Consider the following 57,287-nt stretch of genomic DNA (forward strand, 5'->3'; position numbering starts at 1 on the left):
CACGTGCACGCTCTTGACGTGCGCCATGCCCAGCGCCATCTGGGCCAGCGTCATCACCAGCATGCCCACGGCGGGCAGGATGGCGGCCCGCTGCCGGGTCATCACCGCGGCGACCAGGTACAACAGCACGGTGGCCGCGACGGCCAGGGCCGTGGCGCCGTGGGCCGCCCGGCCGTCCGGCGAGCTCAGCAGCAGCCCGGCGGTGACGGCCTGGAGCAGCAGGGCGACGGTCTGCGCGACGAGCGCGATACGCAGGAACATGACGGTTCTCCTAAGAGGTCGAGGGGTGCGCGGCGACCCCGGCACGGGTCGAGGGGCGTGCGGCGACCGCGGCGACGACGATCAGCACGAAGGCGGCCAGCGCGGTCAGGGTGCGCAGCGTGTGGAACAGCTCCCAGCGCTGGAAGATCTCGGCGTGGCCGACCGGCGCCTGACCGGCGGCCCACTCCCGGAACCGCGCGTGCAGCGGGATGTTGCCGAACACCGTGATCAGCAACGAGGCCAGCGCCAGCGCACCGGCGCCCGAGGCCAGCCTGCGCGGCAGGTCGCGCGCGGCGACCGCCAGGCCGAAGGTGGTCAGGATGGCCAGCGCCATCGCGCTCTGCATGACCGGCTCGTTGACCTTCATCATCGTGGTGTGGAAGGTCAGCCGCACGTCCAGCGGCACGGCTCCGAACGTGGGCACCACGTTGGCCGCACCGTATCCGAACGCGCCCGCCAGCAGCCCGGTCGCCACCAACGCGGCGCCGTGGAGGTACCTGACTCGGGTTCTCATGACTGTTAATCGTCGTCCGGCCGGAGCCTCCTGGCGTCCCACCTGCGGACTCATCTGCCGCTACCCCAGCGGGATCAATTGCCGGCCGCGACTACGACGCCGGAAGTAGTGTCGCGCTACCACGCCGAGCACGAGAAAGGCCCGCGACCAGGGCGAACCTGGTCACGGGCCCCGCCGGACGGTGCGGCGTCAGGCGTCGCAGAACCAGCCGTTCTCGACCCAGCCGTTGGCGTTGACGTTGCCGTAGGCGAAGCCGTACACCCATTCCTTGTACGCGCCGTCGAAGCCCTTGACGGTGAAGCTCTGGCCGCGGCGGAGGTTGCCGACGAAGTCGCGGACCATCAGGTCGTCCGCGCACACCGTCAGACGGCGGCCGACGTCGTCGGCGCCCGCGTACGGGTACGGTCCGGCGGCGTGGGCCACCCCGCCGCTCACGGCCAGCACGGCCGCCATCGTGCCCGCGCCGACGATGAGCCGTGCGATGTGCTTGCGCGTTTTCATCGAGTCCGGTCTTCCTCTCTCGTCCCGGGAACCTTCGTGCGGCAAACTACCCACCGAAACCGGAACAAGAGGCGTTTCACGACAATTCGTCGATCAGGGGCACGGCCCCTAGCGGAGGTAGGAGGCGCCGTTGAGGTCGAGGACGGTGCCGCTGGCCCATTCGGCGGCCGGGGAGGCCAGGTAGAGCACCGCGGCGGCGATCTCGTCCGGCTCGCCGACCCGGCCGAACGGGCTCTGGGCGCGGATCGCGTCCCCCGCGGGCGGCTTGAGGTGTTCGGTGGTCATGTCCGTCGCCACGAAGCCGGGGGCCACGGCGGCGACCGCGATGCCGTGCGGGGCCAGCGCCACCGCCAGTGACTGGCTCATCGCGTTCAGGCCCGCCTTGCTGGCGCCGTAGCCGGGGGCGTCGGGCTCGCCGCGGAAGGCGCCGCGCGAGGTGACGTTCACGATGCGGCCGCCGGCGCGCATGTGCCGCAGGGCGCACCAGGCGAGGTTGGCCGCGCCCAGCAGGTTCACCTCGAACGCCTGGCGCCAGGCGGCCTGCCACTCCTCGTACGACGTGGTGGTGATCGGGTGGAGCTGGTAGAGGCCCGCGTTGTTGACCAGGACGTCGATCCCGCCCAGCGCCCCGGCCGCCTCGTCGGCCATGCGCCGCACGCCCTCGGGATCGGCCAGGTCGGCCTGGACGACGACGTGCCCCGAGCCCGCCAGCTCGCCGAGCACGCTCCCGGCCGCCTCCGCCGAGTCGCGATGGTGGACGGCGACCCGGTCACCCTGGTCGGCGAACGCCTTGGCGACCGCCCTCCCGATGCCCCTGGACGCCCCTGTGACGAGTACCGCTCGACCGCTCACCCGCCGCACACTAACAGGCGCCCGCGAGGCGCCCGCGAGGCGGCCATCATCAGCCTCCGTGTTCGGCCCAGTCGTGCAGGGCCTCGACGGTGCCGGAGGCGTCGAGGTTGAGCGCCGCCTCGATCAGCGCCAGATGCGTGAACGCCTGCGGATAGTTCCCCGCCATGTGCCCGTCGCCGGTCATCTCCTCGGCGAACAGGCCGAGCGGCTCGGCCCGCGCGCACAACGTCTCGAACCGGTCGCGGGCCTCGGCCGTGCGCCCGGCCAGCACCAGCGCCGACACCATCTCGAACGAGCACATCAGGAACGCGCCCTCCGGCCCGTCCACCCCGTCGCGGGTGGTCTCGGGGTCGTAGCGGTGCACCAGGGCCCCGCCCTCGCCCAGGCGCGACTGGATGTGGTCGAGGGTGCCGAGCACGCGGGGGTCGTCGCCGTCCAGGAAGCCGAGCAGCGGCAGCCGCAGCAGCGAGCCGTCGGCCTGGTCGGAGCCGTAGGACTGGGTGAAGGCGCCGACGCGGGTGTTGAAGCCGCGTTCGAGCAGCTCGGCCCGGACGGCCTCGCGCTCGGCTCGCCACTCCGCCAGCGGCAGGCCGCGCTCGCCGGACGCCTCCGCCAGCCGGACCGCGCGGTCGAAGCAGACCCAGGCGTACAGCTTGGAGTAGGTCCAGTGGCGTTCGCCGCCGCGTACCTCCCAGATGCCGGCGTCCGGCTCGCGCCAGCGTCCGCGGGCCCGCTCCACCAGCCGCCACAGCACCGGGCCGCCGCTCAGCTCGCCGGTCACGCCGTGGTAGGCCAGGGCCGCGTCGAGGATGTGGCCGTAGCCGTCGAGCTGGTGCTGCCCGGCGGCGTCGTTGCCGATCCGCACCGGACGCGAGCCCGCGTACCCCTCCAGGTGGCCGAGGACCGTCTCGCCGGCGACCGGCCCGCCGTCGACGCCGAACACCGGCGGCAGGTCCCCCTCGTGGATCGCGCACTGCCCGAGCAGGAACGTCAGGTAGCGGCCCGCCTCCTCACGATGGCCGAGCCGCAGCAGCGCGAGCACCATCAGCGCGGCGTCGCGGTGCCACACGTACCGGTAGTCCCAGTTGCGCGGCCCGCCCAGCCACTCCGGCAGCGACGTCGTGGGCGCCGCGAGCAGCCCGCCGCTCTCGTCGAACAGCAGCCCGCGCAGCACGACCGCGCTGTGCCGCACCTGCCGCGCCCCCGCCCCGCCGTACGCCGAGCGCGACGACCACGAACGCCACGACCGCACCGTGGCCTCCAGCAGCCGCTCCGGATCCCGGACGGGCGCGTGGCCCTGCCCCGCGTAGTCGAGCGCGACCGCCCACGACTCGCCCTCGCCGAGCGTGGTCTCGGCCACCGGCTCCGGCGTGCCGGTCAGCAGCATGCCGGACTCCTCGGCCAGCACGCCGTCGCGCGGCGTCCAGCGGCCCTCGCGGGTGGCGTAGTCGGGCCTGGCCAGCACCCGCGAGCGCACGACCGCCCGCCCGCGCTCGCACCTGGCCCACCGCACCAGCAGCCGGACGGGCACCACGCCGTCGCCGCCCGCCTCGGGCCGCGCGGTGGCGAAGAAGTCGTGCACGACGACCTCGCACTCGCGGCCGACCCAGCGGGTGCGCAGCACCAGCGTCTCCTCGACGTAGGCGCACCCGTCGACCCGGGCGCCCGCCACGTCGAACTCCCACGCCCCGCCGAGCCCCCGGTCGAGGACCCGCGCGAACACGCTCGGGCCGTCGAAGCGCGGCGCGCACATCCACTCCACCGCCCCGCCGGGCGCGACGAGCGCCGCCGTGTGGCAGTCCGACAGGAACGCGTACGCCCCGATCGGCGGAAATCTCCCGGCCATCCGTGAACCCCGTACCCCTTCATCGCGCTTCCCCCGTGCCGGGCTGCCCGATGTCGTCGCAGGTTAAACGGGGTGCGCGGGCAGCCGGCGGTCGAGCAGGAGCGCGCCGCGGCCGGGCAGCAGCGAGGCGCACCACTCGCGCAGCGCGGCCGGGGCGGGGCCGCCCGCGTCGGAGGTGTCGAGCAGGTCGGCCCAGTCGAGCAGCGACTCGGCCAGCATGAGCGGCACCCCGCTGCGTTCGTGCACCTCGGCGGCGGCCTCGAAGTGCTCGCTCGCGCGCCGCGGGTCGCCCATCGTCACGCACAGGTGGGCCAGGTAGTGGTGGCCGCAGTGGTGGGCGACCGTGCCGTGGCCGAACGTCTCGCCGTCGGCGGCCAGCGAGGCGTACAACCGCTCGGCCAGCTCCGGACGGCGCAGGTGCGCGGCGGCCACGGCCAGGTTGTCCAGGGCGGGCCGGTGGGCCATGTTGCGCGGCGGCACGCCGCCGCGGTCGGCCAGGATGCGGTCGAGCAACGGCCCGGCCTCCTCGTCGCCCATCTCGCACAGGTAGCGCAGCACGGCGTGCACCGGGTCCACCCGGGGCGCCTGGGCGGCGCGGCGCAGCCGGTCGCCCAGCTCCCACAGCCGCCCCTGGAGGCGGCGGATCTCGGAGATCTGCTCGGAGTAGATGGCCACGGCCTCCAGGCGGCGGCCGATCTCGGTGCCGAGCCGCATGGCCGACAGCGCCTCGGACTCGGCCTGGGCCAGGTCGCCCTGCATGAGCGTCAGGCCCGCCCTGGAGTAGCCGATCAGCCAGTTGAGCTGCGGCTGGGCCAGCCGGCGGGCCAGCTCGTCGGCCTGGTCGAGCAGCGTCGCGGCGCGCACGGTGTCGCCGCTGTCCAGCACGGGCGGGGTGCGCTGCACGTAGGCGTGGAACAGCGCCAGGTCGTCGCCCGTCCGGCGGGCCGCCTCCAGCATCTCGTCGCCGTCGCGGTGGCGCTGGTGCAGCGGGTCGGCGGGGATGATCGTCAGGCTGCGCATGCCGAGCACGCTGGCCAGCGTCCGCGGGTCGCCCGACTTGCGGGCCAGCGCGACCGCCTCGTCGCTCAGCGCGAAGCGCCGCTCGCCGTCGGGCGCCCAGATGAGCTCGGAGGCGAGCTGGGCGGCCAGCAGCGCCCGCGTGCTCAGGTCGGTGGAGTCCACCAGCTTGCGCGCCTCGGTCAGCAGCGCGATGCGGCGCTGGTCGGGGGCGGCGGAGATGCTGGAGAAGCCGCGGTCGCCGCCGAGCGCGGCCACCACGATCAGGTCGTCGCGTCCGCACTCCCTGGCCAGCTCGGCGGCCTGGTGCAGAGTCTGCCTGGCTTCCGGGTGCCCGGCCAGCCACATCGCCCGGCCGCAGTCCATCAGCAGCTCGGCGCGCCGCTCGGGGGAGGCGCCGGGGAAGTCCTCCAGCAGGCCGAGCACCCGCTGGTACCAGGTGACCGCCTCGCGGTGGGCCAGCCCGGCCAGCGCGTGGCGGGCCGCCTGCACGCCCGCCTCGGCGGCCTCGGCCGTACGGCGGGGGTCGCGGCCGTGCTCGGCGGCGGCCAGCAGATGGGTGGCCACGACGTACGGGCGTGACTCCATGGCCTGCGGGTCGGCCCGGCACAGGGCGTCGGCGACCCGGCCGTGCAGCAGCCCGGCGCGCGGGGCCGACAGCGTGGCGTACAGGGCGGTGCGGGTCAGCTCGTGGGAGAACTGGCACTGGCCGCCGTCGGCCATGGTCACCAGGCCGGCGCCCATGGCCTCCTCGACGGCGGCCACGAAACGCGCCTCGTCCAGGCCGAGGCCCAGGCGCAGCGCGGCCGACTCCATGCGTTCGGCCACGGCCAGCAGGCTGACCAGGTCCCGGGCGTCGGGGTGGAGCTGGGCCAGGCGCGCCCGGACCATGCGGGTGACCGAGTCGGGGACGGTCAGCGCGTCGAGGTCGGCGCCCGCCGACAGCTCCCTGGCCACCTCGGTGACCAGGAACGCGTTCCCGCCGGTGATCCGGTAGAGCTGCTCGGGGTCGCCGTCGCTGCGCACCTCCGACAGGGCCCGGCTGACCTCGTCCATGCCGAAGGAGGAGACCTGGACGACGCGGCCGTCGGCGGTCAGCTTGTGCAGCTCGGGCATCGCCGACTCGACCGGCACCGGGCGCGAGGTGGCCAGGATCAGCAGCGGCAGCGAGTCGGCGTCCCACATCAGGGAGTGCAGCATCTGCAACGACTCCAGCGTCGCCCACTGGAGGTCGTCGATCACCAGCAGCACCGGCCGCACGGTGGCCAGGCGCTCGATGAGCGTACGGGCCGCGGCCATCAGGTGGTAGCGCTCGGAGACCGGCTCGGTGGCGGGCGGCACGGCCAGCGACAGCGGGGGAGCCGCCAGCGAGGGCGCGAGCCGGACGAGCTGCCCGCACTGCTGGTCGACCCCGGCCCGCAGCAGCAACGCCGGCGACGTGCGGGCCAGCCGCTCCACCGCCCCCGCGATCGGCTCGTACGCCTGCCGCGCCGGATCGGTGCACCGCCCCGCCAGCACCGTGAACTGCCGCTTGAGCGCCCGCTGCGCCACGACCGAGGCCAGCCGCGTCTTGCCGACCCCCGGATCGCCCTGGAGGATCACCAGCCCGCTGCCGAACTCGGCCGCCCGCAGCTCCTCCTCCAGCGCCCGCAGCTCCTCGTCCCGGCCCACGAACGGCAGCACGTGCCCGCTGTCCAGCCAGGGCGCCAGGCCGCCGGCGTGCTGGTTGTCGGCGTTCTGCCAGTGGAGCTCGTAGGTGTGCATCGGCTCGCGCAGGCCCTTGCCCGGCAGCCGGCCGAGGTCCTTGAACTCGTGGCGGCTGCGGCCCTGGGCCAGCCGGCGCACCAGGTCGGTGCAGAGCACCTGGCCGCCCTCGGCCACCGCGACCAGGCGGGCCGCCTCCACCGTGGGCAGCCCGCTGACGTCGTCGTCCCCCCAGCACACGTCGCCCGAGGCCAGCGCGGCCCTGATCGAGATCTTCTCCAGCGCGCGCTCGTTCTCGGCCGCGACGGCCTGCTCGACGGCGATGATCGCGTCGAGCCCCGCCGTGGCCGAGCCGAACACCGCCATCAGCCCGTCGCCCAGGCTCTTGGTGAACGTCGAGCCGCTGGCCGTGACCACCGAGTGCAGGAGCTGGTAGAGGCGGCGGAAGACGACGTTGGCGCGTTCCTCGCCGAGCCTGATCCGCATGGCGGTGGAACTGACCACGTCGGTGAACAGGATGGTCGCCGTGGTCAGTGTGCCCGGCTCGTGCGGGGTGCTCACGCGGGTTGTCCCTCCCTCCGCACCGGAGCCCTGGCGGCCTGGCCGACGCTTCTGCGCACGCCCTTGCGGACGCTGTGGCGCAGCTCGCGCGTCCGGCGCGCCGCCTTCGACTGCCTGACCCGCCACTGGGAGGCCAGCTCCTGCGGGATCTGGAAGGCGGCGTGGCCGCCCGAGTGGCGGTCGATCATGGCGATGACGATGTGCTTGCCCGCCCGGCGCACCAGCCAGCGCACCACCGCGTCGACCGGGCCCATCAGGCGGCCGTACCGGTTGCCGGCCCTGGCCGCCGCGAACAGCGCGTTGAACCACCACGCCGGCGGCGGCACGTCGAGCAGCGCCGGGACCTGGGCGGCGTTGTAGCGGGCGTCGCGGAAGACCCAGTGCACCAGGCTGCGCGGCAGTTTGCGCCAGCCCAGGTGCATGAACTCCTCCATCTCCGCCAGCAGCACGGCCATCAGCCTGCGGCCCTCTTCGCTCGACTCGTACAGGCGGCCGAGCCGTTCGCTGACCGGCGGCACGTCGTGCAGGGTGAGCGGCCGGTCGCGGCACGCCTCGACGCCCATGAGGTGGCCGAAGACGCTCCACGTGTACAGATGGGCGGCCCTGTCGTCGTCGCTGAGGCGCACCCCCATGCTCTCCAGAGCCTCCCACGTGACGACCGAGAAGTCGAAGATGGTGGCCAGCAGCAGTTCCTGGTTGACCGGCGGGCCGAACCTGGCGGTGTCCCAGTCGTCGCCGAAGTGCTCGGCGGCCAGGGCGCGCACGAAGGAGTGCAGGATGCGCAGCCCGATCGCCGTCGTGTGCCCGGGACGGCCCGGGGTCAGGCTGTCGGTGGCCTTGAGGCCCATGACGTCCACCAGCATCTGGCCGGTCTCGGCGACGCGGCGGGTGAGGCTGTGGGTGGCCAGGTCGGACACGCCGGCCAGCACCTTGGCGCTGGAGACCTCGACGTAGGCCATGGGCAGGCACTTGCAGAACAGCGCGACCGCCTGGTACAGCCCGTAGTCGGAGAAGACGGCCTGGCCGCGGGCCAGCAGCTCGGCGTCCTCGCCCCACTCGGGCAGGTCCTTGTTGAAGTCGATGGCGTCGAAGATGGCCGAGGGGCCGGTCTCGCCCGAGGGCGCCCGCGCCTCCCGCTTGGCGAGGCCCAGCTCCACCACGACCGCGCGCAGCATGGACAGGGCGTTGTCACCGTCGGGTCTGGTCTCCAGGTAACCGGCCACGATCTTGTCGATGTCCGGGTCGGCCTGCTGTCGTAATTGCCGGAAACGTTCCGCGGGCCAGCGCTCGGCGGCGGCCTTCTCGTGCTCGTTCATGTTCCCCGTACTCCAGATCTGGTCAGAGGCCCCCGCGTTTGCGCAGTGCCTCGACGTCCAGCAGCGTGATGGTCCGCCCCTTGACGGCGATGAGGCCGCGGGCGGCGAGCGACTGCAGGGCCCGGTTGACCGCCGGCCGCGACGCGCCGATGAGCGCGGCGAGGTCGGACTGGGTCAGCCCCGGCATGTCCACGACCGGGCCCTGGGCCTGGCCGCGCCTGACCGACAGTTGCAGCAGCAGCTTGGCCAGGCGCCCGCCCAGGTCGAGGAAGGCCAGGTCGGCGGCCTGCCCGGTGAGCCGGCGCACCATCTGCCCGAGCATGCGCAGGAACTCGTCGGCGAGCCCGGGATGCTCCCGCATCAGCTCCAGCAGCCGCGCCCTGGGCAGCGCGAAGATCCAGCAGGGCCGCACGGCGATGATCGACGCCGAGCGCGGCGAGTCGTCCAGCAGCGCCATCTCGCCGAACGTCTCCGCGCGGCCCAGCATGTTGAGCACGATCTCGTCGCCGTGCTCGGTGGTGAAGACGACCTTCACCAGGCCGTCCAGCAGCACGTACAGGGACTCGCCCGGGTCGCCCTGATGCAGGATGATCTGCCCGTTGCGGTATCGGCGCGCCACCCCGGCGCGCACGGTGCCGGTGATCCCGGCCTCTCCGAGCACGCGGAACAGCGGAACCTCCGCCAGCACGGCGGCCACCGCCTGGACGTCGTGCGGAACCGCCCCGCTGCTGGCGCTCATGGAAGAACTTTAGGACGCGAACGCCGATCGGGCAGTAAGTGGTAAGCGATCTCCCGAATGTGACGAGCGCCACACCCGCACTGTGTCGTCCGCGACAGTGCGCGAGGACCGCCGGGAGCACCGTTGGGGGGCCGGCCGAACGAGGTTGACCCCCAAGGACCCCGGCCGGCGGGGAGACGATGATGCAGTTGGATACGTTGGAGCGCCGCGACACCGCCACTCTCGTGTCGGACGCCCAGGAGGGCGACGCCCAGGCGTGGGAGCGGCTGGTCGAGGAGTTCACGCCGATGCTGCGGTCCAGGATCCGGCGCTTCAGGCTCGGCCACGAGGACGCCCAGGACGTGCTCCAGACCACCTGGCTGCTGGCCTGGCAGAACCTCAAGCGCGTCGAGGACCCCCAGCGCATGCCCGGCTGGCTGGCCACGATCGCCTTCCGCGAGTGCCTGAAGCTGACCAGGCGCACCCGGGAGATCTGCACGCCCGATCTCGACACCCTCGGCAGCACGGACGACGTCGACAGGGAACTGGCCAGGATCTGGCTGGCCGGCACGCTGGAGGAGCTGGTCGAGGAGCTGCCCACGGCCCAGCGCGTGCTGTTTCGAGCACTCACGGAAACCTCCGAGCCGCACTACGTGGACGTCGCCCGCAGGCTGGGCCGCCCGGTCGGCAGCATCGGCCCCACCCGGGCCCGCTGCTTCGCCAAGCTGCGCGGCCTCCTGCAGGACCGCGAGATCACCAGGGACTTCCTGGACTGACTCCTACTTTCCTGACCGGTCAAGAGGGATCGCCTCCAGGAAGGGCTCGAAGTCGAAGCGCGCCATCTCGTAGGCGTCGGGATCGGTCTCCTCGGGGAAGGCGTAGACCTTGCGCCGCATCCCGGGGAGCAGCCGGCCGGCCGCGAGCGTCCCGGCGTCGTCGGGCACCGGCTCCGGCAGCGTGCCGCGGGCCGTCTCCGCCTCCAGGGCCGCGGTCAGCTCCGGGCCGAACGGCGGGTCGTACAGCGCGCCCACCCGCTGGTAGATGCGGAAGTAGCCGACGATGAAGCGCATGCGGTCGGGGTAGGACACCCAGTCGGCCACCCCGGCCGTGGCCTGCTCGACGTCGTCGGGGATGAACTCCTCGGTGAGCTTGCGCACCTTCTCGTTGCGGATCGGCCGCCAGGCGAGCGCCATGTCCACGCCCGGGGGCGGGGTGAGCGGCCGGCCGACCTTGATGTCGCTGAGCGGGGTGCGCACGGCGAACAGGTGGCGGGTGTACAGCGAGGACCACTTGGCCTCCAACACCCGCGTCAGCCACGGCTGGTCCTCGTGCCGGGCGCTGAACAGCGGGAAGCGGGGGAAGGGCCGCCGGGTCACCAGCGAGCGCAACGACCGCCACGACACCCGCGTCAGCCACCGCACCGGCCGGTACAGCACCAGCTCCAGAGCCTTCTGCGCGCGCTTCTGCTCGTACGCCGACAACGCCACGCTCGCCCCGAACATCAGCTCGGCCCGCTCGTCCGGGTCGGTGGACGCGTGCGCCTCGGTCAGCAGCAGGGCCGCGTCCCGCAGGTAGCGCTCGTCGGCCTCCTCCAGCAGCCCGGACAGGAACTCCGGCGGCATCGGCGTGTTCTCCGACTCCGGGCTCACCTTGACGTAGCAGTCGGGCGTGCCGTTCCACAGGTTGGCCGCCAGGCTCGCGGTCTCCAGGAAGATCGCCCGGTTGGCCAGCGCCAGCCCGAGCTGGTAGCTGGGGCCCAGCAGGGTCAGCAACGTGGCGCGGAACAGGCGGCGCAGGCGCGCGGGCACGTGCAGCCGGTCGCCGAAACCGGTCAGGAAGGGCGAGCCGGGGGTCAGGTCGAGGCTCTCGGCGATCGCCTTGGACGTCCATTTGGCGTAGCAGTACCAGTTGGTCGCGTCCTGGCCCAGGTGCTGGGCGAGGTCCCCGGCGACGCGGTGGTAGCCATGGGCGATGACCATGGCCTCCAGAGCAGGGTTCCTGTCCTTGCAGGCGGCGATGCGGAGCACGTCGTCAGCCGTCATCGGAGCGCCTGGCGCAAGCGCTTGTTCCACTTCGGACATGGGGTCTCCCGTCAGTGGTCCCCCCTGGGACCGTCGATCCTCACCGGGTCAGAGCGCACCCGGTGACGTGAGATACAGGGCGGCGGTCGCGCATTACCCCGTTCGACCGCCAGCCCGGAGCGTAGGGCGGGCGACTTGCGGTGTGCTTGCAGGGCGCCGGGCCGCCCCGGGAGGCGCCCGGGGCGGCGGCCGTCATTCCTTCACCGATATCTTGCTGATCACGACGAAGCCGCCGAGCGCCCCCGCGGAGCCGGCGGCCGTCGTCGTCGTGAGGTTGACCACCAGGTCATAGGTGCCGGGGCCGAGCTGGCCGCGCATCGGGACGGACGCGGTGTACCGTCCCGATCCAGGGGTGAACGTCATCTCCACAGGAGGCGTGGGGTGGCGGGTCTCACCACCTCCCAGCAGGTCGGCGATGATCTCCAAGTGCCACCGTCCCGCCAGCCAGTCGACCAACTCGCCGCCGACCTCCCAGCTCACGTCCACGGTCCAGCCCTCGCCGCATCTCACGACGTTCGTGGGCTGGGCGCCCGGGTCGACAACCTGGCCGTGCAGGACGCCGTTCAACTGCTCGGCCGGGACCTTCATCACCTGGAACTCACCGGTCGCCATGTCGCTGTCTCCTTTCCGGGGGGAATCAGGTCCCCGTACGGAGAGGCAGAGCGGTGGGACAGGCGGGTAAATACCGGGTGTATTCAAGGACACAAACGGGACCGCCGGGCGTCGTACGGCCGGCCGGAAACCCGGCGTCCCCGCCCCGGCCAGTACGGTGGGGACATGATCGACGACCGCCCGGCCGGGCCCTCCGGCACGTCGGCCAGGCTCGCCGCCGACTGGCTCGCGCTGGCGGGCGGCTCGCCGGCCGCGCGGGCCGCCGGCGCCGAGCTGATCGCCCGCTGGGCCGAACCCCACCGCCGCTACCACACCCTCGCCCACCTGGCCGCCGTGCTGGCCGCCGTCGACGACCTGGCAGGGGAGGCCGCCGACCCCGCCGCGGTGCGCCTGGCCGCCTGGTTCCACGACGCCGTCTACGACGGCAGGCCCGGCTGGGACGAGGAGCGCAGCGCCCAGCTCGCCCAGGCCCGCCTGCCACGCTGCGGGGTGCCGCCCGCCCGGGTCGCCGCGACCGCCCGGCTGGTCCGCCTGACCGCCGCCCACGACACGGTGGCCGCCGGCGACCGCGACGGGGCCGTGTTGTGCGACGCCGACCTGGCCGTGCTGGGCCGCCCCGGCTACGACGCCTACGCCGCCGACATCCGCCGCGAGTACGCGCACGTGCCCGACGACCTGTTCCGGCTGGGCCGCTCGCAGGTGCTGCGCAGGCTGCTGGCCGCGCCGCGGCTCTACCGTACGGACCGGGCCCGCGACCTGTGGGAGGAACGCGCCCGCGCCAACATGGACGCCGAGCTGGCCCGCCTGGACGCGGCGGGTTAGGGCGTGCGGCGCTTGCGGCGGCGCAGCCCGGCGGCGATCAGGCGGCGCAGCAGCTCCTGCGAGCCGACCGGCTCGGCGCCCAGCGACACCGCCCGCGCGTGCACGGTCTCCGGCACGTCGTAGTGGTCCCGGTCGAAGGCCCGGCCGGGCACCCCGAGCCGAGCCGCGAACGCGTGCAGCTCCTCCAGCGAGCTGTCGCTGACCAGGTGTGACCACATCAGGCCGCGCGGCCCCGGCCAGTTGGGGGGATCGATCAGAACCGTCACGCCCTCAAGGGTAGGACCCTGCCGCGCACGCCCAGCTCGCCCAGCTCGGGCACCACGACGTGGGCGCCGTGCCCGGTGAGCGCGGCGGCGTCGCCGGGACCGTCCCGGGTGACCGCGACCACCAGCCCGAAGCCGCCCTTGGCGCCCGCCTCGACGCCCGGCAGCGCCGCGTCCACCACGGCGGCCCTGGCGGCGGGCAGCGCCAGGCGGCGCACGGCCTCCAGGAACAGGGCGGGGTGCGGCTTGCCCGGCAGGTTCATCAGGGCCGCGTCGCCGCCGTCCACGACCAGGTCGAACAGGTGCGCCACGCCCGCGGCGGTCACCAGCCTGCGGCCGTGCAGGCTGGCCGAGACGGCGGCCGTGCGGGCGCCCCTGCGGCGCAGCTCGTGCAGCAGCGCCACGGTGGCGGGGAAGGCGGCCACGCCGTACTTGTCCACCTGCGCGATGAAGATCTGGTCCTTGGCCAGGCCGAGCCCGTGCACGGTGGGCGCGCCGGGCTCGTCGCCGGGATCGCCTTCGGGCACGTCGAGGCCACGGGAGGCGAGGAAGGTGCGGACGCCGTCGAGCCGCGGCCGGCCGTCGACGTGCCGGAGGTAGTCGTCACGGATGTCGAACGGCTGGGAGCGGCCGCGCAGGAAGGCGTCGAAGACGTGTTTCCAGGCGGCCGCGTGCCCGCGAGCGGTGTCGGTGACCACGCCGTCGGTGTCGAACACGACGGCGCCGATCGAGGCCAGGTCGATGACGGGCTCGTTCACACTGTGAACGTAACCGCTCTACCAGGCGACGGGTAGCTCCTTGACGCCGTAGACGATGGCCAGTTCCCGGAACGGCACCTCGCCCGAGACGTGCAGGTCCGGGAAGCGGCGCAGCAGGGCGGGGAAGGCGATGCGCATCTCCATCTGGGCGAGCGGCGCGCCGATGCAGCGGTGGATGCCGTGCCCGAAGGCCAGGTGCGAGCCGGCGGTCTCGCGGCCGGGACGCACCTCGTCCATGTCCGGGCCCAGTGAGGGGTCGCGGTTGGCGCCGGTCAGCGAGCACAGCACCATCTCGCCCTTCTTGATCGGCACACCGTGCAGCTCCAGGTCCTCGCGGGCGAAACGCGGGAAGGCCACCTGCACGACCGTCATGTAGCGCAGCAGCTCCTCGACCACGTCGTTGACGTAGCCGTCCACCTCGCGCACCTTGGCGGCCTGCTCCGGGTTGCGCATGAGCCACAGGGAGCCGAGCGCGAGCATGCTGGTGCTGGTGTCGTGGCCGCCGGTGAGCAGGCCGTCGGACATGCTGGCCAGCGTGCGGTCGTCGAGGTCGTCGCCGTGGTCGCGCAGGAGCTGGCCGAGCAGGCCCTCGCCGGGATCGCGCCGCTCGCGGGCGACCAGGTCCACCAGGTACGCCATCGCGTCGTTGATCGCCTGCAGGGACGCCTCGGGTCCGGCCGACAGGTCGAACCGGTCCTTGCTGATCTTGACGAAGTCGGCGCGCTCCTCGTACGGGACGCCGAGCAGCTCGCACACCACCAGCGACGGGATCGGCAGCGCGAAGTCCTCGACCAGGTCCGCGGGCGGGCCCTTGGCCTCGATGCGGTCCAGGTGCTCCTCCACCATCGCCTCGATGCGCGGCTCCAGCCGGCGCAGGCGGCGCATGGTGAACTCGGGCGTCAGGTACTTGCGCAGCCGCGTGTGCTCGGGCGGGTCGCGGAAGCCGAGGCCGCCGGGGTCCTCCTGGTTGGAGCCGAGGCCGGAGATGCCGGCGAAGTCGTTGCTGAAGCGCTCGTGGTCGCCGAGGACACCGCGCACGTCCTCCCAGCGGGTGACCAGGTGCACGGTCTGGTCGCCGGGGATCTTCATGGGGAAGACGGCGTGCTCGGCCCGGATGCGGCCGAGCTCGGCGACCGGGTCGAAGTCCTCGCGCATGAACTGGACGAAGGGGAACTCTGAGTCAGACATGGATATCCGTCCTGCTGGGATACATCACACTATGTTGGGATAAATCCCTCGGTAGATGGTCCCATCCGGACAGGCGACTGTTGCCCTCCGAAAGGACGAAATTGCCGCTCACCCTCACGTCCTACCTGGTCGCTCGCCCGGTCGTCCATCTGGCCACCCGTCCGGCCTTCTGATCGGCTGCCTCTCTCGTCGGTCGCTCGGCGCGGCCGGGGTGTGGCGCGTTCTTCGAGGGGCCCCGGGGGAGGGGGCGGCCGGGCCATGGCCCGGTGTCCCGCCGGTGAGAGCGCGGGGGCGGCGAGATCGCACGCTCACAATCCCCTCCTTTCACCTCATTGTGCGGCGCGGCGCAGGCCGCCGACTAGCCACAACCCCCTTCCGGTACGGCGTGTGTCACAGCAACCGGTGGGAGACAGGGGAAATCGGTGGCGTTTGGCGTACAAGGGGGCGACAGTCTGCGATGATCTCGTCGCAAGACAAGCTGGACTTGAGCCTCGCGGATAGTGACTGATGCCGACATTTGAGGAAATAGCAGCCTTCGTCGCCGAAAAGCCGTTCGCCACCGCCGTCATCGCCCTGCTGGGGCTGGCCGGGCTCGTGCTGGCGTTCTTGGTGCTCAGGATGGCCTGGCGGGCAGGCAGCTGGTTATTCGCCCGATACGTCGCCCCCCGTCCCGTCGAGGACGTGCTCACCGTCGTCGCCGCCTCCATCGCCACCGGCGTGTCCGCCCAGGGCATGTGGCGCTTCTCCGGCGACGTGCTGGGCCTCGACGGACCGCTCCGGCTGCTGCTGTTCGCCTTCATAGAGGTCGCCATCATCACCTCGGCCGTCCGCGCCCGCCGCAACATGCGGGAGAACTTCTCCGCCGGCATCGACGGCATCGCGGTCTGGGCGCTGACCTGCCTGACCGCCGTCCTGTCCAGCATGGACGCCCGCAGCCTCCCCGAAGCCCTCTTCCGCCTGGCCGCCCCCCTGGTCGCCGCCTGGCTCTGGGAACGCGGCATGGCCATCGAACGCCACCGCATCCGCGGCACCGGCCGCATCAACTGGCGCCTGACCCCCGAACGCCTGCTCGTCCGCATGGGCCTGGCCGAGGTCAGCGACCGTACGGCCTCCGAGGTCGACGCCCACCGCCGGCTCACCCGCGTCGCCCTGGCCGCCAAGCGGGCCAAGGCCCTGCGCGACGGCGGCGGCTCCGAACGCAAGATGCGCGCCGCGCTGGCCAGGCTCGACAAGGCCATGGACCAGGCCGTCGAGCACACCGGCCTGGCCGTCGACCAGCAGCGTCAGGAAGCGCTGCTGGCCCAGATCGCCGCCCTGTACAACACCACCGCGCTCATCGACGCCGACCCGCGCGTGCCGTGGGAGCCCGAGGCCGACCACCGTCCCGTGCCCGCCCGCCCGGCGCTGCCGCCCGCGCTGGTGGAGCTCGTCGAGGACGACGACGAGGACGTCGAGGTGTTCGACGCCACCCCCCAGGTCGTCGACACCGCCCAGCGCGCCGCCCAGATCAGGGCCGCCCGCGAGTTCTGGGACCGGCAGATCGCCAAGCGCATCGTGCCGCGCTCGCTGGACATCGCCCAGGAGATCGGCGTCCCGCTGGCCACCGCGCGCGAGTATCGTGCCCTGTGGAAGCTGGAGCCGCAGGCACACGCCCTGATCGAGGCTCTGTACCAGCAGCACGGCATCGTCGACACCGGCGCCTTCCCGGCCATCGCCGACGACGGGCGGGTGCTGGCCAAGTAGGGGGAGCTCGGTTGCGGGAGCGCACGCTCGAACGCGTCAGGAAACTCCTGGCCAAGGCCGAACGCACGGACAACGAGCACGAGCGGGCCACCTTCCTGGCGGCGGCCTCCGCCCTGATGGCCAAGTACGGCATCGAGACCCTCCCGCCGCCCGGCACCCGCCAGACCCCCGGCGACCGGATCGTCACCCTGCCCGCCCCCTGGGCCAGGGAGAAGGCCCGCCTGGTCAGCCTGGTCGCCCAGGCCGTACGCTGCCGCCCGCTGCTGATCGGGCGCGGCGACGGCGGCCAGCGTGTGCACGTGTTCGGCTTCGCCGCCGACCTCGAACGCGCCGACGTGCTGGCCACGTCGCTGCTGCTGCAGATGGCCTCCGGCCTGGCCCGCGTGACGCCGCCGGGCGAGCTCGCCACCGCGCGGGCCTACCGGCGCTCGTGGCTGCTGGGGTTCACCGACGAGGTGTACCGGCTGCTGCGCGAGGCCGAGTCGCGCGCCGAGACCGAGGCCGAGGCGGCCGGGGCCGGCACCGCGCTGGTGCTGGCCGACCGCCGGGCCGAGGTGGACGTGGCGGTGGCCGCCCACTATCCGCGCATCCGCATGTCGGTCCCGACGACCAGCGGCACGGGCTACCGCGCGGGCGTGCTGGCGGGCCGGCACGCCGACCTCGGGCGCACCGGCATGCCCACCGCCACCGCCCGCGAGCTGCCCCGCTGAGGCGGCCGGGTCAGCCCAGGGCCGCCGAGACCAGCGAGCGGGCCTCCTCCTGCACCTTGGCCAGGTGGTCGGGCCCCTTGAAGGACTCGGCGTAGATCTTGTAGACGTCCTCGGTGCCCGACGGGCGGGCGGCGAACCAGGCGTTCTCGGTCGAGACCTTCACGCCGCCCAGCGCCGCGCCGTTGCCGGGGGCCGCGGTCTGCACCGCCGTGATCGGCTCGCCGGCCAGCGACGACGCCGTCACCTGGTCGGCCGACAGCTTGGCCAGCACCGCCTTCTCCTCGCGGGTGGCGGGCGCGTCGACCCGGGCGTAGGCGGGCTCGCCGAACCGCTCGGTCAGGCGGCGGTAGTGCGCGCTCGGCGACTCGCCGGTCACGGCCAGGATCTCCGAGGCCAGCAGGGCCAGGATGAGGCCGTCCTTGTCGGTGGACCAGGGCGAGCCGTCGCGCCGCAGGAACGAGGCCCCCGCGCTCTCCTCACCGCCGAACCCCAGCGAGCCGTCGAGCAGCCCGGGGACGAACCACTTGAAACCGACCGGCACTTCGTACAGGCGCCGCCCGAGCGAGGCGGCGACCCGGTCGATGACGCCGCTGCTCACCATCGTCTTGCCGACCCCGGCGTCGGCGGGCCAGCCGTCGCGGTGGGCGTACAGGTAGGAGATGGCGACGGCCAGGTAGTGGTTGGGGTTCATCAGGCCGTCGGGGGTGACGACGCCGTGGCGGTCGGCGTCGGCGTCGTTGCCGGTGGCGATGTCGTACCTGTCCCGCTGGGCGATCAGGGACGCCATCGCGTACGGCGAGGAGCAGTCCATGCGGATCTTGCCGTCCCAGTCGAGCGTCATGAACCGCCAGGTGGGGTCGACCAGCGGGTTGACCACGGTCAGGTCGAGGCGGTGGCGCTCGGCGATCTCGCCCCAGTAGGCCACGCTCGCCCCGCCCAGCGGGTCGGCCCCGATGCGCACCCCGGCCGATCTGATCGCGTCGAGGTCCACCACCGACGGCAGGTCGTCGACGTACGTGCCGAGGAAGTCGTAGCGGCCGGCCGCGTCGAGGGCCTTGGCGTAGGAGATCCGGGACACGCCCTTCATGCCGTCGGCGAGCAGCTGGTTGGCGCGGTCCTGGATCCAGGAGGTGGCGTCGGTGTCGGCGGGCCCGCCGTGCGGGGGGTTGTACTTGAAGCCGCCGTCGGAGGGCGGGTTGTGCGACGGCGTCACCACCACGCCGTCGGCGAGCCCCGACGTGCGGCCCCGGTTGTGCCGCAGGACGGCGTGCGAGACGGCGGGCGTCGGCGTGTAGCCGTCGCGCGCGTCGATCAGCACCTCGACGTCGTTGGCGGCGAACACCTCCAGCGCCGACACGCGGGCGGGCTCGGACAGCGCGTGCGTGTCGATGCCCAGGAACAGCGGCCCGTCGGTGCCCTGGGACGCGCGGTATTCGCAGATGGCCTGGCTGGTGGCCAGGATGTGGTCCTCGTTGAAGGCCGTCCGCAGCGACGACCCGCGATGGCCCGACGTGCCGAACGCCACCCGCTGCGCCACCTCGGCGGGGTCGGGATGCAGGGCGTAGTAGGAGGTCACCAGCCGGGCGACGTCGACCAGGTCGGCGGGCTGGGCGGGCTGTCCTGCGCGATCGTGCGTCATGAGGCCACTTTACAAATCCGTCCCCTTCGTACGGGTGAGCGCACCGGGCGGCGTGGGAAGATACAGGCGCGTCCGCCTCCAGAATGGAGTTCTGTTTCCATGCGTTTCGGATATTTCCTGAACGAACGGCAAGGGCCCGACCCGCTCGGCGCGCTCCGCGACGACATCGCCCAGGCGGCCGAGGACGGCTTCGCCTCCGCCTGGCTGTCCCACATCTTCGGCCTCGACGCCCTCACCGCCCTGGCCGTGGCCGGCAGTCAGGTGCCCGGCATCGAGCTCGGCACCTCCGTCGTGCCCACCTTCCCGCGACACCCGGCCGCCCTGGCCCAGCAGGCGATGACGGCCAACGCCGCGCTCGGCGGCCGGCTGGCGCTCGGCATCGGCCTGTCCCACCAGGTCGTCATCGAGCACATGTTCGGCCTCAGCTTCGAGCGGCCCTACCGCCACATGAAGGAGTACCTCGACGTGCTGCTCCCGGCGAGCCGGGGCGAGCAGGTCAAATCGGCGGGCGAGACGATCAGGGCCGACGTGCGGCTCACTACGCCGGGCGCGGGCTTCCCCGTGCTCATCGCCGCTCTCGGCCCGCGCATGCTGAAGCTCGCCGGCACGGTGGCCGACGGCACGGTCTTGTGGATGACCGGCCCGAGGACGGTGGCCGAGCACGTCGCCCCGACCATCACCGCCGCCGCCGCGGAGGCCGGCCGCCCGGCGCCGCGGATCGTCTGCGCGCTGCCCGTCTGCGTCACCGACGACCCCGCCGGCGCGGTCGAGCGCGCCAACGAGATCTTCGCCGTCTACGGCACGCTCCCCTCCTACCGCGCCATGCTCGACCGCGAGGGGGCCGCCGGGCCGGGCGACGTCGCGGTCGTCGGCGACGAGGAGTCCGTGCTCGCCCAGCTCCAGCGGCTGAGGGAGGCCGGGGTGACCGACTTCGTCGGCGCGACCTTCGCCGAGCGGGAACGCACCCGTGAGCTGCTCATCGGCGCGTCGAAGGGTTCATAGGGGGACATCTCAATAAACTCCGGCAAGATGAAGCGCTTGCTGCATGGCATAGACGTGTCGAACTGGCAGGGCTCCGTCGACTGGGCCGGCCACGCCGAGGCCGGAGTCTCCTTCGCCTTCGCCAAGGCCACCGAGGGCGGCGACTGGACCGACAGGTGGTTCGCCCGCAACTGGTCCGGCATGCGCGAGAGCTGGCTGGTGTGCGGCGCCTACCACTTCGCCCGGCCCAAGGGTGACCCGATCGAGCACGCCCGGCACTTCCTGGCGGTGCTCAGGTCGGCCGGCGGCCTGCGCAGGGGCGACCTGGTGGCGCTCGACCTGGAGACCGGCGACGGGCAGCGGCCCGAGCAGGTCGCCAGGTACGCGCGCCGCTGGTGCCACCACGTCGAGCGGCACGCCGGCCTGCGGCCCTTCATCTACACCTTCCACTGGTTCGCCCGCGCGGGGAACTGCGCCGGCCTGGCCGACTACCCGCTGTGGATCGCCTCCCCGGAGCGACCGCGCGGCGAGCCCCTCGTGCCGCCGCCGTGGCGCGACTGGACGATTCACCAATATGTCGGCAGCCCGCTCGACCGGAACGTCTTCCACGGCAGCCGCCAGGACCTGACAAGGCTGGGGTTTCACCCGCGATAGCATCGGTGTTCACCATCGAACCAGCCTCGGTGCCGGGCATCGAGCGCGATCCAAGGGAGACACCGTGTCAGCCGAGCTACGCATCACCCTCGCCGGAGCCGAGCGTGTGGTCGCGGCCGGCACGACGGCCGGTGAGGCGCTGGAGGCCGACGGCCGCACGGTCATCGCGGCCCGGGTCAACGGCGAGCCGCGCGACCTGGCCCACCCGCTGGCCCAGGACGACGTCGTCGAGCCGATCGAGGTCTCCAGCGAGGACGGCAGGGCCATCGTCCGACACTCCACCGCCCACGTCATGGCCCAGGCGGTGCAGGAGCTGTTCCCCGAGGCCAAGCTGGGCATCGGCCCGCCCGTGGAGAACGGCTTCTACTACGACTTCGACGTCAAGCAGGCGTTCAACCCCGACGACCTCAAGCGCGTCGAGAAGCGCATGCGGGAGATCGTCAAGCAGGGGCAGCTGTTCTCCCGCCGGGCCGTCAGCGACGACGAGGCGCGCGAGGAGCTGGCCGCCGAGCCGTACAAGCTGGAGCTGATCGGGCTCAAGGGCGGCGCGGCCGACGAGGAGAGCGTCGAGGTCGGGGCCGGGCAGCTCACGATCTACGACAACCTCGACCCCAAGAGCGGCGAGCTGTGCTGGAAGGACCTGTGCCGCGGGCCGCACGTGCCCTCCACCCGGTCGATCCCGGCGTTCAAGCTCATGCGCTCCGGCGGCGCCTACTGGCGCGGCAGCGAGAAGAACCCGCAGCTCCAGCGCATCTACGGCACCGCCTGGGAGTCCCGCGACAAGCAGGACGAATACCTGCGCATGCTGGAGGAGGCCGAGCGGCGCGACCACCGCAGGCTGGGCGCCGAGCTCGACCTGTTCTCCTTCCCCGACGAGCTGGGCTCGGGCCTGGCGGTCTTCCACCCCAAGGGCGGCGTGATCCGCAAGGTGATGGAGGACTACTCGCGGCGCAGGCACGAGGAGGCCGGCTACGAGTTCGTCAACACCCCGCACATCACCAAGGAGAACCTCTACCAGGTCTCGGGCCACCTCGACTGGTACAAGGACGGGATGTTCCCGCCCATGGAGCTGGAGGGTGCCCGCTACTACCTCAAGCCGATGAACTGCCCGATGCACAACCTGATCTTCAGGGCGCGCGGGCGGTCCTACCGCGAGCTGCCGCTGCGGCTGTTCGAGTTCGGCACGGTCTACCGCTACGAGAAGTCCGGCGTGGTCCACGGCCTGACCCGGGTGCGCGGCCTGACCCAGGACGACGCGCACATCTACTGCAGCCGCGAGCAGATGCGCGACGAGCTGACCTCGCTGCTGCGCTTCGTGCTCGAACTGCTGCGCGACTACGGCCTGGAGGACTTCTACCTGGAGCTGTCCACCAAGGACCCGGAGAAGTACGTCGGCTCCGACGAGGCGTGGGAGGAGGCCACCGCGACGCTGCGCGAGGTGGCCGAGGCGGAGAACCTCCACCTGGTGATGGACCCGGGCGGCGCGGCCTTCTACGGGCCGAAGATCTCCGTCCAGGTGCGCGACGCCATCGGCCGCACCTGGCAGATGTCCACCATCCAGCTCGACTTCAACCTGCCCGAGCTGTTCGACCTGCAGTACCAGGCGGCCGACGGCTCCCGGCAGCAGCCGGTCATGATCCACCGGGCGCTGTTCGGCTCGGTCGAGCGGTTCTTCGGCGTCCTGGTCGAGCACTACGCCGGGGCGTTCCCCGCGTGGCTGGCGCCGGTGCAGGTGGTCGGCATCCCGATCGCCGACGCCCACGTGCCCTACCTCCAGGACGTCGCCAAGCAGCTGCGCGCGCGGGGCATCAGGGTCGAGGTCGACGCGGCCGACGACCGCATGCAGAAGAAGATCCGCAACGCGCAGAAGGCGAAGGTCCCGTACATGCTGCTGGCCGGTGACGACGACATCGCCAACGGCGCGGTGTCCTTCCGTTACCGCAACGGCGAGCAGAAGAACGGCGTGCCCGTCGAGGAGGCCATCGCCGAGATCGTCAACGCCGTGGAGCAGCGCGTCCAGGTCTGATCCGCCGGGCCTGAGCCGTTCTCCGGGCGGCTCAGGCTCCCGCCGGGTCGCCCCGGGCGGGCACCGGGTCGCCTCCCGATGCGCCGCCGGGGTGCCCCTGGCCGCTAGCGGGGGAACAGGCGGAACGTGACCGCCGGGCGGCCGTCGAAGAGTTCGGCGGCCTCCCGCGCGGCGCCCTCGATCAGCTCGCGGGCGTAGACCTCCGGGTCCTGGTCGGTCAGGGCCTCGATGTAGGCGCGGTGCTCCAGCAGCGACCGCACGCCCCGCTCCAGCCCGTCGGTGACGTCCACGGCGTGGGTGGGGGAGTTGGAGCCGGCGACGGCGACCCAGCGGACGCCGTTCCAGGGGGCGGCGTCGGTGTCAGGAAATATCCAGCGATTTCCGGCGTCTCCGGCGGCGTCCAGCACGGCCCGGCCCACCGCCCGATGGTCCGGCGTGTTCCAGTACGTGCCGCCCCACGTGTCGTCGGGATTGAGGGTGATCACCAGCTCGGGGCGATGCCTGCGGATCGCGGCGGCGATGTCCCGCCTGAGCGCCGTGCCGTACTCGACGACCCCGTCGGCGTGGTCGAGGAACTCCACACCGGACACCCCGACCACGGCGGCGCTGGCCCGCTCCTCGCGCTCGCGCACCGGCCCGCACGCGGCGGGGTCGAGGGTGTCGATGCCCGCCTCGCCGCGGGTGGCCATCAGGTAGGAGACCTCGCGTCCGGCGTCGGTCCAGGTGGCGACGGCGGAGGCGCAGCCGTACTCCAGGTCGTCGGGGTGGGCCACGACGGCCAGGGCGCGCCGCCAGTCGGTGGGCATGGGTTCGAGTCGCTGTGCCATGTCCCCACCCTAGGGCCGCCGTGGACACCCGGGATCGCCGTGCAGTTCGGGGCCGGGGCGGCTGTACAAGCAGGGAGCGCCGTGCGAGGCCGGGGTCGCGCCGGGAGAGCGGCCCGTTGCCCGGGGTCCTATGCTGCTTGGTATGCACGATCAGGCAGGAGCCGGGGCGCCCGACAATTTCCAGCGGCTGTGGACCCCGCATCGCATGGCCTACATCAAGGGCGAGAACAAGCCGACGGGCACCGGGCCCGGCGACGGCTGCCCGTTCGACGAGATCCCTCGGATGAGCGACGAGGACGGCCTGATCGTGGCCAGGGGAGAGGTCGTCTACGCCGTGCTCAACCTCTACCCGTACAACTCCGGCCACCTGATGGTCGTGCCCTTCCGGCACGTGTCCGACTACGACGAGCTGACCCCGGCCGAGGTGGTGGAGCTGGGCGAGTTCACCCAGCGGTCGCTGCGCGCGCTGCGCAGGGCCAGCGGCGCGCAGGGCTTCAACGTGGGCATGAACCTGGGCCACGTCGCGGGCGCCGGTATCGCCGCCCACCTGCACCAGCACGTCGTGCCGAGGTGGGGCGGCGACACGAACTTCATGCCCGTGGTGGCCCAGACGAAGGTGCTGCCCCAGCTCCTGCACGACACCCGGCAACTGCTGGCCGACGCCTGGACGGACTAGGCACCGCCACCACCTGACACCGCCCCGCCGAGCGCCGACCTCGACGGGGCCCTAAGCGTGTCCGGTTTCGGGCGTGCTCGGCTTGAGCGCGCCCAGCTCGAAGCGTGCCCGGGTTGAGCGTCACCATACCCCGCCCCCGTGTCGCCACCCCTGGCGATCGGCCTTTTCTCCGGACGGTCCGATGTGCGGAATAACACCATACCCCCCTATGGTATTACCGGCACGACCGAAGGAGTCCGACATGCCACACGTGATCCGCAAGCCCGGCGTCCTCGGCGGGACCTCGCTCGCCGTCTTCCTCGCCGGCGTGCATTTCGTCAACGACGCCATCACCGCGATGCTCGGGGCCCTGCTGCCGACGTTGCAGGCGCGGTTCGGGCTGGGACCGGCCCTGCTGGCCGTGCTCGTCGCCGTCTACTCGATCTCGTCGTCGGTCACCCAGCCGTTCTTCGGCGCGATGGCCGAGGACCGCAGCCTGCGCGTGGTCGGGGCGACGGGCGTGCTCATGGCCTCGCTGTTCCTCAGCCTGATCGGCGTCGCGCCCGCGCTGACGGCGGTCTTCGCCCTGCTGGTCATCGGCGGCATGGGGGCGGCGGCGCTGCACCCCGTGGGCACGGCGGTGGCCGGTGGCCCCACCGTGCCGAATCGCACGCTGGGCGTGGGGTTGTTCACCGCCGGCGGGATGGCCGGGTTCGCCCTCGGGCCGGTGCTGATCCTCTCCGCGGTCTCGGCGTTCGGGGTCGAGGTCACGCCGTGGCTGATGGTTCCCGGCGTGCTGTTCGCCGTCCTGGTCTTCCTGCTGCTGCCCGACTGGGAGCCGCACGGCCGCCGTCCCCTGCGGACGCTCTTCCGGTTCCGGCTGCTGCGCGGTCCCATCGGCGGGCTCACCCTGGCCGCGACCCTGGCGAGCCTGGCCTTCGTGACCTTCACCAGCTCGATGCCCCTCTGGCTGGTCCGCGAGCACGGCGTGGCGGCCGACGCCGGGCTGCTCGGCTGGACGCTCGCCGTGTTCTCGCTGGCCGCGGGGCTCGGCGCGCTGCTCGGTGGTGTGCTCGCGCCGCGGGTCGGCCGTCGCCGCGTGCTGATCGGCTCGCTCGCCGCCGCGCCGGTGCCGTTGATCGCGATCGTCACGCTCGAACCGGGCGGCGTCCCCTACTTCCTCGCCGCCGCGCTCGCCGGAGCCCTCCTGTACGTCGGCAGCCCCGTCACCGTCGTCATCGCGCAGGACCTGGCGCCCGGCGAGCCGGCGAGCGCCGCGGGGATGGTTCTCGGGGTGTCCGCCGCGGCGGCGGGAGCGCTGTACGCGGCTCTGGGCTGGCTCCAGGAGGCCGCCGGGCTCGGCGTCGGCATGGTCACCGGTTTCGCGCTGGCCGTCCCCGCGGCACTGGTCGTCCTCGTGGTGCTGCGGCGTCACCCGCAGGCCGGACGCTGACCCGGCGCCCGGCCGGGGCGCGCTGACCTAGTCGGCCGCACGGGCCAGATGGGCGGCGGCGGGCGCCTCCGCCGGCTGTTCGCGGCCGAGCGCGCCGATGCCCGCCGCGAGCAGCAGCGGCACGGCCAGCGCCAGCGCCATCGACAACACCGCGGCCCCCGAGTCGTTGACCAGCATCCCGATCACCCCGCTGACCAGCGTGCCGATCAGACCGGCGCGCAGGGCGGGGGAGTGGCGGAACGCCGCCGGCACCACGCCCGCGCTGGCCTGCTCGGGCCGCATGATCGCGTAGACGAGGAAGGCCACGGCCGCGATCACGATGGGCATGAGGTTGGGGCTGAGCAGCGTGGCCAGCATGGCCTGGAGCTTGCGGAAGATCACCTCGAACGCCTCGCCGCTGATCACCTGACCCACGAACCGGCCCAGGTGCGTCTGCTCGTCGGGCGGACGCAGGTAGTTGAGCACGGCGAACGTCATCACGATCACCGCCCCGGCCACGCAGAACGCCCCCAGCTTCACGATCGACACCCGCTTACCGGCCACCAGCAGCGCGGTCACCGCGATACCCGGCACGAACGCGATCACCCCGCCGAAGTCGCTGCCCATGCCGGAGCCGCCCAGCACCATCGCGAACGCCCCGAGCACCACGATCGCGGCCACCCCTGGCCGCCCCGGCCACCGGTGGGCGATCACGGTGGTGGCCAGCAGCGTGCCGGTGGCCAGCAGCGCGAACGGGATGTTGCCCAGGCCGTAGTAGCGGGCCCCCACCTCGGCGCTGTAGCCCATGACGCTGTTGAGCTGCAACGTCGTGCCGGTCAGAAGGTCACCGGCGAGCGTGAGCGCGGTGAGGCCGGCCACCACGGCGAGCGGCCCGAGCGGACGGCGCCGCCAGGGCCCGCCGAAGGCCAGCGCCGTGACCACGACGACCCAGCCGAGCACCCCGGCGATCAGCTGCGGCAGGCTCGACCAGGGCAGCAGGTTGACCAGATAGCTGGAGACGGGCAGCGCGGCCAGCGCCACCGCGGCCAGGCGCACCGGCGACAGCCCCTTGCGCCGGCGCAGCAGCAGGAACGCGATCACGTAGAACAGCACCTGCAGCACCGCCACGACGGTGAAGTACACGCCCTTGATCGACCGGATGGCCTGCGCGGTCGAGTCGGCCCGGCTCAGCCGGTCGACCGTCGCGCCGGCCTCGCCCACCTGCAGCGGCACGCCGACGACCGTGGCCGGCGCCGGGACGCCGAGCCGGGCCAGCACGGTCGCGGTCAGGTCGGGCAGGATCGAGATGTCGGCGCGGCGGGTCGAGGCCGCGCCCAGCAGGTGCCCCTGCGCCCCCGGCTCGCGCAGCGCGGCCACCCGCAGGTGGGGCACGGAACCGTGGTCGGACAGGCCCGCGAGCAGCACCGTGGTGCCGGCAGGCAGGATCGACAGCAGCGCGCCGGCCTTGGCGTCGGCCAGCCGCAGCGCGTCGCGGCGCTCCTTGGGGCCGAGCTGCTCGGGCACCTTGGGCAGCTTGCCGCTGGTCAGGTAGGGGTGGACGAGGTCGTCGACGTCCATGGCGGTCATCGGGCACTGCTCCAGGTCGGCCGTGCTGACCTGGAGCGGGGAGGTGCGGTAGCGCTGCACCTCGCCCTGCCGGTCGGCCAGCGCGAGCGCGGCGCCGGGGCCGATCGCGATCGAGCACCGGCCCGCCGCCTTCAGCGCCTCGCCCAGGGTGCCGGCGTTGCGCTGCCCGGCCACGTCGATGAGGTAGCGGTAGTCGGGGATGACCGCGCCCGCGCCCCGGGTCTCGGGGGCCGGCGGCGCGCCGCAGGAGTAGCCGGCGGCCGACCTGGTGCCGGCCGACACCGTGAGCCAGCCGTCGTAGGGGCAGGTGATGTTGCTGACCGTGCGCACCGACAGCGAGCCGATCGCGCTGCCGCGCGTCAGCTCCCACAGGTTGGGGGCGTCGGCCTGGGTGACGTCGTCCCAGTGGAGGCCGGGGACGCCGATGAGCGCCACCCTGCCCGCCTCCCTGCCCGCCGCACTGCCCGCGTCACGGGCCGCCTCGGCGGCCGTGGCCGTGCCCTGCAGGCCGAGCAGTACGGAACCGGCCAGAACGGCCAGCGCCACGAGCGAACGCCTCACCCCGACGACCTCCAGCGATCGATGACGTCCGTGGCACGCTAGAGCACGTCGTGGTCCGGCGCCACCGGTTCCCCTACCTTCTCACGGGCGGGGAAGCACCCGGTGCCTCAGCCGCGCACGGGGGTGAGCCAGTGGCGGTAGCGGTCGTCGCGGCCGTGCACGGCGGCCTCGTAGGCGTCGGCCAGCTTGCCGGTGACCGGCCCGGGGCCGCCGAACTCGCAGTGGTCGACCGCGCTGACGTGCACGACCCCGGCCGCCGTGCCGCAGACGAAGATCTCGTCGGCCGTGTACAGGTCGGTGCGCAGCAGGTCCTGCCTGGTGACCGTGAGCCCCAGGTCGGCGGCCAGCCGGGCGACGGTGTCCTGCGTGATGCCCTCCAGCGCGCCGGCGTGCGGCGGAGGCGTGGTCAGGACGCCGTCGCGCACGACGAAGACGTTGGCGCCCGTGCACTCGCTGACGTTGCCGGCCGCGTTCAGCAGCACCGCCTCGTCGAAGCCCGCCTGCAGGGCCTCGGCCTTGGCCATCACCGAGTTCAGGTAGGGGCCGGTGGCCTTGGCCGCGGTCGGCGTCACCCGGTGGTCGTTGCGCTGCCACGAACTGGTCATCAACCGCACGCCCGCGTCGAGCAGCGCGCCCCACTCCCAGGACGCGATCGACACGACCGTCGGGCAACCGCGCGCCGCCACGCCCATCTCGCCGTAACCGCGGTGCGCCAGGTGGCGGATGTAGCACGAGGACTGGCCGTTGGCCGCGACCGTGGCCAGCGTGGCCGCGCGCAGTTCGTCCAGCGTGTACGGCAGCGGCATCCCGATGATCCGCGCGCTGCGCGCCAGCCGCCGCAGATGCTCGTCGAGCCGGAACACCGCCGGGCCGTCGGGCGTGTCGAAGGCCCTGGTGCCCTCCAGCACGGCGGTGCCGTAGTGCAGGGCGTGCGTCAGGACGTGCACACGGGCCTCACCCCAGGGCACCAGCTCGCCGTCCATCCAGATGTGCTCGGCTTCCCGCATCGTGCAGCTCCTCTCCGTAAATGGCCCCAAACAATCCCGATATGTAGGCCAATTCATTGATAAGTGGCACAGTAACGGGATAATAGTGGCGTGGGAAGAGAAGAGGACCTGGTCACCCTGCTCCGCGACCGGCTCCGGCTGCACGAGGGCACGGCCAGCCGCCGGCTGGCGGGCGCGCTGACCGACCTGGCCCAGACCGGCGCCATCACCGCGGGCACCCGCCTGCCGTCCGAGCGCGACCTGGCCCAGGCGGTCGGGCTCAGCCGCGGGACGGTCGCCGCCGCCTTCAACGCCCTGTGCGAGGAGGGCCTGTGCGAACGCCGGCACGGCAGCGGCACGTACGTGCTGGGCGTCCCGACGTTCGGCGGCCTGCTCCAGGGCGGCGCGGTGCTGGCCGACCTGTCCACCTCGGTCGTCCCCGACCCCTCGCACCTGGCCGTGCCCCCGCTGGACGCCGCCGCCCTGATGCGCGCGCCGAGCGGGCACGGCTACGACGCCATGGGCGACTCCCGGCTGCGCGCCGTGCTGGCCGCCCTGGACGGCGGGCCGCACCGCGAGATCCTGGTGACCTCGGGCGCCCAGCAGGGCATCGACCTGGCGGCCCGGGTGCTGCTGCGGCCCGGCGACCGCGTGCTGGTCGGCGACCCGGCCTACGGCGGAGCGCTCAGCGTGTTCCGGCGCGCGGGGGCCCACGCCGTGCCCGTGGACCTCGCCGTCCCGGACGCCGTGCGCGACGCGCTCGCCCGTCACCGCCCGGCCGCCGTGTACGCGCTGCCCGTGGACAACCCCACCGGCCGCCTGGCCGACCTGCGGCACGTGGCCGAGCTGGCCGCCGCGGCGGACGTCCCGCTGGTCGAGGACCGTACGCTCGCGCCCGTGGTGTTCGACGGCGCGCGGTCGCCCGAGCCGCTGGCCCTGGCCCATCCGCACGGCACGGTGACGGTCGGCTCGTTGTCGAAGGTGTTGTGGGGCGGACTGCGGGTGGGCTGGCTGACCGCGTCCGAGCCGCTGCTGGCCCGGCTGCTGGAGGCCAAGCTGGACGCCGACCTGGCCACCAGCGCCGTCTCCCAGCGGCTGGCCGCCGACCTGCTCGACGGCGACCCCGTCACGCCCTGGCTGGCCGAGCTGGCCCGCCGTCGCGACCACTTCACCGCCGCGCTGTCCGCGCGCCTGCCGTCGTGGACCTGGTCACGCCCCGAGGGGGGTCTGTCGGTGTGGGCGCGTCTGCCCGGCGCCGACACCGACAGGTTCGCCGCCGCCGCCCGCGAGCACGGCGTCGCGGTGGCCCCCGGCTCCCTGTTCTCCCCGGACGGCCGCCACCGCGACCGCCTGCGCCTCAGCTTCGCCCTGCCGCCCGCCCTCCTCGACCAGGCGGTGGCCGCCCTGGCCCGCGCGTGGGAACAGACGGGCCACTGAGCCACCGGGAACACGCCGACGCCACCCAGACCGGACGCTGAGCCGCCGGGAACGCCGACGCCACGCAGACCGGCTGTCGAGCCGCCGGTCGCCGGAAAACGACGACGCCACGCCCGCGGGCCGGGCGTGGCGTCGTGGAGCGCGCGTGGCGGGACGGGCCTCAGCCCTTGTCCACCTTGACCTTCACCGGCTTGCTCTCGTGGGTCTGCCGGTCGAGCGAGGTGATCAGGTACGTGCCCGGCTTGGCCGTGTACGACGTGCCCGTCACCACGGCCGCCAGGTTGCGGGCGTCGGTGGTGTGGCAGTCCTTGCCCGACTCCGGCACCCGGTACACCGCATACGCCCGAGCCCCCTTGGACGGCGTCCAGGACACGGTGGAGCCGCTCGCCTTGGCGTCGGCCGGCCTGTCGGGGGCCTCGCCGCCGCGGTCCTCCATGATCGGCAGCAGCGCCGGACGGCTGTAGTGCTCCTTGGCCACGCGGTCGATCGCGCCGAGCGGGTTGGTCAGGAGCTGCTTGGCGCTGAAGTAGATGTCGCCGTCGACCTCTTCGTAGCGCTGGTTCACCGTCAGGTGCGCCGACAGCTCGCCCGGGTTGGCCCAGGCCGCGTTGGTCCTGGTGCCGACCTGGTAGAGCGCCTGGCCGATGTAGAGCTGGACGTCGGTGTCCTCGACCGCGCCCGCCCACCATGACGTCAGCGCCTTGTAGTCGGCCGCCTTGAAGCCGCGCGGCCAGTAGAGCTGCGGGGCCACGTAGTCGACCGTGCCGGCCTTGATCCAGGCGCGGGCGTCGGCGTAGATCGAGTCGTAGGCGGACATGCCGGCCGTGGCGGACCCGTCGGGATCGTTGGACTTGTTGCGCCAGATCCCGAACGGGCTGATGCCGAACTTGACGTGGTTCTTCGTCTCGTGGACGGCCTCGTCGACCTTGGCCACGAGCTTGTTCACGTTCTCCCGGCGCCAGTCGGCCAGCTTCTGGCCCTTGCCGTACTTGGCGAAGGCCACCCTGTCGTCGAACGTGCCCCCGCCGCCCGGGTAGGGGTAGAAGTAGTCGTCGAAGTGCACGCCGTCGATGTCGTAGCGGCTGACCACGTCGGTGATGACCTTGGTGACGTGCTCGCGCACCTGCGGCAGGCCCGGGTTGTAGTAGAGGCCGCCGCCGTACTTGACCGTCCAGTCGCGGTGCTGCTTGGCCGGGTGGTTCGCCGGCAGCTTGGACAGGTCGGCGTTCTCGGCCGCGCGGTAGGGGTTGAACCAGGCGTGGAACTCGAGGTTGCGCTTGTGGGCCTCGTCGATGAGGAACGGCAGCGGGTCCCAGCCCGGGTCCTTGCCCGCGGTGCCCGTCAGGTACTGGGACCAGGGCTCCAGCGAGGAGCGGTAGAGCGCGTCGGACGCGGGCCGGACCTGGACGAAGACGGCGTTGAGATTGCGCTTGACCGCGCTGTCGAGGATCTTGACGTACTCGGCCTGCTGGCGGGCCTGGCCGAGGCCGGCGCGCGAGGGCCAGTCGATGTTCTTGACGGTCGCGATCCACACCCCGCGCAACTGGCGCTTGGGATACCGGGCGTCGGGCTTGCAGGCCGCCGTCACCTCGGCGGGAGCGGTGGTGGTCGTCGTCTTCTTGGTCGCTGCGGGGCTCGGGGTGGCGCCGGGGCCGAACACGTAGGCGGCGCCGGTGGTCACGACCGCGAGGGCTGCAGCGGCTAGGAGTGGGCGTCCAGTTCGCATAGTGCAACCCAGTGTGGCACCTGCTCCTGCCTGTTCGGACCTGAAAAAAGAAATGCAGTCGTGATGCTTCTGTTACGAAACGGTAGGGGGGTGATGAAACGTGCGGGCCGGGAGGGACAGGCTCCCTCCCGGCTCTCCACCGTCCGAACCGTCGCTCACCCGTCGCTCACTCTGTGGCCGCCGCCACCTTGCTCGCCAGGTTCGGCGGCAGCGGCTCGTAGCGCAGGAACGTGCGCGTGAACGTCCCGGTGCCGTGCGACATCGAGCGCAGGTCGATGGCGTACCGGGTGATCTCCAGCTCGGGCACCTCGGCCTTGACCAGCGTGCGCCCGGTGCCCACCGGCTCGGTGCCGAGCACGCGTCCGCGCCGGGAGGACAGGTCGGACATGACCGAGCCCACGTAGTCGTCGGCCACCAGCACCGACAGCTCGTCCACCGGCTCCAGGAGCAGGGTCGAGACCTTCGAGGCCGCCTCCTTCAACGCCAGCTGTCCGGCGATCTGGAAGGCCATGTCGGAGGAGTCGACGGAGTGCGCCTTGCCGTCGTAGAGCGTGACGCGCACGTCCACCATCGGATAGCCGGCCACCACGCCGCGCTCCATCTGGGCCCGCACGCCCTTCTCCACCGACGGGATGAACTGCCGGGGCACCACCCCGCCCACGATCTTGTCCACGAACTCGAACCCGCCGCCCGAGGGCAGGGGCTCGACCTCCAGGTGGCAGATCGCGTACTGGCCGTGGCCGCCGGTCTGCTTGACGTTGCGGCCCATCGCCTGGCACCTGCCGCCGAACGTCTCGCGCAGCGGCACCCGCAGCTCGATCCGCTCGACCTCGACGCCGTGACGGTTGGCCAGACGGTCGAGCAGCACGTCGGTGTGCGCCTCGCCCATGCACCACAGCACGAGCTGCCTGGTCTCGGCGTTGTTCTCCAGCCGCAGCGTCGGGTCCTCGGCCACGAGCCGGCCGAGCGCCTGGGCGAGCTTGTCCTCGTCGGCCTTCGACCTGGCCCTGATGGCCACCGGCAGCAGCGGGTCGGGCATCTGCCACGACGTCATCAGCAGCGGCCGGTCCACCTCCGACAGGGTGTCGCCGGTCTCGGCGCGCGACAGCTTGGCCACGGCCACGATGTCGCCGGCCGAGCCCTTGGCCGCCGGGCGCTGGGCCTTGCCGAGCGGGCTGGTCAGCGTGCCGATGCGCTCGTCCACGTCGTGGTCCTCGTGCCCGCGGTCGGCCAGGCCGTGGCCGGAGACGTGCACGGTCATGTCGGGGCGCAGCGTGCCGGAGAAGACGCGGACGAGGCTGATGCGGCCCACGTACGGGTCGCTGGTGGTCTTGACGACCTCGGCCACGAGCGGGCCGTCGGGGTCGCACGCGATGCCGCCGACCGGCTTGCCGGACAGGTCGGTGATCTCGGGCATCGGGTGTTCCAGCGGTGAGGGGAAGCCCTGGGTCACCAGCTCCAGCAGCTCCGTCATGCCCACCGCGTGGCCGTCGCCGAGGCCGCTGCACAACACCGGGAAGAAGCTGCCGCGCGCGACCGCCTTCTCCAGGTCGTCGACCAGGACCTTGGTGTCGATGGGCTCGCCCTCCAGGTAGCGGTCCATGAGCGACTCGTCCTCGCTCTCCTGGATGATGCCCTCGATCAGGTCGCCGCGCCGTTCCTCGATCTGGGCCTCGTACTCGGCGCCGGGCTCCTTCTCGGTGCGGGTGCCGGTCGCGTAGTTGTAGAACTTCTGCGACAGCAGCCCGATCAGGCCGTTGACGTGCCCGTTGGTGATCACCGGCAGGTACAGCGGGGCGACGCCGTCGCCGAAGACGTCCTGGCAGGTGGTCAGCACGTCGTCGAAGTCGGCGCGCTGGTGGTCGATCTTGGTGATCACCACCGCCCTGGGCATGCCGACCTGGGCGCACTCCTCCCAGAGCATCCGGGTGAGCCCGTCGATCCCCTCGGAGGCCGACACGACGAACAGGGCGGCGTCGGCGGCGCGCAGCCCGGCGCGCAGGTCGCCCACGAAGTCGGCGTAACCCGGGGTGTCCAGCAGGTTGATCTTGATGCCGTTGTGCACGAGCGGCGCCAGCGCCAGGTTGACCGACCGCTGCTGGCGCACCTCGACCTCGTCGAAGTCGCTGACCGTGTTGCCGTCCTCCACCCGGCCCGGCCGCTGGACGGTGCCCGTCGCCGCGAGCAGCTGCTCGACCAGGGTGGTCTTGCCCGCTCCCGAGTGGCCGACCAGCACGACATTGCGTATGGCATCCGCCCTGTCGGCCGTGGGTGCCCTGCCCGCGGCTCCCATGGCCCCGCCAGAGTTCCTATCCGCCACTTCGCCTCCCGCGTCGTCGGTGTGCATCCAACGCCGCGCCCGCGCGGAGGGTGTCAGAAACCGCATGGACGCGGTGTGTTCACCAAATACCCCTGTGGCGAATATCACAAGGGGTGTGGGGCAAAGAAAGTGGCCGCTCACGTGATGGCCTACGATCGGACCGCGATGCTCAAACTCCTGCGACCGGCCATGACCCGGATACTCACCCCGCTGGGCAGGGCTCTCGTCGGCCGCGGGATCGGCCCGAACGCCGTCACGGCGATCGGCACCCTCGGCACGGTGATCTCCGCCCTGCTCCTGTTCCCGACGGGCCACCTGGCCTGGGGGGCGCTGCTCATCACCGTCTTCGTGCTGTTCGACCTGCTCGACGGCGTCGTGGCCCGGCTCGGCGGCAAGGGCGGCACCGTCTGGGGCGCCTTCCTCGACTCCACGCTCGACCGGGTGGCCGACGCCGCCATCTTCGCCGGCCTGATCCTGTATTTCGTCGCCGGGGGCGACACGCTGATGGCCGGCGTGACGCTGGCCTGCCTCGTCGCCGGCTCCCTGGTCTCCTACGCCAAGGCCAGGGCCGAGGGCCTCGGGCTCACGGCCGACGTGGGGCTGGCCGAGCGCCCGGAACGGCTGGTCGTGGCCCTGGTCGCGACCTTCTTCTCGGGCGTCGGGGTGCCGTACGTGCTGCCGCTCGGCATGTGGCTGCTGGCGGCGGCCTCCACCATCACCGTCGTGCAGCGGGTCGTGCACGTCCACCGGCAGACGAGGGAGCGATGAGCGAGAAGGCGTCCATCGGCGACCGCATCGTGGCAGCGGGCTTCGCGGCGGGCTGGAAGCTGGTCCCGCTGCTGCCCCAGCGTCCCACGGCGGCGGTCTTCCGCCTCCTGGCCGACCGGGTGTGGCGCAGACGCGGCAAGTCCGTGCGCCGCCTGGAGTCCAACCTGGCCAGGGTCACCGGCATCGACGCCGGCAGCGCCGAGCTGCGCGAGCTGAGCAGGGCCGGCATGCGTTCCTACTTCCGCTACTTCCACGAGGTCTTCCGCCTGCCGGCGATCCCGCGGGCCGAGGTCGTCCGGCGCACGCACGTCATCGGGGCCGAGCACATCCACGACACCCTGGCCGCGGGCCGGGGCGTGGTGCTGGCCCTGCCGCACATGGGCAACTGGGACGCGGCGGGCGCCTGGCTGGTCGGCGTCGGCCACCCGTTCACCACGGTCGCCGAGCGGCTGCGGCCCGAGTCGCTGTTCCGCCGCTACGTCGCCTTCCGCGAGGGGCTCGGCATGGAGGTGCTGCCGCTCACCGGCGGCGACGGCCACAACTTCGGCACCCTCGCCGGCCGCGTGCGCAAGGGCGGCGTGGTCTGCCTGCCCGCCGAGCGCGACCTGACCAAGAGCGGCATCGAGGTGCGCTTCTTCGGCGCCACCACCAAGGTGCCCGCCGGGCCGCCGCTGCTGGCCGTGCAGACCGGCGCCGCGCTCCTGCCGGCCACCGTCTACTTCGTGGGCGACGACTGGGGCATCCACATCCACGAGGAGATCCCGGTGCCCGCCGAGGGCACCCGGCAGCAGAAGGTGGCCGCCGTCGCCCAGGCCATGACGGACGTCTTCGAGAAGGGCATCGCCGAGCACCCGGAGGACTGGCACATGTTGCAGCGGCTCTGGCTGGAGGACCTGCCGAGATGAAGGTCGGCATCGTCTGCCCCTACTCCTGGGACATGCCCGGCGGCGTCAAGCAGCACATCGACGACCTGGCCCAGGCGCTGATGGCGCAGGGGCACGAGGTATCGGTGATCGCGCCCGCCGCCGACGACGACGAGCTGCCCCCGTACGTCACGGGGGCCGGCCGGGCGGTGCCGGTGCCGTACAACGGGTCGGTGGCGCGGATGTCGTTCGGGTTCCTGTCGGCCGCGCGGGTGCGGCGCTGGGTGCGTACGGGCGACTTCGACGTGCTGCACATCCACGAGCCGCTGATCCCGAGCCTGGGCGTGCTGGCCTGCTGGGCGGCCAGGGGGCCGATCGTGGCCACCTTCCACGCCTCCTTCAGCCGCTCGCGGGCCATCGCGGTGGCCGAGCCGCTGCTGCGCAGCGCGCTGGAGAAGCTGAGCGGCCGCATCGCGGTCTCCGACGCGGCCCGCAAGAGCCTGGTCGAGCAGTTCGGCGGCGACACCGTGCTGATCCCCAACGGGGTGACCGTGGCCCGCTACACCGAGGCCGAGCCGCTGCCCGGGTGGGGCCCCGACGGCGCCACGATCGGCTTCCTCGGCCGCATGGACGAAGAGCGCAAGGGCCTGCCGATCCTGCTCGACGCCTTCAACGCCCTGGCCGCCGAGCGTCCCGGCCTGAAGCTGCTCATCGCCGGCCCCGGCGACGCCGAGGACGTCTACGACAAGGTGCCCAAGCCCTTCCACGAGCGGGTGACCGTGCTCGGCATGGTGAGCGAGGCCGACAAGATCCGCGCCTACCACTCGGTCGACGTGTTCTGCGCGCCCAACACCAGGGGCGAGAGCTTCGGCATCGTGCTGGCCGAGGCCATGGCCTCGGGGGCGACGGTGCTGGCCAGCGACATCCCGGCCTTCCGCAAGGTGCTGGGCGAGGGGCAGGCCGGGGCGTTGTTCGCCAACGGCGACGCCTCCTCGCTGGCGCGCGAGGCCGCCGCGCTGCTCGACGCCCCCGAGCGGCGCGCCAAGCTGGCCGCCGAGGCGCTGGTGGCGGTCAGGAAGTACGACTGGTCCACGGTGGCCCGCGACGTGGTGCGCGTCTACGAGACGGTGACCACCAGCGGCGCGGGCCGGGTGGAGGAGGACCTGTGACCGCCCCCCGAGAGCTCTTCTAGGGACCTACTGTGACATCCACCATGATCGTCCTGATCGTGGGCATCGTCGTCGTGCTCACGGCCGTCTACATCTCCTGGCGCGCGGGCCGGCTCGACCGCCTGCACATCCGGCTCGAACTGGCTCGCGAGGCACTGGACGCGGCGCTCATGCGGCGCCGGGCCGTGGTGCTCGAACTGGCCGGCTCGCGGCTGCTCGACCCCGCGACCTCGCTGGTGCTGGCCGCCGCCGCCCACGAGGCCAGGATCGCCGGGCCCGAGGAGCGCGAGCACGCCGAGAGCGACCTGTCGCGGGCGCTGCGGGCCGCGGTGGACCAGGAGCGGTTCAGGGAGAAGCTGGCCGAGGCGCCCGGCGGCGGCGACCTGCTGGAGGAGCTCGACGCGGCGGTGGCCAAGGTCGTCTACTCGCGCCGCTTCTACAACAACGCGGTCGGCGTCACCCGTACGGCGCAGCGCCGCTGGCTGGCCAGGACGCTGCGGCTGGCCGGCCACACCGAGTTCCCCGAATTCTTCGAGATCGATGACAATCCGCCGGCAACCATGTCGCCCGAATGACCAAATGTGGAGAGGCCGGTAAGCTTCTCCCGATTTCTGGGCAAAGGCGAGGAGTTGTTGCACGTGCGGCTATCCCGGATGATCTCGGTGACTCTGGCAGGGGCGGCCGTGCTGGGGCCCGTCGCGGCCTGCTCGTCCGACGAGCCCGCTTCCGGCAAGGCGCCGGAGGCGGCGGCGACGACCAGCCCTTCCGAGGAGCCCACCGAGAAGGTCGAGGGGCATCCGTTCACCGGGCAGCCGTACGAGGAGCTCAAGCCGGTGCTCGCGGTGAAGATCGAGAACACCTCCGCGGGCAAGCCCCAGCTCGGGCTCAAGAGCGCCGACGTCGTCTACGTCGAGCAGGTCGAGGCCGGCCTAACCCGGCTCATGGCGATCTTCTCCTCGAAGATCCCGGCCAAGGTGGGCCCGGTGCGCAGCGCCCGCATCTCCGACCTGCACCTCGTCCCGCAGTACGGCAAGCCCGCCTTCGCCTACTCCGGCGCGCAGACCAAGATGTTGCCGTACATCGCCAAGGCCCCGCTGTACGACGTGGGCGACACCCGCAACCCCGGCGCCTACTTCCGCCAGCCGGGCCGCTACGCCCCCTACAACCTGTTCGCCAACACCAAGAAGCTGCTGTCCGGCGCGCCCAAGGCCAGTGAGGCCAAGGACATCGGCTTCACCTTCGGCGACGCGCCCGCCGAGGGCGGTGTGGACAAGAAGTCGTACACGGTCAGGTGGCCCGCGGCGCGCTTCACCTTCGCCTGGTCGGAGGCCAAGAAGCAGTGGCTGATCTGGCAGGACGGCAAGAAGGACATGGCGGCCGAGGGCGGCCAGCTCGGCGCCCCCACGATCGTCGTGCAGTACACCAAGACCGAGCGCTCGGAGTTCCACGACTTCCACCAGAGCTACACCCCGCTCGTGCACACCACCGGCAAGGGCAAGGCCGTCGTGCTGCGCGACGGTAAAGCTTTCACGGCCAACTGGGAGCGGGAATCGGAGGAGACCGGCACGACGTTCACGACTGAGAGCGGTGAGCCGATGAACTTCGCCCCCGGCCAGGTCTGGATCGCGCTCGCCAGCCGCAAGCCCGTCACTCCTTGATGACCTTTCTGTACAACTTGAGTGATAAATCCTGACATCGTGGCATGTCGGGGGAGGGGTCCTTCAGGACCTACGATGGGTTTGATAACTTACCGTCCGCCCTGAGAGCCCGTGAGGAAGACCGTTGTCCAGCACGCCTGAAAGCACCCCCGTCACCGGAACGGCCCGCGTCAAGCGCGGCATGGCCGAGATGCTCAAGGGTGGCGTCATCATGGACGTCGTCACCGCCGAGCAGGCCAAGATCGCTGAGGATGCCGGCGCCGTCGCCGTCATGGCCCTTGAGCGCGTGCCCGCCGACATCCGCGCGCAGGGCGGCGTGTCCCGGATGAGCGACCCCGACATGATCGACGGCATCATCGCCGCGGTGTCGATCCCCGTCATGGCCAAGGCCCGCATCGGCCACTTCGTCGAGGCGAAGGTCCTGCAGTCGCTCGGCGTCGACTACGTCGACGAGTCCGAGGTGCTCACCCCGGCCGACTACGCCAACCACATCGACAAGTGGCAGTTCACCGTGCCCTTCGTCTGTGGCGCCACCAACCTGGGCGAGGCCCTTCGCCGCATCACCGAGGGCGCGGCCATGATCCGCTCCAAGGGCGAGGCCGGCACCGGCGACGTCTCCAACGCCGTCACCCACATGCGCACGATCCGCGCCGAGATCAAGCGCCTCACCACGCTGCCCGAGGACGAGCTCTACGTGGCCGCCAAGGAGCTGCAGGCCCCCTACGAGCTGGTCGCCGAGGTCGCGCGGAGCGGCAAGCTGCCGGTCGTGCTGTTCACCGCGGGCGGCATCGCCACCCCGGCCGACGCCGCCATGATGATGCAGCTCGGCGCCGAGGGTGTGTTCGTCGGCTCGGGCATCTTCAAGTCGGGCGACCCGGCCAAGCGCGCCGCGGCCATCGTCAAGGCCACCACGTTCTACGACGACGCCGACGTCGTCGCCAAGGTCTCGCGCGGTCTCGGCGAGGCCATGGTCGGCATCAACGTCGACGAGATCCCGCAGCCTCACCGTCTGGCCGAGCGCGGCTGGTGAACCGGCGCGTCGTCGCAGGTCGGCGGCCCGTCGTGGGTCCATGATCGTCGTGTGACGATGAAAAGCTTCGTAAGAGGCGGCATTCGCGAAGAATGTCGCCTCTTTCGTGTTGTCCCTGGTTCACCGATCTGTCATGAACCTCAGTCAGGCTACGGGCGTCCCTCACCCTTGATCGTCCCGAGGAGCGCACTGTGTCCAAGCTGAACCGCCGGCATTTCCTCGTCACCGGGCTGGCGGCGGGCGCCGCCGCCGCGCTCCCCGCCACGGCGGCGAGCGCCGAGCCCGAGCCCGCCGCAGAGAGCGCACAGGCACTGGCCGCACGCGGACTGTCCACCGACCCGTTCACCCTCGGCGTGGCCTGCGGCGACCCCGACCACGAGGGGTTCGTGCTGTGGACCAGGCTGGCGCAGAACCCGCTGGCCGAGGACGGCTTCGGCGGCATGCCGCAGCGTCCGTTCACCGTGCAGTGGCAGGTCTACGCCGACGAGCGCGGGCGGCGCGTCGTCCGCTCGGGGGTGAGCGTCGCCGCGCCGGAGTGGGGGCACAGCGTGCACGTCGAGGTCGACCGGCTGAGCTCGGACCGGGAGTACTGGTACCGCTTCCGCGTCGGCCCGTACGTCTCGCCCATGGGACGGGCGCGCACGGCCCCGCACCCCCTGTCCTACGGCGGCGCGCTGTCGATGGCCTTCGTCTCCTGCGCCCAGTTCGAGCACGGCTGGTTCACCTCCTACCGCAGGCTGGCCGAGGACCACCCGGACCTGGTCCTGCACCTGGGCGACTACCAGTACGAGTACACCAAGGACACCTACACCATCCCCGGCGGCAACATCCGCGACCACGAGGGCCCCGAGACCGAGACCCTGGCCGGCTACCGCCAGCGCCACGCCCAGTACAAGGCCGACCCCGACCTGCAGGCCGCGCACGCCGCCGCGCCCTGGCTGGTCGTGTGGGACGACCACGAGCTGGACAACAACTGGGCCGACGAGGTGCCGGAGAAGCCCGAGGTGCCGCAGCCCGACTTCCTGGCCAGGCGCGCCGCCGCCTTCCGCGCCTACTACGAGAACATGCCGCTGCGCCGCACCTCGATCCCGCGCGGCATCGACATGCAGCTCTACCGGCGGATCCGGTGGGGCAGCCTGGCCACGTTCCACATGATGGACACCCGCCAGTACCGCGACGACCAGGGCTGCGGCGACGGCTACCGCGACTGCCCGGCCGCCGTGGACCCGGCGCGCTCGATCACCGGCGCCGCGCAGGAACAGTGGCTGATCGACGGCTTCCACCGCTCGCGCGCCCAGTGGGACATCCTGGGCCAGCAGGTGTTCTTCGCCCAGCGCGACAACAACGCCGGCCCCGCCAAGATCACCTCGATGGACGCCTGGGACGGCTACGTCGCCTCCCGGCAGCGCATCACCCAGGGCTGGGTGGACGCCCGGGTCCGCAACGCGGTGGTGCTGACCGGCGACGTGCACGCCCACTGGGCCGGCGACCTCAAGCTCGACTACGACGACCCGACCGGGCCCACCGTGGGCTCCGAGCTCGTGGCCACCTCCATCACCACCGGCGGCGACGGCGCGGACTCCGACCCCGCGACGCATCCGTACCTGAAGATCAACCCGCACCTGAAGTTCTACAACAACCAGCGCGGTTACGTGCTGACGAAGATGGAGCGCGACCTGCTCACGGCTGACTTCAAGGTCGTGCCGCAGGTGCGCGAGCCTGGGGCAGAGGCGTACACGCGGGCGACGTTCGTGGTGGAGGACCGGGTGCCGGGGGTGCGGCAGACGTACCTGCGGCCGCTCGACCCGGCGATCGGGGCCAGGAAGCAGGTGACGGTGGAGGACACCGTCCGGCTGGAGACCGAGCGCCCGTAGCCCTGGGCAGGCGGCGTCCCCCGGTTGGGGGGCGCCGCCTCTTCTTTTGCCCGGAATATTAGCCAGGCTAAGTTAGTTGGGCTAAGCATGAGGGACGATCCCACCCAGATGGCCGAGCAGGTCTCCAAGGTGCTGCGCCACCTGGTCCTGCTGCTGCGGCGCTCCAGCGCCGGCCAGCCCGTCACCACCCAGCAGTACGCCGTGCTCGGCTCGCTGGAACACGGCCCGCGCCGGATGACCGAGCTGGCCGAGGAGCACGCCGTCCAGCTCCCGACCATGACCGTGCAGATCAACCGGCTGGAGTACGCCGGCCTGGTGGCGCGCGGCTCCGACCCGGCCGACGCCCGCGTCAGGACCGTCGAGCTCACCGGCGAGGGCCGCGACCGGCTGCACGCCGTGCGCCGGGCCAGGATCGCCCGCCTCGCCCACGACCTGGCCGCCCTCACCGACGACGAGCGCGACGTGCTCGCCGCGGCCCTGCCCGTCCTGGCCAAGCTCGGCATCGACAGAACCACCCAGTAAGGGGACAACATGCAAACCGGCGGCGGAATCCTGCGCCAGCCGACGTCCGTCTGGGCCACCGCGTTCGCCGCGGTCGTGGCCTTCATGGGCATCGGCCTCGTCGACCCCATCCTGCCCTCCATCGCCCAAGGGCTGCACGCCACGCCCAGCCAGGTGTCCCTGCTGTTCACCAGCTACTTCCTGGTCACCGCGGTGGCCATGCTGATCACCGGCTGGGTCTCCAGCCGCATCGGCGGCAAGCGCACGCTGCTGGCCGGGCTGGCTCTGGTCGTGCTGTTCGCCGCGCTGGCCGGCACCTCCGGCAGCGTCGCCGAGCTCGTCGGCTTCCGCGCCGGCTGGGGCCTCGGCAACGCCCTGTTCGTGGCCACCGCGCTGGCCGTCATCGTCGGCGCGGCCAGCGGCGGCGCGGAGTCGGCCATCATCCTGTACGAGGCCGCGCTCGGCCTCGGCATCTCCACCGGACCGCTGGCCGGGGCGCTGCTCGGCGACTGGAACTGGCGCGCGCCCTTCTTCGGCACCGCCACGCTGATGGCCGTCGGCTTCGTGCTGATCGCCACCCTGCTCAGATCGGGGCCGAAGCCCGCGGTCAAGACCAAGCTCAGCGCCCCCATCAGGGCCCTGGCCCACGGCGGCCTGTCCACGACCGCCTTCACCGCGCTGTTCTACAACTTCGCCTTCTTCACGATCCTCGCCTTCACCCCGTTCATCCTGAACATGTCGCCGTACGGCATCGGCGCGGTGTTCTTCGGCTGGGGCGTCTGCGTGGCGCTGGCCTCGGTGTTCGGCGCGCCGCCGCTGCAGCGGGCGATCGGCTCGGTGAACGTCCTGCACCTGGCCCTGGGCCTGCTCGTGGTCTTCCAGGCCGGCATCGCGGTGTCGGCGACGGCCGGGGCGCACGCCGGGATCATCGTGTTCACGGTCCTGTCCGGCATCCCGATCGGGCTGAACAACACCGTCTTCACCGAGTCGGCCATGGAGGTCTCCGACGCCCCCAGGCCCGTCGCCTCGGCCGGGTACAACTTCGTCCGCTGGATGGGCGGCGCGCTGGCGCCGTTCATCGCGACCAAGCTGGGCGAGGAGGTCGGCATCGCCGTCCCGTACGCCGTCGGCGCCGCCTGCTGCGCGATCGGCATGGCCTTCCTGTACGCCCGGCGCCACCACCTGAGCGCCCTGGCCCGCGTGGACGTCGTCCGGGCCGCTGCCTGAGCCCGCCTTTACGCCAGAGTGCTCTGATAGGAAGATGCCGGGCCATCTTGGTGTTGAATTGTCGGAAACCGGACCTTAACGGAAGGATCGCTGTGCCCACGATCGGTGTACTCGCTCTCCAAGGGGACGTGCGCGAGCATGCGCGCATGCTCCAGGAGTCCGGCGCGTCGGCCGTCGCCGTACGTCGTCCGGCCGAGCTCGACGCGGTCGACGGCCTGGTGATCCCCGGCGGCGAGTCGACCACCATGTGGAAGCTGGCCGACACCTTCGACATGCTGGAGCCGCTGCGGATGCGGATCAAGGAGGGCCTGCCCGCCTACGGCTCCTGCGCCGGCATGATCATGCTGGCCGATCGCATCCAGGACGGCATCGAGGGCCAGCAGACCGTCGGCGGCATCGACATGGTGGTCAGGCGGAACGCCTTCGGCCGCCAGGTGGACTCGTTCGAGTCGGACCTGGACTTCGCCGGCGAACGCGTACACGCTGTCTTCATCCGTGCTCCGTGGGTGGAATCGGTCGGCGCCGACGTTCAGGTGCTGGGCACGGCCGAGCCTGGGGATAGGATCGTCGCGGTCCGTCAAGGGCCGTTGCTCGCGACGTCGTTCCACCCCGAGCTGACCGGGGACACGCGCGTGCACCGTTACTTCGTAGACATGGTGAGGGAGCTCTAGGTAATGTCCGGCCACTCCAAATGGGCGACGACGAAGCACAAGAAGGCCGCGCTCGACGCCAAGCGCGGCAAGCTGTTCGCGAAGCTCATCAAGAACATCGAGGTGGCGGCACGGACCGGTGGCCCTGACCCGGACGCCAACCCCACCCTCTTCGACGCCATCTTCAAGGCGAAGAAGAACTCCGTGCCCAACGACAACATCGAGCGGGCGCGCAAGCGTGGCGGCGGCCTGGAGGCCGGCGGCGCCGACTGGCAGACCATCATGTACGAGGGCTACGCGCCCGGCGGCGTCGCGGTGCTCATCGAGTGCCTCACCGACAACCGCAACCGCGCCGCCTCCGAGGTCCGCGTCGCCCTGACCCGCAACGGCGGCTCGCTGGCCGACCCGGGCTCGGTGTCGTACATGTTCAACCGCAAGGGCGTCGTGATCGTGCCCAAGAACGGGCTCGACGAGGACACCGTCCTGATGGCCGTGCTCGACGCGGGCGCCGAAGAGGTCAACGACATGGGCGACTCCTTCGAGGTCGTCTCCGAGGCCGGTGACCTCGTGCCGGTCCGCAAGGCGCTGCAGGAGTCCGGCATCGACTACGACTCGGCCGAGTCGAGCTTCCTGCCGACGATGAGCGTGCCGCTCGACGAGGAGGGCGCCAAGAAGGTGTTCCGCCTGATCGACGCGCTGGAGGACAGCGACGACGTCCAGAACGTCTACGCCAACTTCGACGTCTCCGACGACGTCCTCGCCGCTCTCGACTGACCGGCGCACGACCGAGGGCCCGGGGCGTCCCCCCGGGCCCTCGGTCGTTCTCCGGGCCGTGTCCTGCTCAAAGACCTGCTCAAAGACCTGGCCAAGGTCGGCTTGCGTGGTGTTCGCCGGAGCCGGGGGTGTTCGACACCAAGGGCCCACTCGCCCTTTACGCGTGCGTCCGCGCCCCCGCGCGGCTAGGGTCGGGCGACGTGAGTTCCCCCATCCCACCGACCCCTGTCCCGGCGTCCCCGGCCGTCCGGCCCCCGGCCTCCTACCGCGCCCTGGGCTGGCTGCTGGCCGTCCCCGCGCTGCTCGGCGCCCTGATCACGCTGGTCCTGCCGACGGTCCAGACGATCGTGCTCAGCCTGCACAGCGGCGGCGTGCTGCAGGAGAGCAGGTTCGTGGGCCTGGACAACTACGGCAAGGTGCTGGGCGGCGAGGACTTCTGGCGGGCGCTGGGCTTCACGCTCTCGCTGACCGCCGGGCCGCTGCTGGTGGCCGTGGTGGTGGGGCCGCTGCTCGCGCTGGCGCTCGACCGGGGCGGCTCCCTGGCCAGGCGGGCGGGCCTGGTCGTGCTGTCGCTGGCGATCGTGACGTTCTCCCCGGTCGGCGTGGCGGCGGCCTGGCTGCGCGGGACGCTGCCCGACGGCCCGGGCATCGCCTCGCTGGCCGAGGGCCTGCGCGACCCCGCCACGGCACCCGGGACGCTGCGGATCGTCGTCGTGGCCGCCACGTTCGGGGTGGTGTGCGCGCTGGCGCTGACGGCGTTCCTGCCCGCGCTGCGTGGCGGCACCGCCGGGCCCGCCACGCTCGTCGTGGCGGTGCTGGTGGCGCTGGCGGCCGTCGCGGTGGGGGCGCAGGCGTTCTCGATCGGCATGACGCTCACTCGTGGAGGCCCTGAGCGCGCCACACAGACCCTCGCGGGCCTCCAGTACGACTACGCCTTCCGGATGGCCCAGTTCGGCCCTGGTGCGGCCGTCGCGGCCCTGACAGGGGTGCTTCTCGGCGGGCTCGGCGTCGTCGCCGTGGTCGTCGCCGCGGCCACCCGGCTGCGGGTCACCGTCCTGCCGAGGCCCGCGACCGCCGCCCGGCCCGGGCCCGGTCGGGACGGAGCGTTCCCCGCCCGGCCGGGGACGGCGGGCGTGGTCACCGGCGTCGTCGCGCTGGTGCTCGTGGTGGCCGCCGGGATCGTCTGCGCCTGGCCGTGGATCTCCGGCGTCCTGGCGGGCGGCGACGCCGGCGCCGACGTCGGCGGTCTGCGCGCGCAGGCCAACACCTGGGTCCCCGCCGTGGCCGGCGCGCTGGTGTCGGTCGGCGTCGCCTACCTGGCCGCCCTCGGCATCGGCGGCCTGCGTCCCCTGGGCGCGCGCAGCGAGTGGCTGCTGCTCGCGTTCGCCCCCTGGCTGTTCGTCGGCACGGGCCCGCTCGGCGTCGCCGACTGGCAGAACATGCGCAACCTGGGCCTCGTGGACACCTTCTTCGCGCTCTTCCCGCCGCTGCTGGTCAGCGTCCCGGCGCTGCTGGTGCTGACCCTGCTGTGCAAGGGCCTGGCCGAGCGGAACGACAGGGACTTCTTCGGCGGCGTCCTGCTGCCGTCCCTGCCCATGGCGGGCGTGCTGGCCGGGGCGGTCACGCTGGTCAACGCCCAGGACGCGCTGTGGCCGCTGCTGGTGGCCCAGACCCCGGAGCTGTTCACCGTGCCCGTCGCCCAGATGGCCCGGCTCGGCGGCTACCACGGCGCCCCCGACGTCGGCGCGAGCACCCCGCCGGTCGTCGTCGCGGTCGCGCTGGCCGCCGTCGTGGCCGCCCAGCTCCTGTACCTCGACAGGCTCGCCATCAGCGTCAACGGTTCGCGACCTGCCCGTACCACCCCGTAGGTTGAGGGGTTGTGGAAATTCGCGATCTCACCCCCGACGACCTCGACGACGTTCTCGACCTGCGTAAACGTTCCTTCGGCCCGATCTCCGCCGCGGACGTCGAGCGGTGGCGCCACACTGTGACGTCCACGCTCGGCGAGGGCCGCTACCTGGGCGCGTTCGAGGGCGGCAGGCTCGCCGCCTCGGCCCGGCTGCGCGGCTTCACCCAATGGTGGTACGGCCGTCCGCAGCCCATGGCCGGCATCGCGGGGGTCACCGTCAACCCGGAGGACCGCGGCCACGGCGTCGGCACCGCCATCATGCGCGCCGTCATCGAACGCGCCGCCGCCCACGGCGACGCCGTCTCGGCGCTCTACCCCGCCACCACGCCGATCTACCGCTCGCTCGGCTACGAGCACGCCGGCGCCCGGCACATGATCACGCTGCCCGCCGAGTCGCTGCGCCGCATCAGGCCGTCCGGCGAGGTCAAGCTGCGCAGGATGGGCCCCGACGACGCCGCCGAGGTCGTCTCCCTGCTCCACCGCACGCACGCCGCCGCCCGCTCCAGCGGCCCCGTCGCCTGGGACGAGCGCGCCTGGCGCATCTGGCTGTCCAACGAGGACGACTTCCTCTACCTGGCCCACGACGGCTACCTCGTCTACCGCTGGAACGGCGACGACATGCACGTCGAGAACCTCGTCGCCGGGTCGGAGGAGACGAGCAGGGCGCTGTGGTCGATGGTGGGCAGCTCGTCCTCCATCGCCCGCAAGGTCACCGCGCCGGTCGCCCCCGACGACCCGGTGCTGTGGCTCCTGGGCGAGCGCTCCACCGACCACGTCACGCAGGTGCGGTGGATGTTCAGGGTGCTGGACGTGGCCGCCGCCGTCGAACGCCGGGGCTTCCCCGCCGCCGTCACCGGCGAAGCCGCGGTCTCCGTGGACGACCCGCTGCGCGGCGGTGGCTCCTTCCGGCTGGAGTTCTCCGGCGGCTCAGGAACGGCCACCCCGGCGGCCGGCGGGGGAGCGGCGCTGAGCGCGGGCGGCTTCTCCGCCCTGTACGCCGGCGTCCCCACCGCGACGCTGCGCAGGACCGGCCTCATGTCCGGCGACGACCGCCACGACGAGCTGCTCGACACGGCCTTCGCCGCCAAGCCGTACATGCTCGACTACTTCTGACAGGGCCCGCCCGCCGTTCGCGGCGGGCGATTCACGGTGCGCGGCCAGCTCAGCCGGGGTAGAGTCTCGTGCCGAACAGATGTTCGGCGGCGCGGGAGGCAAGCCGGTGCGGGTGATGGGCGTCGATCCGGGGCTGACCCGGTGCGGCCTGGGCGCGGTCGAGGGGCGGCCGGGCGCGCCGCTGTCGCTGGTGGCCGTCGGGGTCGTGCGCACGGGCGCCGACGAGGAGCTCGGCACGCGGCTGGTCGGCATCGAGGCCGGCATCGAGCGGTGGCTCGACGAGATCCGTCCCGACGCCGTGGCCGTGGAGCGCGTCTTCAGCCAGCACAACGTCCGCACGGTCATGGGCACCGCGCAGGCGGCCGGCATCGCCGTGCTGTGCGCGGCCCGGCGGGGGCTGCCCGTCGCGCTGCACACGCCCTCCGAGGTCAAGGCCGCCGTCACCGGCAGCGGCACGGCCGACAAGAAGCAGGTCGGCACGATGATCACCCGGCTGCTGCGGCTGGCCGAGATGCCCAAGCCGGCCGACGCCGCCGACGCCCTGGCCCTGGCCATCTGCCACATCTGGCGCGGCGGCGCCCAGCATCGGCTGGCCGAGGCCATGGCCCGCGCCGGCAAGGGGCGCTGACCCGTGCGGGCCGGCCGTTTCGTGGAAAGGAAGACCGAGTCGTGATCGCGTCGGTGGCGGGCAGGGTGGCGTCGGTCGCACCCGACGGAGCCGTGATCGAGGTGGGGGGCGTCGGCATGCTCACCCACTGCACCCCCGGCACTCTGGCCACGCTGCGCGTGGGCGAGCAGGCCAGGCTGGCCACGTCGCTGGTGGTGCGCGAGGAGTCGCTGACCCTCTACGGCTTCGCCAGCGACGACGAGCGCGCCGTCTTCGAGATGCTGCAGACCGCCAGCGGCGTCGGCCCCAAGCTGGCGCTGTCGATGCTCGCCGTGCACACGCCCAACGCCCTGCGGATGGCCGTGGCCGCCGCCGACCTCAAGGCGCTCACGCGGGTGCCGGGCATCGGGCAGAAGGGCGCCCAGCGCATCGTGCTGGAGCTGAAGGACCGGCTCGGCACCCCCGAGGAGGCCGTCAACGCGGCCATCGGCGGCGACCGGCGCGCCGCCCTGTGGCGCGAGCAGGTGCACTCCGGCCTGGTGGGGCTCGGCTACTCGGGTAAAGACGCCGACGAGGCCGTGGCCGGGGTCGCGCCCGAGGCCGAGGCCGACCTGGCGGCCGGGCGCCAGCCGCAGGTCGCCGCGCTGCTGAAGGCGGCGCTACGATCTCTCAGCGTAAGATGATCATGAGGTCCGTGACGACGTCCCGGCGCGCGGAGAGGAGCGGTGGCCATGGACTATGAGCGCGAGCTGGTCTCCGCCGACGCCGGCGGCGACGAGCTGCAGATCGAGGCGGCGCTGCGGCCCAAGCGGCTGGGCGAGTTCATCGGCCAGGGCCGGGTGCGCGAGCAGCTCTCTCTGGTGCTGGAGAGCGCGATGCGACGGCAGCGCCCGCCCGACCACGTGCTGATGAGCGGGTCGCCGGGCCTCGGCAAGACCACGCTCGCCATGATCATCGCGGCCGAGCTCAACATGCCGCTCCGCATCACCTCCGGCCCCGCCCTCGAACGGGCCGGCGACCTCGCGGCCATCCTGTCCACGCTGACGGAGGGCGAGGTGCTGTTCATCGACGAGATCCACCGCATGGCCAGGCCCGCCGAGGAGATGCTCTACCTGGCCATGGAGGACTTCCGGGTCGACATCGTCGTGGGCAAGGGGCCGGGCGCGACCGCGATCCCGCTCGACATCGCGCCGTTCACGCTGGTCGGCGCCACCACGCGGGCCGGGCTGCTGCCGGCGCCGCTGCGCGACCGGTTCGGGTTCACCGCCCACATGGACTTCTACGACGTCGGCGAGCTGGAGCAGGTGCTCGAACGGTCGGCGCGGCTGCTCGGCGTCGTCCTGCCCGAGGAGGGCGCCCACGAGATCGCCCGGCGCTCGCGCGGCACGCCCCGCATCGCCAACCGGCTGCTGCGCCGCGTCCGCGACTTCGCCGACGTGCGCGCGGACGGGATGATCGACCGGGACATCGCCTCGGCCGCACTCAACCTTTACGAAGTCGACGCCGAAGGGCTCGACCGGCTCGACCGGGCGGTTCTCGGAGTGCTGCTGCGCAAGTTCGGCGGCGGTCCCGTCGGCCTCTCCACGCTCGCCGTGGCCGTGGGGGAGGAGCCCGAGACCGTCGAAGTGGTCGCCGAGCCTTTCCTCGTCCGCCAAGGGCTGCTGGCCAGGACCCCGCGCGGCCGGGTCGCGACCGCTTCCGCCTGGACACATATGGGTATGACACCACCGCCGGACGCGTTCGGAGCCGCCGTTTCACCGTGATCACGAAACGGTTGCAACCATTTCAAATCGGGAACTTCCCCGCGCGCCGAATCGCTGCCTCGTTGCCGCGTTTCATAACAAGCGCCTACACTCCGTGGCTTGGCTGGCTGTGTAGGCTGACGGGCTGAGCGGCGCGGCCCGAGAGCTACGCAACGGAATTTCCGGCGCGAGGCCGGTGTCAAATTCTTGAACGACTATGGAAGGTCGCCCCTATGGACATGGGACAACTCGGAAGCATCCTGCCGCTGATCCTTCTGGTGGTGGTGTTCTACTTCCTGCTGATCCGTCCGCAGCGCAAGCGCCAGCAGGAAGCGCAGCAGATGCAGAACTCCTTGGCCCCGGGCGCCCGCGTCATGACCACGACGGGCCTGTTCGCCACGGTGGTCGCGGTGGACAACGAGGACGTCGTGCTCGAGGTCGCGCCCGGCATCGAGACGCGCTGGGTCAAGGCCGCCATCGGCCGTGTGGTCCAGCCCGGTGACGCCCCGGTGGTGACCGACGAGCCGGTCGCCGAGACCGATGTCGCCGACGGTGACACCAAGGAGTCCGACGCGACCGTGGAGCGTAACGGCGATCAGGACTCCAGCACCAAGCAGTCCTGACTAAGCTCTGCGACAAACCCCTATCTGAGAGAATCGACGACCAGTGGCCCGACCGACCAGCCGCCACAGCCGACCAGGGCGCACGCTCTTGGTGCTGCTGGCGCTCATCCTCGCCCTGGGCGGGACGATGTTCCTGCAGAAGGCGTTCACGCCCAAGCTTGGACTCGACCTCGCCGGCGGAACGACGGTGACGCTGTCACCCGTGACCCAGTCCGGTCAGTCTCCGCCTGAAGAGATCCTCGACCGCGCGGTCAACATCATCCGCGACCGGGTCAACGGCACCGGCATCTCCGACGCGGAGGTCGCCAAGTCCGGCGACAACATCATCATCTCCATTCCGGGCGTCGGACAGAGCGAGGCCATCAAGCTGGTCGCCACCACGGCGGAGCTGCGCTTCCGCCAGGTGCTCGCCATGGAGGCCACGCAGGTCCCGCAGAACCTGACCACCGAGGCGCCCACGCCGGGTGCCTCGCCGTCGGCGCAGCCGTCCTCGACCGCCCAGCCGTCCTCGACCGCCAGGCCGTCGGGCCGGCAGTCGGTGGGCACGCCGAGCGCGTCCCCGACGGGCAAGGCGCTGTCGTCCGCGCTGACCGCCCCCACGCCGGGCGCCACGCCCTCGGCCACGACCGGCACCGGCCGTGACCAGACGGCCCAGAACCAGACGGGCCAGAAGCAGAACACCAAGGGCAGGAACGCCACGCCGACGCCGGCGCCGAGCACGCCGCCCACCACGCCGCCGAAGCAGGACCCGAACGCCGGCATCAACACCGAGGGCATCGACCCGGCCGTGCTGCAGCAGTTCCACAAGCTCGACTGCACCGACCCCAAGAACCGGGGCCAGGGCGTCCAGGACGACCCGAACAAGCAGTACGCGGCCTGCGAGACCGACGGCAGCTTCAAGTACGTCCTCGACGTCGCCAAGGTCGTCGGCACCGACATCGACACCGCCTCGGCGGGCGTGCGCCAGGGCACCGTGGAGTGGGTCGTCCAGCTCGACTTCAAGAGCAAGGGCGCGGGCGAGTGGAGCAAGCTCACCACCACCGCCTACAACGCCCAGGAGCCGCGCAACAAGGTGGCGGTCGTCCTCGACGGCGTGGTCATCACGGCCCCCAACATCATCAGCCCGATCCCCGGCGGCCGCGCCGAGATCACCGGCGGCTTCGACCAGGTCAGCGCCACCAACCTGGCCGACCAGCTCAAGTACGGCGCCCTCCCGCTGAAGTTCCAGCGCAGCTCGATCGACACCGTGTCATCGACGCTCGGCGCCGACCAGCTCGAAGGCGGCCTGATCGCGGGCATCATCGGCCTCGGCCTGGTGGTCGTCTACTCGCTGCTGTACTACCGCGGCCTCGGCCTCGTCGCGGTGCTGAGCCTCGTCGTGGCCTCGATCCTGACGTACACGGCGGTGGTCGTGCTCGGCCACAACGCCGGTTTCCGGCTCTCCCTGCCGCACATCATCGGCCTGGTGGTCTCGATCGGCATCACCGCCGACTCCTTCATCGTGTACTTCGAACGCATACGTGATGAGATGAAGGAAGGTCGGCGGACGCTTCGCGCGGCCGTCGAGGTGGCCTGGGTCCGTGCCCGGCGCACGATCCTGATCGCCGACGCCGTCATGTTCATCGCCGCCATCGTGCTGTACTTCCTGGCGGTGGGCGGTGTGGCCGGGTTCGCCTTCGCGATGGGCCTGACCACGCTGATCGACATCGTGGTGGTGTTCCTGTTCACCAAGCCGTTCATCGCCCTGCTGGCGAGGCTGAAGTTCTTCGCCAAGGGGCACCCGCTGTCCGGTCTCGACGCCGAGCGCATGAGCGCCGAGCCGGCCCGCACGACCACTCCGCAGGAGGCCTGAGATGGGACTGGGGCGTCGCCTCTACCGCGGCGAGATCGATGTCGACTTCGTCGGCAAGTGGAGGCTCTGGTACAGCCTGTCCGGCCTGCTGCTGCTCGTCTCCCTCGCCGGCATCCTGTTCAACGGGCTCAACCTGGGCGTGGAGTTCAAGGGCGGAACGGTCTTCACGTTCCCGGCGAGCACCGGCACCGTCGAGGAGGTCCGCGAGGACTTCCGCACGCAGGGCGCCCACCAGGTGATCGTGCAGCGGGCCCGCGACAACTGGCGGGTCACCACCGAGACCCTGTCGGAGTCGACGCTCAACCAGATGCAGACCACGATCGCCAAGGACTACAAGGTCCCGGTCAAGGACGTCAGCGTCCAGTCGATCGGCGCCTCCTGGGGCGGTGAGGTCTCCCAGAAGGCCTGGATCGGCCTGGGCGTCTTCATGCTCGCGATCATCCTGTACCTGTCGATGGCGTTCGAGCCGAAGATGGCCCTGTCGGCGATCGTCGCGCTCATCCACGACCTCGTCATCACGGCCGGCGTCTACGCCTGGTCGGGCTTCGAGGTCACGCCGGCGACGCTGCTGGGCTTCCTGACCATCCTCGGTTACTCGCTCTACGACGCGGTCGTCGTGTTCGACATGATCAAGGAGGTCACGGCCAAGCTGGGCACGACCTCCAAGATGACGTACTCGATGGCGGCCAACAACGCGCTCAACCACACGCTGATCCGGTCGCTGAACACCTCGCTGGTCGCGATCCTGCCGGTGGCGGCCATCCTGTTCATCGGCACCACGCTGCTCGGCGCGGGCACGCTGAAGGACCTGTCGCTGGCGCTGTTCGTCGGCATGCTCGTCGGCACGTACTCGTCCCTGTGCGTGGCCACGCCGATGCTGGTGACGCTCAAGGAGCGGGAGCCGAAGTACCAGGCCATCGCGCGCCGGCTCGCCTCCACCACCGGCAAGGGGGCGAAGGGTTCCAAAAGCGCAGCGGTAGCGAAGGGCTGAGCCCCGTTCCCGGGCTTCGTCCGGCGCCCCCATCCGTTCAGGGTGGGGGCGTCGTCGCGTTCAGGGGCGCCTGCGGCGTTCCAGGAGGGTGCGGGGCACCCTGGCGGGGGCTCCGGCTCCGGCGGGCGGCTGAGGGCATCTCAGGGGCGTCCCGGACGGCGGGCGCGGTCCGAGGAGGGTCCGGAGTAGGCCATCATGGAGCGCGGCACCCGTGAGGAAGGCGATGGAAGCACGATGAGTGAGCTCACCCAGTTGATCCTGGACCGGATCAGGGACGTCCCCGACTATCCCAAGCCCGGCGTGCTCTTCAAGGACATCACCCCGCTGCTCGCCGACCCGGTCGCGATGGCGGCCGTGGTGGAGGAGCTGGCCGGCCTCACCCAGGTGGACAAGATCGTCGGGATCGAGGCCAGGGGCTTCATCCTGGCGGCCCCGGTGGCCTACCGGGCGGCGGCCGGGTTCGTCCCCGTGCGCAAGAAGGGCAAGCTGCCGGCCGCGACGCTGGAGGAGTCCTACGACCTGGAGTACGGCTCGGCCACCATCGAGGTGCACCGCGACGCGTTCGAGCCCGGCGACCGGGTGCTCATCGTCGACGACGTGCTGGCCACCGGCGGCACCGCCAAGGCCACCATCGAGCTCGTCGAACGGGCGGGCGCGCACGTCGTCGGCATCGCGGTGCTGATGGAGCTGGCTTTTCTCAAGGGGCGCGAGCGTCTGCCGGCCGTCGACCTGCACTCCCTGGTGATCGTCTGAGACGGCCCGAGCGAGTCCGGGTTCCCAGCCTGGATACACTGGGGGGATCTGGACTCGAACGTGAGGAGTCTGAGTGCCCCGTGATGTGGTCGCGCCCGACGTAACCGACGCTGGTAATGCCGACGCGCCCGGCGTTCCTGCGGTGCGTCGACGGCGGTTTGGGGGTGGGGCCATGAATCCGGTGCTGGAGCCGCTGTTCCGCACGGTCCGGGCCACCCATCCCAAGGCCGATCTGCGCCTGATCGAACGCGCCTACGACATGGCCGCCTACCACCACCGCGACCAGAAGCGGAAGTCCGGCGACCCCTACATCACCCACCCGCTCGCCGTGGCGACGATCCTGGCCGAGCTGGGCACCGACGACGAGACGCTGTGCGCCGCGCTGCTGCACGACACCGTCGAGGACACCGCCTACAGCCTCGACGAGCTGCGCGGCGACTTCGGCGACACGATCGGCTCGCTGGTCGACGGCGTCACCAAGCTCGACAAGGTCAAGTTCGGCGACGCGGCGCAGGCCGAGACCGTGCGCAAGATGGTCGTGGCGATGTCGCGCGACATCCGCGTGCTCATCATCAAGCTCGCCGACCGGCTGCACAACATGCGCACCATGCGCTACCTGCCCGAGCACAAGCGCCACCAGAAGTCCCGCGAGACGCTGGAGATCTTCGCGCCGCTGGCCCACCGGCTGGGCATGAACACGATCAAGTGGGAGCTGGAGGACCTCGCGTTCGCGATGCTCTACCCCAAGCGCTACGACGAGATCGCGCGCATGGTGTCCGAGCGCGCGCCGCGGCGCGACCTGTTCCTCCAGGAGGTCATCGAGAAGGTCTCCGGCGACCTGCGCGAGGCCAAGATCCGCGCGGTGGTCAAGGGCCGGCCCAAGCACTACTACTCCGTCTACCAGAAGATGATCGCCCGCGACGTCGCCTTCGACGACATCTACGACCTGGTGGGCATCCGGGTCCTGGTCGACAGCGTGCGCGACTGCTACGCGGCGCTGGGCACGATCCACGCGCGCTGGAACCCGGTCCCCGGCCGGTTCAAGGACTACATCGCGATGCCCAAGTTCAACATGTACCAGTCGCTGCACACCACGGTGATCGGTCCGGAGGGCAAGCCGGTCGAGCTGCAGATCCGCACGCACGCGATGCACCACAGGGCCGAGTACGGCGTGGCCGCCCACTGGAAGTACAAGGAGGAGGTCGGCGCGCCGGGGCCGACCGGCAAGGTCAAGCCGGGCAGCGACATGGCCTGGCTGCGCCAGCTCCTCGACTGGCAGAAGGAGACCTCCGACCCGGGCGAGTTCCTGGAGTCGCTGCGGTTCGACCTGTCGGTCTCCGAGGTCTACGTGTTCACCCCGAAGGGCCAGGTCATCGCGCTGCCCGAGGGCGGCACGCCGGTCGACTTCGCGTACGCCGTGCACACCGAGGTCGGCCATCGCTGCATCGGCGCGCGCGTCAACGGGCGGCTGGTGCCGCTGGAGTCGCGGCTCGGCAACGGCGACACGGTCGAGATCTTCACCTCCAAGTCGCCCGACGCCGGGCCGTCGCGCGACTGGCTGAAGTTCGTCAAGTCCGGCCGGGCCCGCAACAAGATCCGGCAGTGGTTCTCCAAGGAGCGCCGCGAGACCGCGATCGAGGCGGGCAAGGAGGCCATCGGCCGCGCCATGCGCAAGCAGGGCCTGCCGCTGCAGCGCCTGATGTCCGGCGAGGCGCTGCTGGCGCTCGCCCGCGACCTGCGCTACCCCGACGTGTCGGCGCTCTACGCGGCCGTGGGGGAGGGGCACATCGCCGCGCAGGCGGTCGTGCAGAAGCTCGTGGCCTCGATCGGCGGCGTGGAGAGCGCCGAGGAGGACATCGCCGAGACGTCCCTGCCGACCCGGCTGCGCGGCCGTCCGCGCGGCGGCGGCGCGGGCGTGGTCGTGGCGGGCGACGCCGACGTGTGGGTGCGCCTGTCCAAGTGCTGCACGCCGGTGCCCGGCGACGAGATCGTGGGCTTCGTCACCCGCGGCCACGGCGTGTCCGTGCACCGCGCCGACTGCACCAACGTCCAGCAGCTCAGGGAGCAGCCCGACCGGCTGGTCGAGGTGAGCTGGTCGCCGGGCGACGACAGCGTGTTCCTGGTGGCCATCCAGGTGGAGGCGCTCGACCGGCCGCGGCTGCTGTCCGACGTCACGCGCACCCTGTCCGACCAGCACGTCAACATCCTCAGCGCCTCCGTCACGACCTCGCGCGACCGGGTGGCGATCAGCAAGTTCACCTTCGAGATGGGCGACCCGAAGCACCTGGGCCACGTGCTCAAGGCCGTGCGCAGCATCCAGGGCGTCTTCGACGTCTACCGGGTGAGCGGCGCCGGCAGCTGAGGGGCCGCCGAAGGGATCAGCCCTTCAGGTCCGGCAGGTTGACCACGATCGCCTCCTGGGTGCTGCGCGCGATCACCACGACCGCCTCCCGCTCGGGGTCGGGGTTCTCCTCGCGGTGCGGGGTGTAGGGCGGCACGTAGACGTAGTCGCCGGGGGCCGCCTCGATCCGCCGTTCGCGGCCGTCCTGGAGGAAGACGAAGCGCGGGGTGCCGCTGACGACGTAGATGGCGGTCTCGGAGGCGCCGTGGTGGTGGTCGGAGGAGCGGGTGGCGGGCGCGACGTGCGTCTGGCCCATCCACAGGGCCGACGAACCGGCCGTGGCGCCGCTGATCGCGGCCAGCCGGCGCATCCCGGAGCTCTGGGCCGTGTCGCCCGACAGCGCCTCAGCGGCGATGTGACGCAGCGGGAGGTGGAAGGGGTCGCCCTCGGCCCGGTAGCCCTCCCACAGGCGCCCTCCGGCCCGTTCCAGGACGCCTGAGGCCACCGTGGTCAGCAGCGCCGGGTCGGAGTGGGCCGCCAGCAG

At 72.0% G+C, this 57,287-nt stretch carries 51 protein-coding genes (2 of these 51 running past the window's edge); 31 read left to right on the top strand and 20 right to left on the bottom strand.

What is annotated here, in order from left to right; genetic code table 11:
• From ABZ815_RS28695 to ABZ815_RS28730, 8 genes are all read right to left on the bottom strand, one after another.
• Positions 1-261: the 5' portion of a hypothetical protein gene (locus ABZ815_RS28695; protein WP_357703196.1), read on the bottom strand. It extends 90 nt beyond the left edge of the window; 261 of the gene's 351 nt are visible here — the first part of the coding sequence; its start codon is at positions 259-261; its stop codon lies off the left edge, out of view.
• 10 nt (positions 262-271) lie between these two features.
• A complete protein-coding gene (locus tag ABZ815_RS28700) occupies positions 272-775 on the bottom strand; it encodes an anthrone oxygenase family protein (protein ID WP_357703198.1) in 504 nt (167 codons plus the stop codon).
• Positions 776-964: 189 nt separating this feature from the next.
• Complete coding sequence (locus tag ABZ815_RS28705; protein WP_357703200.1) at positions 965-1,276, bottom strand: hypothetical protein; 312 nt, start codon at positions 1,274-1,276, stop codon at positions 965-967.
• Between the two features lie 108 nt (positions 1,277-1,384).
• On the bottom strand, positions 1,385-2,128 hold the full coding sequence (locus ABZ815_RS28710; protein ID WP_357703202.1) for an SDR family oxidoreductase: 744 nt from the start codon (positions 2,126-2,128) through the stop codon (positions 1,385-1,387).
• 49 nt (positions 2,129-2,177) lie between these two features.
• Positions 2,178-3,974: a glycoside hydrolase family 15 protein gene (locus tag ABZ815_RS28715; protein ID WP_357703204.1), complete on the bottom strand. Its 1,797-nt coding sequence runs from the start codon at positions 3,972-3,974 to the stop codon at positions 2,178-2,180.
• 63 nt (positions 3,975-4,037) lie between these two features.
• On the bottom strand, positions 4,038-7,256 hold the full coding sequence (locus ABZ815_RS28720; RefSeq protein WP_357703206.1) for an AAA family ATPase: 3,219 nt from the start codon (positions 7,254-7,256) through the stop codon (positions 4,038-4,040).
• On the bottom strand, positions 7,253-8,572 hold the full coding sequence (locus ABZ815_RS28725) for an oxygenase MpaB family protein (RefSeq protein WP_357703208.1): 1,320 nt from the start codon (positions 8,570-8,572) through the stop codon (positions 7,253-7,255). The genes ABZ815_RS28720 and ABZ815_RS28725 overlap by 4 nt, the downstream gene beginning before the upstream one ends.
• A 22-nt stretch (positions 8,573-8,594) precedes the next feature.
• The gene (locus ABZ815_RS28730; protein WP_357703210.1) at positions 8,595-9,311 is read right to left on the bottom strand and encodes a Crp/Fnr family transcriptional regulator; all 717 of its coding nucleotides are present in this window, start codon (positions 9,309-9,311) and stop codon (positions 8,595-8,597) included.
• Between the two features lie 179 nt (positions 9,312-9,490).
• On the opposite strand from ABZ815_RS28730, the gene ABZ815_RS28735 reads away from it, so the two are divergent.
• Positions 9,491-10,066 (top strand): sigma-70 family RNA polymerase sigma factor, encoded by a 576-nt coding sequence (locus tag ABZ815_RS28735; protein ID WP_357703212.1) that lies wholly within the window; start codon positions 9,491-9,493, stop codon positions 10,064-10,066.
• Between the two features lie 3 nt (positions 10,067-10,069).
• Here ABZ815_RS28735 and ABZ815_RS28740 read toward each other — a convergent pair whose 3' ends face one another.
• Both ABZ815_RS28740 and ABZ815_RS28745 read right to left on the bottom strand, forming a co-directional pair.
• Positions 10,070-11,332, bottom strand: a complete 1,263-nt coding sequence (locus ABZ815_RS28740; RefSeq protein WP_357703213.1) for a hypothetical protein — start codon at positions 11,330-11,332, stop codon at positions 10,070-10,072.
• Between the two features lie 231 nt (positions 11,333-11,563).
• Positions 11,564-11,983 (bottom strand): hypothetical protein, encoded by a 420-nt coding sequence (locus ABZ815_RS28745; protein ID WP_357703215.1) that lies wholly within the window; start codon positions 11,981-11,983, stop codon positions 11,564-11,566.
• Positions 11,984-12,148: 165 nt separating this feature from the next.
• Between ABZ815_RS28745 and ABZ815_RS28750 the strand changes: the two genes are divergently transcribed.
• Complete coding sequence (locus ABZ815_RS28750) at positions 12,149-12,805, top strand: metal-dependent phosphohydrolase (protein WP_357703217.1); 657 nt, start codon at positions 12,149-12,151, stop codon at positions 12,803-12,805.
• Here ABZ815_RS28750 and ABZ815_RS28755 read toward each other — a convergent pair.
• The 3 genes from ABZ815_RS28755 to ABZ815_RS28765 are packed head-to-tail and all read right to left on the bottom strand — an operon-like array spanning position 12,802 to position 15,014.
• Complete coding sequence (locus ABZ815_RS28755) at positions 12,802-13,071, bottom strand: DUF4031 domain-containing protein (protein ID WP_357703219.1); 270 nt, start codon at positions 13,069-13,071, stop codon at positions 12,802-12,804. The genes ABZ815_RS28750 and ABZ815_RS28755 overlap by 4 nt on opposite strands.
• Entirely contained in the window at positions 13,068-13,826 is a 759-nt protein-coding gene (locus ABZ815_RS28760) for an HAD family hydrolase (RefSeq protein WP_357703221.1), read from the bottom strand. Before ABZ815_RS28760 ends, ABZ815_RS28755 begins: the two co-directional genes overlap by 4 nt.
• An 18-nt stretch (positions 13,827-13,844) precedes the next feature.
• A complete protein-coding gene (locus tag ABZ815_RS28765; RefSeq protein ID WP_357703223.1) occupies positions 13,845-15,014 on the bottom strand; it encodes a cytochrome P450 in 1,170 nt (389 codons plus the stop codon).
• Between the two features lie 507 nt (positions 15,015-15,521).
• Between ABZ815_RS28765 and ABZ815_RS28770 the strand changes: the two genes are divergently transcribed.
• Both ABZ815_RS28770 and ABZ815_RS28775 read left to right on the top strand, forming a co-directional pair.
• A complete protein-coding gene (locus tag ABZ815_RS28770; protein WP_357703225.1) occupies positions 15,522-16,757 on the top strand; it encodes a hypothetical protein in 1,236 nt (411 codons plus the stop codon).
• 11 nt (positions 16,758-16,768) lie between these two features.
• A complete protein-coding gene (locus tag ABZ815_RS28775; protein ID WP_357703227.1) occupies positions 16,769-17,467 on the top strand; it encodes a DUF2786 domain-containing protein in 699 nt (232 codons plus the stop codon).
• A gap of 10 nt (positions 17,468-17,477) precedes the next feature.
• Here ABZ815_RS28775 and pgm read toward each other — a convergent pair whose 3' ends face one another.
• The gene (gene pgm, locus ABZ815_RS28780; RefSeq protein ID WP_357703228.1) at positions 17,478-19,106 is read right to left on the bottom strand and encodes a phosphoglucomutase (alpha-D-glucose-1,6-bisphosphate-dependent); all 1,629 of its coding nucleotides are present in this window, start codon (positions 19,104-19,106) and stop codon (positions 17,478-17,480) included.
• Between the two features lie 99 nt (positions 19,107-19,205).
• Here pgm and ABZ815_RS28785 point away from each other — a divergent pair, with 99 nt between their 5' ends.
• The 3 genes from ABZ815_RS28785 (at position 19,206) to thrS (ending at position 22,767) form a co-directional block, all read left to right on the top strand.
• Positions 19,206-20,108, top strand: a complete 903-nt coding sequence (locus ABZ815_RS28785) for an LLM class F420-dependent oxidoreductase (RefSeq protein ID WP_357703230.1) — start codon at positions 19,206-19,208, stop codon at positions 20,106-20,108.
• 27 nt (positions 20,109-20,135) lie between these two features.
• Positions 20,136-20,741: a glycoside hydrolase family 25 protein gene (locus ABZ815_RS28790; protein WP_357703232.1), complete on the top strand. Its 606-nt coding sequence runs from the start codon at positions 20,136-20,138 to the stop codon at positions 20,739-20,741.
• A 64-nt stretch (positions 20,742-20,805) separates the two neighbouring features.
• Positions 20,806-22,767, top strand: a complete 1,962-nt coding sequence (gene thrS / locus ABZ815_RS28795) for a threonine--tRNA ligase (RefSeq protein ID WP_357703234.1) — start codon at positions 20,806-20,808, stop codon at positions 22,765-22,767.
• Positions 22,768-22,871: 104 nt separating this feature from the next.
• Here thrS and ABZ815_RS28800 read toward each other — a convergent pair whose 3' ends face one another.
• A complete protein-coding gene (locus ABZ815_RS28800; protein ID WP_357703236.1) occupies positions 22,872-23,594 on the bottom strand; it encodes a PIG-L deacetylase family protein in 723 nt (240 codons plus the stop codon).
• A 130-nt stretch (positions 23,595-23,724) separates the two neighbouring features.
• Here ABZ815_RS28800 and ABZ815_RS28805 point away from each other — a divergent pair, with 130 nt between their 5' ends.
• Both ABZ815_RS28805 and ABZ815_RS28810 read left to right on the top strand, forming a co-directional pair.
• Complete coding sequence (locus ABZ815_RS28805; protein ID WP_357703238.1) at positions 23,725-24,270, top strand: HIT domain-containing protein; 546 nt, start codon at positions 23,725-23,727, stop codon at positions 24,268-24,270.
• A gap of 241 nt (positions 24,271-24,511) precedes the next feature.
• Positions 24,512-25,702, top strand: a complete 1,191-nt coding sequence (locus ABZ815_RS28810; RefSeq protein WP_357703240.1) for an MFS transporter — start codon at positions 24,512-24,514, stop codon at positions 25,700-25,702.
• Between the two features lie 27 nt (positions 25,703-25,729).
• On the opposite strand, the gene ABZ815_RS28815 is transcribed toward ABZ815_RS28810, so the two are convergent.
• Positions 25,730-27,829 carry a hypothetical protein gene (locus tag ABZ815_RS28815; protein WP_357703242.1) on the bottom strand — a complete coding sequence of 700 codons (2,100 nt, stop codon included), beginning with the start codon at positions 27,827-27,829 and terminating at the stop codon, positions 25,730-25,732.
• A 107-nt stretch (positions 27,830-27,936) separates the two neighbouring features.
• Entirely contained in the window at positions 27,937-28,836 is a 900-nt protein-coding gene (locus ABZ815_RS28820) for a branched-chain amino acid transaminase (protein ID WP_357703244.1), read from the bottom strand.
• A gap of 90 nt (positions 28,837-28,926) precedes the next feature.
• On the opposite strand from ABZ815_RS28820, the gene ABZ815_RS28825 reads away from it, so the two are divergent.
• A complete protein-coding gene (locus tag ABZ815_RS28825; protein WP_357703246.1) occupies positions 28,927-30,252 on the top strand; it encodes a PLP-dependent aminotransferase family protein in 1,326 nt (441 codons plus the stop codon).
• 160 nt (positions 30,253-30,412) lie between these two features.
• On the opposite strand, the gene ABZ815_RS28830 is transcribed toward ABZ815_RS28825, so the two are convergent.
• On the bottom strand, positions 30,413-31,933 hold the full coding sequence (locus ABZ815_RS28830) for a family 10 glycosylhydrolase (RefSeq protein ID WP_357703248.1): 1,521 nt from the start codon (positions 31,931-31,933) through the stop codon (positions 30,413-30,415).
• A 211-nt stretch (positions 31,934-32,144) separates the two neighbouring features.
• Positions 32,145-34,298: an elongation factor G-like protein EF-G2 gene (locus tag ABZ815_RS28835; RefSeq protein WP_357703250.1), complete on the bottom strand. Its 2,154-nt coding sequence runs from the start codon at positions 34,296-34,298 to the stop codon at positions 32,145-32,147.
• Between the two features lie 144 nt (positions 34,299-34,442).
• Here ABZ815_RS28835 and pgsA point away from each other — a divergent pair, with 144 nt between their 5' ends.
• From pgsA to ABZ815_RS28940, 21 genes are all read left to right on the top strand, one after another.
• A complete protein-coding gene (gene pgsA, locus ABZ815_RS28840; RefSeq protein ID WP_357703418.1) occupies positions 34,443-35,066 on the top strand; it encodes a phosphatidylinositol phosphate synthase in 624 nt (207 codons plus the stop codon).
• On the top strand, positions 35,063-35,971 hold the full coding sequence (locus ABZ815_RS28845) for a phosphatidylinositol mannoside acyltransferase (RefSeq protein WP_357703252.1): 909 nt from the start codon (positions 35,063-35,065) through the stop codon (positions 35,969-35,971). Before pgsA ends, ABZ815_RS28845 begins: the two co-directional genes overlap by 4 nt.
• Complete coding sequence (locus ABZ815_RS28850; protein ID WP_357703254.1) at positions 35,968-37,098, top strand: glycosyltransferase family 4 protein; 1,131 nt, start codon at positions 35,968-35,970, stop codon at positions 37,096-37,098. The genes ABZ815_RS28845 and ABZ815_RS28850 overlap by 4 nt, the downstream gene beginning before the upstream one ends.
• Before the next feature lie 32 nt (positions 37,099-37,130).
• Positions 37,131-37,673: a hypothetical protein gene (locus ABZ815_RS28855; RefSeq protein ID WP_357703256.1), complete on the top strand. Its 543-nt coding sequence runs from the start codon at positions 37,131-37,133 to the stop codon at positions 37,671-37,673.
• Positions 37,674-37,736: 63 nt separating this feature from the next.
• On the top strand, positions 37,737-38,756 hold the full coding sequence (locus ABZ815_RS28860) for a DUF3048 domain-containing protein (RefSeq protein WP_357703258.1): 1,020 nt from the start codon (positions 37,737-37,739) through the stop codon (positions 38,754-38,756).
• Between the two features lie 124 nt (positions 38,757-38,880).
• The gene (gene pdxS, locus ABZ815_RS28865; RefSeq protein WP_357703260.1) at positions 38,881-39,786 is read left to right on the top strand and encodes a pyridoxal 5'-phosphate synthase lyase subunit PdxS; all 906 of its coding nucleotides are present in this window, start codon (positions 38,881-38,883) and stop codon (positions 39,784-39,786) included.
• A gap of 191 nt (positions 39,787-39,977) precedes the next feature.
• Positions 39,978-41,660 (top strand): alkaline phosphatase D family protein, encoded by a 1,683-nt coding sequence (locus ABZ815_RS28870; protein ID WP_357703262.1) that lies wholly within the window; start codon positions 39,978-39,980, stop codon positions 41,658-41,660.
• Between the two features lie 87 nt (positions 41,661-41,747).
• Positions 41,748-42,182: a MarR family transcriptional regulator gene (locus tag ABZ815_RS28875; RefSeq protein ID WP_357703263.1), complete on the top strand. Its 435-nt coding sequence runs from the start codon at positions 41,748-41,750 to the stop codon at positions 42,180-42,182.
• Positions 42,183-42,191: 9 nt separating this feature from the next.
• Positions 42,192-43,388 (top strand): MFS transporter, encoded by a 1,197-nt coding sequence (locus tag ABZ815_RS28880; RefSeq protein WP_357703265.1) that lies wholly within the window; start codon positions 42,192-42,194, stop codon positions 43,386-43,388.
• Positions 43,389-43,480: 92 nt separating this feature from the next.
• Complete coding sequence (pdxT, locus tag ABZ815_RS28885) at positions 43,481-44,059, top strand: pyridoxal 5'-phosphate synthase glutaminase subunit PdxT (protein WP_357703267.1); 579 nt, start codon at positions 43,481-43,483, stop codon at positions 44,057-44,059.
• Between the two features lie 3 nt (positions 44,060-44,062).
• Positions 44,063-44,812, top strand: coding sequence for a YebC/PmpR family DNA-binding transcriptional regulator (locus ABZ815_RS28890; RefSeq protein WP_357703269.1), 750 nt, complete (start codon positions 44,063-44,065; stop codon positions 44,810-44,812).
• Between the two features lie 200 nt (positions 44,813-45,012).
• Positions 45,013-46,680 carry a sugar ABC transporter permease gene (locus ABZ815_RS28895; RefSeq protein ID WP_357703271.1) on the top strand — a complete coding sequence of 556 codons (1,668 nt, stop codon included), beginning with the start codon at positions 45,013-45,015 and terminating at the stop codon, positions 46,678-46,680.
• An 11-nt stretch (positions 46,681-46,691) separates the two neighbouring features.
• Positions 46,692-47,834, top strand: coding sequence for a GNAT family N-acetyltransferase (locus ABZ815_RS28900; RefSeq protein ID WP_357703273.1), 1,143 nt, complete (start codon positions 46,692-46,694; stop codon positions 47,832-47,834).
• A 106-nt stretch (positions 47,835-47,940) separates the two neighbouring features.
• Positions 47,941-48,462, top strand: a complete 522-nt coding sequence (gene ruvC, locus ABZ815_RS28905; RefSeq protein WP_357703420.1) for a crossover junction endodeoxyribonuclease RuvC — start codon at positions 47,941-47,943, stop codon at positions 48,460-48,462.
• A 41-nt stretch (positions 48,463-48,503) separates the two neighbouring features.
• Positions 48,504-49,124 carry a Holliday junction branch migration protein RuvA gene (ruvA, locus tag ABZ815_RS28910; protein ID WP_357703275.1) on the top strand — a complete coding sequence of 207 codons (621 nt, stop codon included), beginning with the start codon at positions 48,504-48,506 and terminating at the stop codon, positions 49,122-49,124.
• A gap of 48 nt (positions 49,125-49,172) precedes the next feature.
• The gene (ruvB, locus tag ABZ815_RS28915) at positions 49,173-50,204 is read left to right on the top strand and encodes a Holliday junction branch migration DNA helicase RuvB (protein ID WP_357703277.1); all 1,032 of its coding nucleotides are present in this window, start codon (positions 49,173-49,175) and stop codon (positions 50,202-50,204) included.
• 218 nt (positions 50,205-50,422) lie between these two features.
• Positions 50,423-50,806 (top strand): preprotein translocase subunit YajC, encoded by a 384-nt coding sequence (yajC, locus tag ABZ815_RS28920; protein WP_357703279.1) that lies wholly within the window; start codon positions 50,423-50,425, stop codon positions 50,804-50,806.
• Between the two features lie 91 nt (positions 50,807-50,897).
• Positions 50,898-52,658: a protein translocase subunit SecD gene (gene secD, locus ABZ815_RS28925; protein ID WP_357703422.1), complete on the top strand. Its 1,761-nt coding sequence runs from the start codon at positions 50,898-50,900 to the stop codon at positions 52,656-52,658.
• 1 nt (position 52,659) lies between these two features.
• The gene (gene secF, locus ABZ815_RS28930) at positions 52,660-53,649 is read left to right on the top strand and encodes a protein translocase subunit SecF (protein ID WP_357703281.1); all 990 of its coding nucleotides are present in this window, start codon (positions 52,660-52,662) and stop codon (positions 53,647-53,649) included.
• 234 nt (positions 53,650-53,883) lie between these two features.
• Positions 53,884-54,402, top strand: coding sequence for an adenine phosphoribosyltransferase (locus ABZ815_RS28935; RefSeq protein ID WP_357703283.1), 519 nt, complete (start codon positions 53,884-53,886; stop codon positions 54,400-54,402).
• Between the two features lie 172 nt (positions 54,403-54,574).
• Positions 54,575-56,764: a bifunctional (p)ppGpp synthetase/guanosine-3',5'-bis(diphosphate) 3'-pyrophosphohydrolase gene (locus ABZ815_RS28940; RefSeq protein WP_357703285.1), complete on the top strand. Its 2,190-nt coding sequence runs from the start codon at positions 54,575-54,577 to the stop codon at positions 56,762-56,764.
• A 16-nt stretch (positions 56,765-56,780) separates the two neighbouring features.
• Here the strand turns inward: ABZ815_RS28940 and ABZ815_RS28945 are convergent, their stop codons facing one another.
• On the bottom strand, positions 56,781-57,287 hold the end of the coding sequence (locus tag ABZ815_RS28945) for a cupin domain-containing protein (protein ID WP_357703287.1). It continues 582 nt past the right edge of the window; the window shows 507 of its 1,089 coding nt (coding positions 583-1,089); its start codon lies off the right edge, out of view; it ends in the stop codon at positions 56,781-56,783.

The sequence above is a fragment of the Nonomuraea sp. NPDC047529 genome (assembly GCF_040642995.1).
In the GTDB taxonomy this organism is placed as follows: domain Bacteria; phylum Actinomycetota; class Actinomycetes; order Streptosporangiales; family Streptosporangiaceae; genus Nonomuraea.

What these genes read in the sequence shown, in the direction of transcription:
- ABZ815_RS28700 (WP_357703198.1), bottom strand. Translation starts at nt 775, where the DNA reads ATGAGAACCCGAGTCAGGTACCTCCACGGCGCCGCGTTGGTGGCGACC.
- ABZ815_RS28705 (WP_357703200.1), bottom strand. Translation starts at nt 1,276, where the DNA reads ATGAAAACGCGCAAGCACATCGCACGGCTCATCGTCGGCGCGGGCACG.
- ABZ815_RS28715 (WP_357703204.1), bottom strand. Translation starts at nt 3,974, where the DNA reads ATGGCCGGGAGATTTCCGCCGATCGGGGCGTACGCGTTCCTGTCGGAC.
- ABZ815_RS28725 (WP_357703208.1), bottom strand. Translation starts at nt 8,572, where the DNA reads ATGAACGAGCACGAGAAGGCCGCCGCCGAGCGCTGGCCCGCGGAACGT.
- ABZ815_RS28730 (WP_357703210.1), bottom strand. Translation starts at nt 9,311, where the DNA reads ATGAGCGCCAGCAGCGGGGCGGTTCCGCACGACGTCCAGGCGGTGGCC.
- ABZ815_RS28735 (WP_357703212.1), top strand. Translation starts at nt 9,491, where the DNA reads ATGATGCAGTTGGATACGTTGGAGCGCCGCGACACCGCCACTCTCGTG.
- ABZ815_RS28740 (WP_357703213.1), bottom strand. Translation starts at nt 11,332, where the DNA reads ATGACGGCTGACGACGTGCTCCGCATCGCCGCCTGCAAGGACAGGAAC.
- ABZ815_RS28745 (WP_357703215.1), bottom strand. Translation starts at nt 11,983, where the DNA reads ATGGCGACCGGTGAGTTCCAGGTGATGAAGGTCCCGGCCGAGCAGTTG.
- ABZ815_RS28750 (WP_357703217.1), top strand. Translation starts at nt 12,149, where the DNA reads ATGATCGACGACCGCCCGGCCGGGCCCTCCGGCACGTCGGCCAGGCTC.
- ABZ815_RS28765 (WP_357703223.1), bottom strand. Translation starts at nt 15,014, where the DNA reads ATGTCTGACTCAGAGTTCCCCTTCGTCCAGTTCATGCGCGAGGACTTC.
- ABZ815_RS28770 (WP_357703225.1), top strand. Translation starts at nt 15,522, where the DNA reads ATGCCGACATTTGAGGAAATAGCAGCCTTCGTCGCCGAAAAGCCGTTC.
- pgm (WP_357703228.1), bottom strand. Translation starts at nt 19,106, where the DNA reads ATGACGCACGATCGCGCAGGACAGCCCGCCCAGCCCGCCGACCTGGTC.
- ABZ815_RS28785 (WP_357703230.1), top strand. Translation starts at nt 19,206, where the DNA reads ATGCGTTTCGGATATTTCCTGAACGAACGGCAAGGGCCCGACCCGCTC.
- ABZ815_RS28790 (WP_357703232.1), top strand. Translation starts at nt 20,136, where the DNA reads ATGAAGCGCTTGCTGCATGGCATAGACGTGTCGAACTGGCAGGGCTCC.
- ABZ815_RS28800 (WP_357703236.1), bottom strand. Translation starts at nt 23,594, where the DNA reads ATGGCACAGCGACTCGAACCCATGCCCACCGACTGGCGGCGCGCCCTG.
- ABZ815_RS28805 (WP_357703238.1), top strand. Translation starts at nt 23,725, where the DNA reads ATGCTGCTTGGTATGCACGATCAGGCAGGAGCCGGGGCGCCCGACAAT.
- ABZ815_RS28810 (WP_357703240.1), top strand. Translation starts at nt 24,512, where the DNA reads ATGCCACACGTGATCCGCAAGCCCGGCGTCCTCGGCGGGACCTCGCTC.
- ABZ815_RS28820 (WP_357703244.1), bottom strand. Translation starts at nt 28,836, where the DNA reads ATGCGGGAAGCCGAGCACATCTGGATGGACGGCGAGCTGGTGCCCTGG.
- pgsA (WP_357703418.1), top strand. Translation starts at nt 34,443, where the DNA reads ATGGCCTACGATCGGACCGCGATGCTCAAACTCCTGCGACCGGCCATG.
- ABZ815_RS28845 (WP_357703252.1), top strand. Translation starts at nt 35,063, where the DNA reads ATGAGCGAGAAGGCGTCCATCGGCGACCGCATCGTGGCAGCGGGCTTC.
- ABZ815_RS28850 (WP_357703254.1), top strand. Translation starts at nt 35,968, where the DNA reads ATGAAGGTCGGCATCGTCTGCCCCTACTCCTGGGACATGCCCGGCGGC.
- ABZ815_RS28875 (WP_357703263.1), top strand. Translation starts at nt 41,748, where the DNA reads ATGAGGGACGATCCCACCCAGATGGCCGAGCAGGTCTCCAAGGTGCTG.
- ABZ815_RS28880 (WP_357703265.1), top strand. Translation starts at nt 42,192, where the DNA reads ATGCAAACCGGCGGCGGAATCCTGCGCCAGCCGACGTCCGTCTGGGCC.
- ABZ815_RS28890 (WP_357703269.1), top strand. Translation starts at nt 44,063, where the DNA reads ATGTCCGGCCACTCCAAATGGGCGACGACGAAGCACAAGAAGGCCGCG.
- ruvB (WP_357703277.1), top strand. Translation starts at nt 49,173, where the DNA reads ATGGACTATGAGCGCGAGCTGGTCTCCGCCGACGCCGGCGGCGACGAG.
- yajC (WP_357703279.1), top strand. Translation starts at nt 50,423, where the DNA reads ATGGGACAACTCGGAAGCATCCTGCCGCTGATCCTTCTGGTGGTGGTG.
- secF (WP_357703281.1), top strand. Translation starts at nt 52,660, where the DNA reads ATGGGACTGGGGCGTCGCCTCTACCGCGGCGAGATCGATGTCGACTTC.
- ABZ815_RS28935 (WP_357703283.1), top strand. Translation starts at nt 53,884, where the DNA reads ATGAGTGAGCTCACCCAGTTGATCCTGGACCGGATCAGGGACGTCCCC.
- ABZ815_RS28940 (WP_357703285.1), top strand. Translation starts at nt 54,575, where the DNA reads ATGAATCCGGTGCTGGAGCCGCTGTTCCGCACGGTCCGGGCCACCCAT.